The 56,200-nt window shown below is 73.1% G+C and carries 53 protein-coding genes and 2 pseudogenes (1 of these 55 running past the window's edge); 32 read left to right on the forward strand and 23 right to left on the reverse strand.

What is annotated here, in order from left to right:
• The 5 genes and pseudogenes from ACN27G_RS34475 to hemB form a co-directional block, all read left to right on the forward strand.
• Positions 1–135 carry the end of a redox-sensing transcriptional repressor Rex gene (locus ACN27G_RS34475; RefSeq protein WP_421496811.1) on the forward strand. The gene continues 744 nt to the left of window position 1, outside the view, so only the last 135 of its 879 coding nucleotides appear in the window; its start codon lies beyond the left edge, outside the window; its stop codon occupies positions 133–135.
• Positions 132–1,466 (forward strand): annotated as a pseudogene (locus ACN27G_RS34480) (glutamyl-tRNA reductase); the annotation flags it as partial. The gene ACN27G_RS34475 and the pseudogene ACN27G_RS34480, both read left to right, overlap by 4 nt.
• Before the next feature lie 254 nt (positions 1,467–1,720).
• Entirely contained in the window at positions 1,721–2,710 is a 990-nt protein-coding gene (hemC, locus tag ACN27G_RS34485) for a hydroxymethylbilane synthase (protein ID WP_421496812.1), read from the forward strand.
• Positions 2,707–4,287, forward strand: a complete 1,581-nt coding sequence (locus ACN27G_RS34490; protein ID WP_421496813.1) for a uroporphyrinogen-III synthase — start codon at positions 2,707–2,709, stop codon at positions 4,285–4,287. Before hemC ends, ACN27G_RS34490 begins: the two co-directional genes overlap by 4 nt.
• A gap of 210 nt (positions 4,288–4,497) precedes the next feature.
• A complete protein-coding gene (gene hemB / locus ACN27G_RS34495; RefSeq protein ID WP_421496814.1) occupies positions 4,498–5,481 on the forward strand; it encodes a porphobilinogen synthase in 984 nt (327 codons plus the stop codon).
• Between the two features lie 54 nt (positions 5,482–5,535).
• Here hemB and ACN27G_RS34500 read toward each other — a convergent pair whose 3' ends face one another.
• Positions 5,536–6,558, reverse strand: coding sequence for a GNAT family N-acetyltransferase (locus tag ACN27G_RS34500; protein WP_421497582.1), 1,023 nt, complete (start codon positions 6,556–6,558; stop codon positions 5,536–5,538).
• 72 nt (positions 6,559–6,630) lie between these two features.
• Positions 6,631–8,046: a lytic murein transglycosylase gene (locus tag ACN27G_RS34505; RefSeq protein WP_421496815.1), complete on the reverse strand. Its 1,416-nt coding sequence runs from the start codon at positions 8,044–8,046 to the stop codon at positions 6,631–6,633.
• A gap of 104 nt (positions 8,047–8,150) precedes the next feature.
• On the opposite strand from ACN27G_RS34505, the gene ACN27G_RS34510 reads away from it, so the two are divergent.
• The 3 genes from ACN27G_RS34510 to ACN27G_RS34520 all read left to right on the forward strand — a co-directional run bounded on the left by ACN27G_RS34510 (position 8,151) and on the right by ACN27G_RS34520 (position 13,768).
• Positions 8,151–8,378, forward strand: coding sequence for an FmdB family zinc ribbon protein (locus tag ACN27G_RS34510; RefSeq protein WP_421496816.1), 228 nt, complete (start codon positions 8,151–8,153; stop codon positions 8,376–8,378).
• A gap of 217 nt (positions 8,379–8,595) precedes the next feature.
• Entirely contained in the window at positions 8,596–11,433 is a 2,838-nt protein-coding gene (locus ACN27G_RS34515; protein ID WP_421496817.1) for an ATP-binding protein, read from the forward strand.
• Between the two features lie 661 nt (positions 11,434–12,094).
• On the forward strand, positions 12,095–13,768 hold the full coding sequence (locus ACN27G_RS34520) for a S8 family serine peptidase (RefSeq protein ID WP_421496818.1): 1,674 nt from the start codon (positions 12,095–12,097) through the stop codon (positions 13,766–13,768).
• Positions 13,769–14,661: 893 nt separating this feature from the next.
• Here the strand turns inward: ACN27G_RS34520 and ACN27G_RS34525 are convergent.
• The 3 genes from ACN27G_RS34525 to ACN27G_RS34535 form a co-directional block, all read right to left on the reverse strand.
• On the reverse strand, positions 14,662–15,213 hold the full coding sequence (locus tag ACN27G_RS34525; RefSeq protein WP_421496819.1) for a phospholipase: 552 nt from the start codon (positions 15,211–15,213) through the stop codon (positions 14,662–14,664).
• 226 nt (positions 15,214–15,439) lie between these two features.
• The gene (locus tag ACN27G_RS34530; RefSeq protein WP_421496820.1) at positions 15,440–17,113 is read right to left on the reverse strand and encodes a glycoside hydrolase family 10 protein; all 1,674 of its coding nucleotides are present in this window, start codon (positions 17,111–17,113) and stop codon (positions 15,440–15,442) included.
• Positions 17,114–17,314: 201 nt separating this feature from the next.
• Positions 17,315–17,557, reverse strand: coding sequence for a hypothetical protein (locus ACN27G_RS34535; RefSeq protein WP_421496821.1), 243 nt, complete (start codon positions 17,555–17,557; stop codon positions 17,315–17,317).
• A gap of 287 nt (positions 17,558–17,844) precedes the next feature.
• Here ACN27G_RS34535 and ACN27G_RS34540 point away from each other — a divergent pair, with 287 nt between their 5' ends.
• On the forward strand, positions 17,845–18,876 hold the full coding sequence (locus tag ACN27G_RS34540) for a potassium channel family protein (RefSeq protein WP_421496822.1): 1,032 nt from the start codon (positions 17,845–17,847) through the stop codon (positions 18,874–18,876).
• Between the two features lie 20 nt (positions 18,877–18,896).
• On the opposite strand, the gene ACN27G_RS34545 is transcribed toward ACN27G_RS34540, so the two are convergent.
• Together ACN27G_RS34545 and ACN27G_RS34550 are read right to left on the reverse strand one after the other, a co-directional pair.
• The gene (locus ACN27G_RS34545) at positions 18,897–19,931 is read right to left on the reverse strand and encodes a 2-oxoacid:ferredoxin oxidoreductase subunit beta (RefSeq protein ID WP_421496823.1); all 1,035 of its coding nucleotides are present in this window, start codon (positions 19,929–19,931) and stop codon (positions 18,897–18,899) included.
• Positions 19,924–21,771: a 2-oxoacid:acceptor oxidoreductase subunit alpha gene (locus tag ACN27G_RS34550; protein WP_421496824.1), complete on the reverse strand. Its 1,848-nt coding sequence runs from the start codon at positions 21,769–21,771 to the stop codon at positions 19,924–19,926. The genes ACN27G_RS34545 and ACN27G_RS34550 overlap by 8 nt, the downstream gene beginning before the upstream one ends.
• 282 nt (positions 21,772–22,053) lie before the next feature.
• On the opposite strand from ACN27G_RS34550, the gene ACN27G_RS34555 reads away from it, so the two are divergent.
• Positions 22,054–22,434: an NADH-quinone oxidoreductase subunit A gene (locus tag ACN27G_RS34555; protein ID WP_421496825.1), complete on the forward strand. Its 381-nt coding sequence runs from the start codon at positions 22,054–22,056 to the stop codon at positions 22,432–22,434.
• A gap of 90 nt (positions 22,435–22,524) precedes the next feature.
• On the opposite strand, the gene folP is transcribed toward ACN27G_RS34555, so the two are convergent.
• The gene (folP, locus tag ACN27G_RS34560; RefSeq protein ID WP_421497583.1) at positions 22,525–23,436 is read right to left on the reverse strand and encodes a dihydropteroate synthase; all 912 of its coding nucleotides are present in this window, start codon (positions 23,434–23,436) and stop codon (positions 22,525–22,527) included.
• Between the two features lie 238 nt (positions 23,437–23,674).
• Between folP and ACN27G_RS34565 the strand changes: the two are divergent.
• The 5 genes and pseudogenes from ACN27G_RS34565 to ACN27G_RS34585 form a co-directional block, all read left to right on the forward strand.
• A pseudogene (locus ACN27G_RS34565) lies at positions 23,675–24,029 on the forward strand (DivIVA domain-containing protein); the annotation flags it as partial.
• A gap of 622 nt (positions 24,030–24,651) precedes the next feature.
• Positions 24,652–25,089: an SRPBCC family protein gene (locus tag ACN27G_RS34570; protein ID WP_421497584.1), complete on the forward strand. Its 438-nt coding sequence runs from the start codon at positions 24,652–24,654 to the stop codon at positions 25,087–25,089.
• Between the two features lie 17 nt (positions 25,090–25,106).
• Positions 25,107–25,286, forward strand: a complete 180-nt coding sequence (locus ACN27G_RS34575) for a hypothetical protein (protein WP_421496826.1) — start codon at positions 25,107–25,109, stop codon at positions 25,284–25,286.
• Complete coding sequence (locus tag ACN27G_RS34580; RefSeq protein WP_421496827.1) at positions 25,283–25,873, forward strand: DNA-3-methyladenine glycosylase I; 591 nt, start codon at positions 25,283–25,285, stop codon at positions 25,871–25,873. Before ACN27G_RS34575 ends, ACN27G_RS34580 begins: the two co-directional genes overlap by 4 nt.
• Positions 25,874–25,877: 4 nt before the next feature.
• Entirely contained in the window at positions 25,878–26,474 is a 597-nt protein-coding gene (locus ACN27G_RS34585) for a hypothetical protein (RefSeq protein ID WP_421496828.1), read from the forward strand.
• 37 nt (positions 26,475–26,511) lie between these two features.
• Here the strand turns inward: ACN27G_RS34585 and ACN27G_RS34590 are convergent, their stop codons facing one another.
• The 4 genes from ACN27G_RS34590 to ACN27G_RS34605 all read right to left on the reverse strand — a co-directional run bounded on the left by ACN27G_RS34590 (position 26,512) and on the right by ACN27G_RS34605 (position 30,860).
• Positions 26,512–27,762: a DUF1501 domain-containing protein gene (locus tag ACN27G_RS34590; protein ID WP_421496829.1), complete on the reverse strand. Its 1,251-nt coding sequence runs from the start codon at positions 27,760–27,762 to the stop codon at positions 26,512–26,514.
• A gap of 33 nt (positions 27,763–27,795) precedes the next feature.
• Positions 27,796–29,100, reverse strand: coding sequence for a DUF1800 domain-containing protein (locus tag ACN27G_RS34595; protein WP_421496830.1), 1,305 nt, complete (start codon positions 29,098–29,100; stop codon positions 27,796–27,798).
• Positions 29,101–29,250: 150 nt separating this feature from the next.
• On the reverse strand, positions 29,251–30,039 hold the full coding sequence (locus ACN27G_RS34600; protein ID WP_421496831.1) for an enoyl-CoA hydratase-related protein: 789 nt from the start codon (positions 30,037–30,039) through the stop codon (positions 29,251–29,253).
• On the reverse strand, positions 30,036–30,860 hold the full coding sequence (locus ACN27G_RS34605; protein ID WP_421496832.1) for a PaaX family transcriptional regulator C-terminal domain-containing protein: 825 nt from the start codon (positions 30,858–30,860) through the stop codon (positions 30,036–30,038). Before ACN27G_RS34605 ends, ACN27G_RS34600 begins: the two co-directional genes overlap by 4 nt.
• Positions 30,861–31,047: 187 nt before the next feature.
• Between ACN27G_RS34605 and ACN27G_RS34610 the strand changes: the two genes are divergently transcribed.
• Both ACN27G_RS34610 and ACN27G_RS34615 read left to right on the forward strand, forming a co-directional pair.
• Positions 31,048–31,215 carry a DUF3117 domain-containing protein gene (locus ACN27G_RS34610; protein ID WP_007455245.1) on the forward strand — a complete coding sequence of 56 codons (168 nt, stop codon included), beginning with the start codon at positions 31,048–31,050 and terminating at the stop codon, positions 31,213–31,215.
• A gap of 146 nt (positions 31,216–31,361) precedes the next feature.
• Entirely contained in the window at positions 31,362–32,906 is a 1,545-nt protein-coding gene (locus ACN27G_RS34615) for a leucyl aminopeptidase family protein (RefSeq protein ID WP_421496833.1), read from the forward strand.
• 153 nt (positions 32,907–33,059) lie between these two features.
• Here ACN27G_RS34615 and ACN27G_RS34620 read toward each other — a convergent pair whose 3' ends face one another.
• Positions 33,060–33,635 carry an O-methyltransferase gene (locus ACN27G_RS34620; protein WP_421497585.1) on the reverse strand — a complete coding sequence of 192 codons (576 nt, stop codon included), beginning with the start codon at positions 33,633–33,635 and terminating at the stop codon, positions 33,060–33,062.
• 536 nt (positions 33,636–34,171) lie between these two features.
• Between ACN27G_RS34620 and ACN27G_RS34625 the strand changes: the two genes are divergently transcribed.
• A complete protein-coding gene (locus ACN27G_RS34625; protein ID WP_421496834.1) occupies positions 34,172–35,488 on the forward strand; it encodes a S1C family serine protease in 1,317 nt (438 codons plus the stop codon).
• A gap of 70 nt (positions 35,489–35,558) precedes the next feature.
• The gene (locus tag ACN27G_RS34630) at positions 35,559–36,011 is read left to right on the forward strand and encodes a preprotein translocase subunit TatB (protein WP_421496835.1); all 453 of its coding nucleotides are present in this window, start codon (positions 35,559–35,561) and stop codon (positions 36,009–36,011) included.
• 133 nt (positions 36,012–36,144) lie between these two features.
• Here ACN27G_RS34630 and ACN27G_RS34635 read toward each other — a convergent pair whose 3' ends face one another.
• From ACN27G_RS34635 to ACN27G_RS34645, 3 genes are all read right to left on the reverse strand, one after another.
• Complete coding sequence (locus ACN27G_RS34635; RefSeq protein WP_421496836.1) at positions 36,145–37,347, reverse strand: Mrp/NBP35 family ATP-binding protein; 1,203 nt, start codon at positions 37,345–37,347, stop codon at positions 36,145–36,147.
• Positions 37,348–37,589: 242 nt separating this feature from the next.
• Entirely contained in the window at positions 37,590–38,114 is a 525-nt protein-coding gene (locus ACN27G_RS34640) for a hypothetical protein (RefSeq protein ID WP_421496837.1), read from the reverse strand.
• A complete protein-coding gene (locus ACN27G_RS34645; RefSeq protein WP_421496838.1) occupies positions 38,102–38,890 on the reverse strand; it encodes an HAD family hydrolase in 789 nt (262 codons plus the stop codon). Before ACN27G_RS34645 ends, ACN27G_RS34640 begins: the two co-directional genes overlap by 13 nt.
• Before the next feature lie 105 nt (positions 38,891–38,995).
• Between ACN27G_RS34645 and ACN27G_RS34650 the strand changes: the two genes are divergently transcribed.
• Positions 38,996–40,030 carry a DMT family transporter gene (locus ACN27G_RS34650; RefSeq protein ID WP_421496839.1) on the forward strand — a complete coding sequence of 345 codons (1,035 nt, stop codon included), beginning with the start codon at positions 38,996–38,998 and terminating at the stop codon, positions 40,028–40,030.
• On the opposite strand, the gene ACN27G_RS34655 is transcribed toward ACN27G_RS34650, so the two are convergent.
• Both ACN27G_RS34655 and ACN27G_RS34660 read right to left on the reverse strand, forming a co-directional pair.
• Positions 39,987–40,427, reverse strand: a complete 441-nt coding sequence (locus ACN27G_RS34655; protein WP_421496840.1) for a DUF4190 domain-containing protein — start codon at positions 40,425–40,427, stop codon at positions 39,987–39,989. The two genes, ACN27G_RS34650 and ACN27G_RS34655, sit on opposite strands and share 44 nt — an antisense overlap.
• Before the next feature lie 25 nt (positions 40,428–40,452).
• Positions 40,453–40,995 (reverse strand): DUF4190 domain-containing protein, encoded by a 543-nt coding sequence (locus tag ACN27G_RS34660; RefSeq protein ID WP_421496841.1) that lies wholly within the window; start codon positions 40,993–40,995, stop codon positions 40,453–40,455.
• 235 nt (positions 40,996–41,230) lie between these two features.
• Between ACN27G_RS34660 and ACN27G_RS34665 the strand changes: the two genes are divergently transcribed.
• Positions 41,231–42,103, forward strand: a complete 873-nt coding sequence (locus tag ACN27G_RS34665) for an SDR family NAD(P)-dependent oxidoreductase (protein ID WP_421496842.1) — start codon at positions 41,231–41,233, stop codon at positions 42,101–42,103.
• A gap of 27 nt (positions 42,104–42,130) precedes the next feature.
• On the opposite strand, the gene ACN27G_RS34670 is transcribed toward ACN27G_RS34665, so the two are convergent.
• The 4 genes from ACN27G_RS34670 to ACN27G_RS34685 all read right to left on the reverse strand — a co-directional run bounded on the left by ACN27G_RS34670 (position 42,131) and on the right by ACN27G_RS34685 (position 45,743).
• Positions 42,131–42,463: a DUF4190 domain-containing protein gene (locus tag ACN27G_RS34670; protein ID WP_421496843.1), complete on the reverse strand. Its 333-nt coding sequence runs from the start codon at positions 42,461–42,463 to the stop codon at positions 42,131–42,133.
• A gap of 143 nt (positions 42,464–42,606) precedes the next feature.
• A complete protein-coding gene (locus tag ACN27G_RS34675; protein WP_421496844.1) occupies positions 42,607–43,014 on the reverse strand; it encodes a CoA-binding protein in 408 nt (135 codons plus the stop codon).
• Between the two features lie 68 nt (positions 43,015–43,082).
• Positions 43,083–44,630 carry an Rv2578c family radical SAM protein gene (locus tag ACN27G_RS34680; RefSeq protein ID WP_421496845.1) on the reverse strand — a complete coding sequence of 516 codons (1,548 nt, stop codon included), beginning with the start codon at positions 44,628–44,630 and terminating at the stop codon, positions 43,083–43,085.
• 84 nt (positions 44,631–44,714) lie between these two features.
• Complete coding sequence (locus tag ACN27G_RS34685) at positions 44,715–45,743, reverse strand: LacI family DNA-binding transcriptional regulator (protein WP_421496846.1); 1,029 nt, start codon at positions 45,741–45,743, stop codon at positions 44,715–44,717.
• Between the two features lie 329 nt (positions 45,744–46,072).
• Between ACN27G_RS34685 and ACN27G_RS34690 the strand changes: the two genes are divergently transcribed.
• Together ACN27G_RS34690 and ACN27G_RS34695 are read left to right on the forward strand one after the other, a co-directional pair.
• Entirely contained in the window at positions 46,073–47,251 is a 1,179-nt protein-coding gene (locus ACN27G_RS34690) for a Gfo/Idh/MocA family protein (RefSeq protein ID WP_421496847.1), read from the forward strand.
• Positions 47,248–48,063, forward strand: coding sequence for a sugar phosphate isomerase/epimerase family protein (locus tag ACN27G_RS34695; protein ID WP_421496848.1), 816 nt, complete (start codon positions 47,248–47,250; stop codon positions 48,061–48,063). Before ACN27G_RS34690 ends, ACN27G_RS34695 begins: the two co-directional genes overlap by 4 nt.
• A gap of 85 nt (positions 48,064–48,148) precedes the next feature.
• Here the strand turns inward: ACN27G_RS34695 and trxA are convergent, their stop codons facing one another.
• Entirely contained in the window at positions 48,149–48,511 is a 363-nt protein-coding gene (trxA, locus tag ACN27G_RS34700) for a thioredoxin (RefSeq protein ID WP_421496849.1), read from the reverse strand.
• A gap of 693 nt (positions 48,512–49,204) precedes the next feature.
• Between trxA and ACN27G_RS34705 the strand changes: the two genes are divergently transcribed.
• From ACN27G_RS34705 to ACN27G_RS34745, 9 genes are all read left to right on the forward strand, one after another.
• Positions 49,205–49,744 carry a hypothetical protein gene (locus ACN27G_RS34705; protein WP_421496850.1) on the forward strand — a complete coding sequence of 180 codons (540 nt, stop codon included), beginning with the start codon at positions 49,205–49,207 and terminating at the stop codon, positions 49,742–49,744.
• Between the two features lie 118 nt (positions 49,745–49,862).
• Positions 49,863–50,504 (forward strand): TrmH family RNA methyltransferase, encoded by a 642-nt coding sequence (locus ACN27G_RS34710; RefSeq protein WP_421496851.1) that lies wholly within the window; start codon positions 49,863–49,865, stop codon positions 50,502–50,504.
• 123 nt (positions 50,505–50,627) lie between these two features.
• Positions 50,628–51,356, forward strand: a complete 729-nt coding sequence (locus ACN27G_RS34715; protein WP_421496852.1) for a DUF6758 family protein — start codon at positions 50,628–50,630, stop codon at positions 51,354–51,356.
• A gap of 119 nt (positions 51,357–51,475) precedes the next feature.
• Complete coding sequence (locus tag ACN27G_RS34720; RefSeq protein WP_421496853.1) at positions 51,476–51,634, forward strand: hypothetical protein; 159 nt, start codon at positions 51,476–51,478, stop codon at positions 51,632–51,634.
• 9 nt (positions 51,635–51,643) lie between these two features.
• Positions 51,644–52,519 carry a PH domain-containing protein gene (locus ACN27G_RS34725; protein ID WP_421496854.1) on the forward strand — a complete coding sequence of 292 codons (876 nt, stop codon included), beginning with the start codon at positions 51,644–51,646 and terminating at the stop codon, positions 52,517–52,519.
• A gap of 192 nt (positions 52,520–52,711) precedes the next feature.
• A complete protein-coding gene (locus ACN27G_RS34730; protein ID WP_421496855.1) occupies positions 52,712–53,434 on the forward strand; it encodes a SigE family RNA polymerase sigma factor in 723 nt (240 codons plus the stop codon).
• Positions 53,431–54,603 carry a hypothetical protein gene (locus ACN27G_RS34735; protein ID WP_421496856.1) on the forward strand — a complete coding sequence of 391 codons (1,173 nt, stop codon included), beginning with the start codon at positions 53,431–53,433 and terminating at the stop codon, positions 54,601–54,603. The genes ACN27G_RS34730 and ACN27G_RS34735 overlap by 4 nt, the downstream gene beginning before the upstream one ends.
• Positions 54,600–55,508, forward strand: a complete 909-nt coding sequence (locus ACN27G_RS34740) for a PHP domain-containing protein (RefSeq protein ID WP_421496857.1) — start codon at positions 54,600–54,602, stop codon at positions 55,506–55,508. The genes ACN27G_RS34735 and ACN27G_RS34740 overlap by 4 nt, the downstream gene beginning before the upstream one ends.
• Before the next feature lie 40 nt (positions 55,509–55,548).
• Entirely contained in the window at positions 55,549–56,163 is a 615-nt protein-coding gene (locus ACN27G_RS34745) for a MarC family protein (RefSeq protein WP_421496858.1), read from the forward strand.
• Positions 56,164–56,200 lie beyond the last annotated feature (37 nt).

Below are 56,200 nucleotides of genomic sequence, written 5' to 3' on the forward strand. Positions count from 1 at the left end.
AACGGCGCCACCCTCGGCGGCTCCGGCACGGCAGGGCTGACGGCGCTGCCGGGCGGGCTCGCCGCCACCGGCACCACCGAGGCAACGCCCACCGGGAAACTCCGGTCGACGAACGCGGAGGCGGTCGGCTCATGAACCTGCTCGTCGTCGGTGCGTCGCATCGCACCGCGCCGGTCGCCATCCTGGAGCGGCTGGCCGTCGCCGGCAGCGAAGTGCCGGAGACGATCGCCAAGCTGCTCGCCCAGCCCTACGTCGGCGAGGCGGTCGTCGTCTCGACCTGCAACCGGGTCGAGGTCTACGCCGCCGTCACCGGCTTCCACGGCGGTCTGGGCGACATCTGCACGGTACTGGCCGGACACGCCGGGGCCGCACCGGCCGAGCTCGCCGACCACCTCTACGTGCACTACGACGGCGCGGCGGTCGAGCACGCCTTCCGGGTCGCCGCCGGGCTCGACTCGATGGTGGTCGGCGAGGCGCAGATCCTCGGCCAGCTCCGCGATGCCTACCACGCGGCGGGCGAGGCCGACGCGCCCGGCCGGCTGCTGCACGAGCTGATGCAGCAGGCGCTCCGGGTGGGCAAGCGGGCGCACGCCGAGACCGACATCGACCGGGCCGGGCAGAGCGTGGTCAGCGCCGCGCTCGACCTGGCCGCCGGGCACCTCGGCGGCCAGGTCGAGGGTCGTCCGGCGCTGGTGGTCGGGGCCGGCTCGATGGGCGCGCTGGCCGTGGCGACCCTCGGCAGGCGGGGCGCCGGCCCGGTGGGGATCAGCAACCGCGGTCACGACCGCGCGCTCCGGCTGGCCGAGGCGTACGGTGCCACGGCGGTGCCGATCGCCGAACTCGCCGACGCCCTATCCACAGTGGACATAGTAGTCGCCGCCACCGCGTCGATCGAACCGGTCCTCACCCGGGAAATCGTGGCCGGGGCAGTGCGCGCCCGCGGCGCCGACCGGCCCGACCCGCTGGTCCTGCTCGACCTCGCCGTACCCCGGGACATCGAGCCGGAGGTCGCCGAGCTGCCCGGCGCGGTGGTGATCGACATCGACGGGCTGGCCGCCGCCCAGCAGGTCGGCCCGGCCGCCGCCGACACCGCGGCCGTGACCCGGATCGTCGAGACCGAGGTCGAGGCGTTTCTCAGCTGGCTGCGCGGCGCGGACGTCGCGCCGACCGTGGCGGCGCTGCGGGCCCGGGCCGACGAGGTGGTCACCGCCGAGCTGCGCCGGCTGGCCCAGCGCCGGCCCGACCTCACCGACGACCAGCGCGCCGAGGTGAGCCACACCCTGCACCGGGTGGTCCAGCGGCTGCTGCACTCGCCGACGGTGCGGGTCCGGCAGCTCGCCGCCGAGCCCGGTGGCGACCAGTACGCCGCCCTGCTCCGGGAACTCTTCGACCTCGAGGTGCCGGGCACCTCACCGGCCGAGTCCGTGCCGCAGCTGGCCGGGGCCGAGCTGGTGGCCGGGGCCGGGTTGACAAGTGCCGAGCTGGCCGGGGCCGAGCTGGCCGGCGTACCGGCCGGCAACCGGTTGACCGGGCTGGCCGGCCTGCCCGGCTTCGGCGACCGGCCGGCGCTCGGCGGCCCGCCCGATCACGGCGCCGGCCGATCGGACCGCGGCGCCGGCCGGGCGGACCCCGGCGACAGCGGTGCGAGCCGGGCCGAACACGTCACCCCCGGCGCGGCGTCGCGCGCCCCGGTGCCCCGACAGCAGTCCGGAGGAGAACGATGAGCGAGCGCACGCGAGGCGTCGACGCCCCGCTCCGGCTCGGCACCCGGGGCAGCGCGCTGGCGCTCGCCCAGTCCCGGGGCGTCGCCGACGCGCTTACCGCCGCCACCGGCCGCGAGGTCGAGCTGGTCGAGGTCGTCACGGCCGGCGACCGCTCCAGCGCCCCCGTGCACCGGCTGGGCGTCGGGGTCTTCGTCTCGGCACTGCGCGACGCGCTCGTCGCGGGGGAGATCGACTTCGCGGTCCACTCCTACAAGGACCTGCCCACCGCCGGCCAGCCCGGGCTGCACATCGCGGCGGTGCCACCCCGGGAGGATCCGCGCGACGCGCTGGTCGCCCGGGACGGCCGTACCCTGGCCGAGCTGGCGCCCGGCGCCACGGTCGGCACCGGGGCGCTGCGCCGGATCGCCCAGCTGCACGCGCTCGGGCTCCAGCTCGACGTGGTGCCCATCCGGGGCAACGTGGACACCCGGGTGCGCCGGGTGCGCGGCCCGGAGGCGGATCTCGACGCGGTGGTGCTGGCCCGGGCCGGGCTGGTCCGGCTGGGCCGCGCCGAGGAGATCACCGAAACGCTCGACCCGATGCTGATGCTGCCGGCACCCGCCCAGGGCGCGCTGGCGGTGGAGTGCCGGCTCGACGACGCGGAGCTGGTCGAGTTGCTCGGTGCGCTCGACCATGCCCCGACCCGGGCCGCGGTCACCGCGGAACGGGCCATGCTCGCCACCCTGGAGGCCGGCTGCAGTGCACCGGTCGCCGGGTACGCCGAACTCGCCGAGGGCGACGACGGCGATGAGATCTACCTGCGCGGGGCGGTGATCAGCCCGGACGGCACCCGTGAGGTCCGGCTGTCCCGCACCGGTACGCCCGCCGAGGCGACGGAGATCGGCAAGGCGCTCGCCGCCGAGCTCCTCGACCGCGGCGCCGACTCGATCCTCGGGGCGCCTGGCGAATCGGGCGCGAGGACCCAGCATTTTGGAGCTACAGAATGATCGGCACCCGTAAGCCCGCAGGCCGCATCGCGTTCGTCGGGGCCGGACCCGGCGACCCGGGTCTGCTGACCCGCCGGGCGCACGACGCACTGGTCGACGCAGACCAGGTGGTATACGACCGCAGCGTCCCCGAGGCCCTGCTGACGGCCGTCAGGGCCGAGGCCAGGGAGGACGCCCAGTTCACCCCGGCCGAGGGCGCGCCGGGCGACGTGGCCAAGGTACTGCTCTCGGCGGCCCGCTCGGGCCTGACCGCCGTGCACCTGGTCGCCGGTGACCCGTTCGGGCACGACGCCGTGGTCAAGGAGGTGCAGTCGGTGGCGCGTACCGCCGTGCACTTCGAGGTGGTGCCGGGGGTGGGGCAGGCCGAGGGGGTCGCCACCTACGCCGGGGTGCCGCTCTCCGGGGTACGCACCGCCGCCGACGTCGACGACGTCACCGCGATGGACTTCGAGGCGCTGGCGGCGGCGGTCGGCCGTGGTTCGCTCGCCCTGGCGGTGGACGCCGGTGACCTGGCCGCGATCCGGGACGGGCTGCTCGCGGTCGGGGTGGACGGCTCCACCGCGGTCGCGGTGACCGGCGACGGCACCGGCGAGACGCAGTACACCACCACCTCGACGGTGGACAGCTTCGTCGCCGCCGCGCTCGGCTTCACCGGCCGGGTGGTGCTGACCCTCGGTGCCGGCGTCCCGCACCGGGACAGGCTGAGCTGGTGGGAGAACCGCCCGCTCTACGGCTGGAAGGTGCTGGTGCCGCGCACCAAGGAGCAGGCCGGGGTGATGAGCGCCAGGCTCCGGGAGTACGGCGCCATCCCGTGCGAGGTGCCGACCATCGCGGTCGAGCCGCCGCGTACGCCGGCCCAGATGGAGCGGGCGGTGAAGGGCCTGGTCGACGGCAGGTACGCCTGGGTGATCTTCACCTCGGTCAACGCCGTCAAGGCGGTCTGGGAGAAGTTCGCCGAGCACGGGTTGGACGCCCGGCACTTCGGCGGCGTCAAGATCGCCTGTATCGGCGAGGCCACCGCCGCCGCCGTCCGCGCGTTCGGCATCCAACCGGAGCTGATCCCCGCCGGGGAGCAGTCCTCGGAGGGGCTGCTCGCCGAGTTCTCCCCGCACGACGAGATCCTCGACCCGGTCGGCCGGGTGCTGCTGCCCCGCGCCGACATCGCCACCGAGACCCTGGCCGCCGGGCTCACCGAGCGGGGCTGGGAGGTCGACGACGTGACCGCCTACCGGACCGTGCGGGCGGCGCCGCCGCCGGCCGAGATCCGGGACGCGATCAAGTCCGGCGGCTTCGACGCGGTCCTCTTCACCTCCTCCTCGACCGTGCGCAACCTGGTCGGCATCGCCGGCAAGCCGCACGCCCGGACGGTGGTGGCGGTGATCGGCCCGAAGACGGCGGAGACGGCCACCGAGTTCGGCCTGCGGGTGGACGCCCAGCCGGCGCACGCCTCCGTGCCGGACCTGGTGGAGGCGCTGGCGTCGTACGCGGTGGAGCTGCGGGAGAAGCTGGCGGCGATGCCGGCCAAGCAGCGCCGGGGCTCGAAGGTGCAGGGCCCGACCGCGCTGCGGTTCCGGTAACCTCTGCCGGATTCGTGTAGCACCATTGAAGCTGAGATCCGCTCGATCCTGAGGCACCATCGATCCTGAGGCACCATCGATCCTGAGGCACCATCGATCCTGAGGCACCATCGGTTACGGGGCCAGGGGCGGCGCGGGGCCGCCGACGGTCCCGGCGACCCGGCGGACGCCGGGCCGCGCGTCGGCCGGGCCGGCCGTGAAGGAGTGGTCATGTCGTACCCCGAGATCCGCCCGCGCCGGTTGCGCCGGTCCCCGGCGATCCGCCGGCTGGTCGAGGAGACCAGGGTCGCCCCGGCCGAGTTGGTGCTGCCGATGTTCGTCAAGGAGGGGCTGACCGAGCCGAGGCCGATCGCCTCGATGCCGGGCGTGCTGCAGCACTCCCGGGAGTCGCTGCGCAAGGCGGCGGCCGAGGCGGTGCACGCGGGCGTCGGCGGGATCATGCTCTTCGGGGTGCCGCTCCGCAAGGACGAGACCGGCTCCGGCGGCACCGACCCGGACGGCATCCTCAACGTGGCGATCCGGGACGTGATCACCGAGGTCGGCGACGCCACGGTGGTGATGAGCGATCTCTGCCTGGACGAGTTCACCTCGCACGGGCACTGCGGGCTGGTCGCCCCGGACGGCACCGTCGACAACGACGCCACCCTGACCGCGTACGCCGGGATGGGGGTGGCGCAGGCCGAGGCCGGCGCGCACGTGGTCGGGCCCTCCGGGATGATGGACGGCCAGGTCGGGGTGGTCCGCCGGGCCCTGGACGCCGCCGGGCACGCCGACACCGGCATCCTGGCATACGCGGTGAAGTACGCCTCCTCGTTCTACGGCCCGTTCCGGGACGCGGTGGAGTCGTCGTTGCAGGGCGACCGGCGCAGCTACCAGCAGGATCCGGCCAACCTGCGCGAGTCGCTCCGCGAGGTCCGGCTCGATGTCGCCGAGGGTGCCGACATGGTGATGGTCAAGCCGGCTCTGCCCTACCTGGATGTCCTCGCCGCCGTGCGGGCCGAGGTGGACGTGCCGGTCGCCGCATACCAGGTCTCCGCGGAGTACGCGACTGTCGAGGCGGCGGCCGCCAACGGCTGGATCGACCGGGAGCGCGCCGTGCTGGAGACCCTGACCTCGATCCGCCGGGCGGGTGCGCAGATCATCCTCACCTACTGGGCGGTGGAGGCGGCCCGGATGCTCCGCGACCGCTACTGAGCCGCGACCGCACGGTCGCCGGTCGGCGCCGGTCGGCGCCCGGGCCGTTCCCGGTCAGCCGCTGGCCTCCAACCGGTGCACCAGCTCGGCCAGGTCCACGCCGTACTCGTACCAGTCCCGGTCGGCCTGGAAGCCGAGGTCGGCGTTGACCGCCCGCATCGCCTCGTTGCTCCGCGCGTTCCAGGTCTGCACCTCGGCGATCTTCGGCTCGGCCGAGCGCAGCTCGAAGAGCATCCGCGCCTTCATCGCCCGGTCGATCCCGAAGCCCTGGTGCTGCTGACCGACGATGGTGTCCCACTGGTCGGCCCGGGTCGGGTGCTGGGCCGGCACGACGACCTCGGTCAGGCCGGCGACCTCACCGGCCTTGTCGTCGATCGCGAGGACGATGTAGGGCTTCATGCCCCGCCGGTGCAGGCAGTTCAGGCTGTCCCGCAGCCGCTGCGGATCATGAGAACTCGGCCGCAGATCCAGGTCGCCGTCATCGACGTCGGCGGACTCGGCCTTGGCTCTCGCGTACGGCTCGATCAGCTCGTCCGGCGGCCCGCCCGGGCAGAACTCGAGCCGGTAGCCGGGGCCGATGCCCTGGGCCATGTCGCCGAGCGCGGCCCAGTCGACCGTGCCGAGCCGCAGCACGCTGCGGTGCTCCTCGAACTCCCGGGCGAAACCGAGAGCCTCGTAGAAGCCGACCGCCGGAGTGTCGCCGACGACCTCCACGCCCACGGCGAGGAAGCCCTCCTGATAGGTCCGGCGGGCCGCGGTGGCGATCAGCTTGCGGCCGATGCCCCGGCGCCGGGCGGCCGGATGCACCAGCACCTCGAGCACGCCGATGTTGCCGAGCAGCAGGACGTGGGTGTGGCCGAGGATGCGGCCGGGCTGGCCGTCGGCGGAGGGATCATCCTGGACGATCCAGGAGATGCGGCGCTGGCCGGGCATCACCTCGCAGAGGTACTCCCGGAGCATGCCGTTCTCCCACAGAGGATCCTCCGGTAGGTCGGCCGCGAAAACTGCGTTGATCGCGTCGAGGAACGAGTCGATCTCGGCGGCCGGGGCGGTCCGGGGATCCCATTCGCGCACCATCACCCGTCTAGCTTGCCGTCAACCGCAGCCTGGCGAAAGTGCCCAGTTCTTCAATGTGTCCGGTACATTACGCTAAGTTTTACTGTCCGTGCCGTACCTGTTGGCGTTGTCGAAGACCGACTGGGCATATGGTCGCACGTCATTGTAGGAAAGGATGGCGCTCCACCAGTCTGCGGCGACAGACAGGTTGCGGCCTCCCTTGCACAGATAGTTACCGGCGGCGAGGGCCGCGTCGTCGATGCTGTGCGGGTTTTCGACGCCGTCGCCGTCCGCGTCCGCACCGACCTCCTCCCAGGTGGTCGGGATGAACTGCATCGGACCGACCGCCCGGTCGTAGGTGGCGTCCCCGTCGAGCTGACCGTCCTCGGTGTCCATGATCCGCATCCGGCCGCCGTTGCCGTCCAGCGGCAGGCCGATGATGTCCGGCGCGGCGATCCCGTTCGTGCCCAGCACCGCACCGTTCGCCCGCCCGTGCCCGGACTCCACCTGGCCGATCGCGGCAAGGGTGGTCCAGCGGAGCTGGCAACCAGGCGTCGACTGGGCGAGCCTCATCTCGGCGTAGCCGTACGCCTGCATCGCCGTCACGGGAACCCCGACCCGGGGCCCGATCCGGCCGGCCCAGCCGGCGAGTACGTCGGAGGGGCGCCCACCGGTGGCGTTCCAGGGCGGCGCCGGCACGCCGCTGGGCGTGCCGAACGGTGGCGGACTCGGCAGCCCGGAGGAGAGCCCGTCCGGACCGATGGGCGGCAGGCCGGGCAGGGTCGGCTCGACCGGCGGCAGGCTCGTCGCCGCGCCCGCCTCCACCGGGCGGGTCTCCCGGGCGGTTGCCGGAAGCAGGAAGGCACCGGCGGCACCGGTCGCGGCGACCAGTGCGAAGAGCAGCAGCGCCGGCAGGGTCAGCCGGCCGCTCGGCCGTCGGGACCAGTCCCGGACCGCCTGCCGCGAGGGCCAGCGGGAGGTGGCGTGCGCGAACGGGACCCGGATCCGCCGCCTCCGGCCGGCCGGCGGCACGGTCGCCGGTACGTCGAGATCGATCACGGTCCCGCCCGGCCCGCCGGCCGCCTCCGGCTCGGGCTTGCCCGCACCCTCCGGCTCGGGGCTGCCGACCGCCTCCGGCTCGGGCCCGGGTCCGCCGGGCGTCTCCGGCTCGGCGGCCGTTCCCGGTCCGGTCCCGACCATGCCGGCCGGTGCCGCCGCAGGCTCGGTAGCCGGCTCTCCCGGTCCGGTGGCCGGCGCTGCGAGTCCGGTGGCCGCCCCGGGTTCCGCCGCAGGCTCGGTGGCCGGCTCTCCCGGTCCGGTGGCAGCCTCGGGTTCCGGGATCGTGGTGGCCGGCTCGGGTCCGGGGGTCGTGGCGGCCTGCTCCGGTCCGCCGCTCGGCAGCAGGGAATCTGCCTCGGCGCGCGGGCGCGGCACGGTGGCCGCCGGCCGCTCCGGATCCGGCTCCGGAGCAGCACCCGAGCTGGCCAGCGGGCCGTCATAGACGGGCACCGCAGGCCGCAGTGGTCGCGTCCCAGAAGTCTTGTCGTGCTCCGCCACCCGTCGAGTATTACCCATCGACCGGCGAACGTCAGGTCTGGTCGTACGCTGTTGGTATGCCCCGCTACGAGTTCCGTTGCCGCGCCTGCGGCGACACCTTCGAGATGAACCGGCCGATGGCCGAGGCCTCGGCTCCGGCGTCCTGCCCCCAGGGGCACGACGACACCGTCAAGCTACTGTCGACGGTCGCCTTCACCGGTCGTGGTGCGGGCGGTCCCGCCCCGGGCGCGGCGCCGGTCGCCCCCGCCGGAGGCGGCTGCTGCGGCGGAGGCTGCGGCTGCTGAAGCCGTGCCCCGGCTGCTGAAGCCGTGAGCCGACTGTCCGGAGCCGGCCCCCTCCCGCCCGGACAGCGAGGACAGCTCGTGACCGTGATGTCGGTTTCGTGGCACAGTCCCCGGTTAGCACCTTGGTACGGGGTCGCGCCGTCCGTTTCTACGATGGGCCAACCCGTGAATATGCGGCAGCATGAACGCGACTTCCAGGGGGCGGGAGGTTCCACGCATGTCAGCACGGATCCACCTGCCGAGCGGGTTGGTGACATTCATGTTCACCGACATCGAGGGCTCCACCCGGCTTGCCCAGATGCTCGGTCCGGGCTACCGGCCGGTGCTCAGCGAGCACCGGCGGCTGCTCCGGGCGACCCTGGCCGCCAGCGACGGGACCGAACTATTCACCGAGGGAGACTCGTTCTTCGTCGCCTTCGGTGACGCCTCCTCCGCTCTCGACGCCTCGCTGGCCGCGCAACGCGCACTGGCCAACCACGACTGGCCGACGCCGGAGGCCACCCCCCGGGTCCGGATGGGCCTGCACACCGGGCACGCCGAACCGCGTGACGGCGAGTATGCCAGCGCCGAGGTGCACCGGGCCGCCCGGATCGCCGCCGCCGCGCACGGTGGCCAGGTGCTCTGCTCCGGAGCCACCGCCCGGCACGCCGCGCCGCTGCCGCCCGGCGCCTCCCTGCTCGATCTCGGCCTGCACCGGCTGCGCGGCTTCGACGACCGGGAACGCCTCTTCCAACTCGTCGCTCCCGGCCTGGAGCGCCAGTTCCCCCGCCCCCGGACCGCCGACGCCATCCCGCACAACCTGCCGACCCAGGTCACCTCGTTCGTCGGACGCAGGGCGGAACGCGACGAGCTGGACCTGCTCATCGACTCCCATCGCCTGGTGACGGTGGTCGGTGCCGGTGGTGCCGGCAAGACCCGGCTGGCGGTCGAGCTGGCCGGCGGGCTCGTCGAGTCGTACCCGGACGGGGTCTGGTTCGTCGACATCGCCACCGTGACCGACCCCGGGCTGGTCGCCTTCGCGGTGGCGGCGGTCCTCGGGCTGCGTCCCGAGCCCGGGCGGCCGATGCTGGAGACGCTCGTCGAGTTCGCCGCGCCCCGGCGGATGCTGGTCGTGCTCGACACCTGCGACGCACAGCCGGCCGCCTGCGCCGACGTGATCTCCCGGCTGCTCGCCGGCGGCAGCGGCGTACGGGTGCTGGCCACCAGCCGCGAGTCACTCGGGTTGCCCGGCGAGGTGATCTGGCGGATCCCGCCGCTCTCGGTCGAACCGGCGCCCGGCGGTGGTCCGAGCGAGGCGGTGACCCTGCTGCTCGACCGCACCACCGCGGCCCGGGGCGGGCGCCGGGCCGGTCCGGCCGAGTCTGCCGACCTGCAACGGGTGGTCACCCGGCTGGACGGGCTGCCGTTGGCGATCGAGCTCGCCGCCGCCCGGCTGCGGGTGCTCTCCGCCAGCCAGCTCGCCGAGCGCCTCGACGACGTGCTCGGCGCCCTCGACGCGGGCCGGGACGACGTGGAACCGATCCCGGCGGTGCCGGGCCGGAGTTGGAGCGCCAACCAGCAGGACACCGTGGACCTCGCGGCGGCGGCCCGGGGGGTGACGCCGCCGGCCGGTGCCCGGGCGGTGCAGCGCTCGGCCACCCAGCGGCACGTCACCATGCAGGCGACGGTCACCTGGTCGTACCGGACGCTCGGCCCCCGGGCGGCCCGGCTGCTGCGCTGGCTCGCGGTCTTCTCCGGCCCGGTCGACCTGGCCACCGTGGAGTGGCTGCTCAACGACGATCCGCTCGATCCACTGTCGGTGCTGGTCGACAAGTCGATGATCCAGGCGGAGCCGAACGTCTCCGGCAGCACCTACCGGATGCTCGACCCGATCCGGGCGTACGCGGCGCGCCGGCTGGTCGACGCGGGGGAGGAGCAGACCGCCCGGGACCGGCACGTGGCCTGGTCCCTGCACGCGCTGCAGCGGGCGTACCTCGGGCCGGACGACCGGCCCGTCACCCTCTCCCTCTACGCCCTCGACCCGCTCGCCGACGAACTGCGGGCCGCGCTGCGCTGGACGGTCACCGGCGGCAGCGCCCGGCAGGGGCTGCAACTGACCAGTGGGCTGGACGAGTGGTGGCGGGAGCGCGGGCTCGCCCGGGAGGGGCGGTTATGGCTGTTCCGGCTCTACGGCCGGATCGCCGAGACCGGTGAGCAGATCCCGGAGGCGGAGCTGGCGGCGGCGTACCACATGCACTCGCAGCATGCCGGCGCGGACGGTGAGTTCGCCGAGGAGCTGCGCTTCTCTCAGCGGGCCGAGTCGGCCGCCCGGCAGGCCGGCGACGCCGGCCTGCTGATCCGGGTACTCGCCGGCCGGGCCGCGCCGTTGATCGACATGGGACAGTTCGCCGAGGCCGAGCGGGTGTGCCGGGAGGTGATCGCCGAGGCCGAGGCGGAGGGCGTCACCGGTGACGCGCTGCTCGCCGTCTACAGCCTGGCCGAGCTGCTCTGGCGCCGGGACGCGCTGGACGAGGCGGCCGAGCTGCTCGGCGCGGCCCGGCCGGTGGAGGCGGCCCGGCCCACCGAGCGCGGCAAGCGCTCCGTCGACATGCTGCTCGGCATGGTGGCGCTGGCCCGGGGTGACCTGGTGGCCGCGCACGACCATCTGGTCGTGGCGCTGCGGTCCCGGATGAGCTACGGCTACCTGGCCCGGGCCTGCGACACGGTGAACGCGATCGCGGTGCGCTGTGCCGGCGGCGGTGACCCCAGGTCGGCCGCCCGGCTCTTCGGCGCGGCCCAGCTCACCCGGTCGGCGATGCGCTGCACCCCGGGCACCTTCGGGGCGTACTGGCTCCAGGAGCAGGCCACACTGCGGGCGCTGATGGGCGACGCGGCCTTCGACACCGCGTACGCGGCCGGCGCCGATCTGACCCTTGAGGAGGCGGCGGCCGTGGCGCTGGAGGTGGAGCACCCCGACCTCTCCGCCGACTCCATCCGGTTCACCCGGGTCGAGCCGCCGGCTCCGCGCCCCCGCCCCCGGCAGGCCGCCGATGCTCCTCGGGACGTGCTGGACTGACCCTCCGTCGCTGGACGCTTACCGTCGCTGGACGCTTACCGTCGCTGGACGCTTGCCCTCGCTGGACGCTTGCCCTCGCTGGACGCTTGCCCTCGCTGGACGCTTGCCCTCGCCGGGCGCTTGCCCTCGCCGGGCGCTTGCCCTCGCCGGGCGCTTGCCCTCGCCGGGCGCACTCCGTCGCCGGGCGCACTCCGTCGCCGGCCGCCTTACCGTCGCCGGGCGCGGTGACTCCGCGCCACCACCGGCCCTACTGACGCCCTTCCCGTCCTGCCCATCCTGGCGGCCGCGCCCGTCCTGCCCGTCCTGGCGGCCGCGCCCGCGCCGGCGACCGAATCGAGGGCTCGCCGCACGGCTCCGGACCGTCTTCCAGACCGCCACCGGCGTCGCCCAACTCGACGTCCCGGACGCCGCGCAGTTCGGTCCCGGCGGTTCCGGCGGTCGCGCAGCTCGCCGCACCCGTGGCCGGACAGCTCGCCGCCCCGGCTGGGCGTGTCGGCGCCCCGAGGGCTGTCGACAGGTTACGGGAGGTCCTCGCCTGAACACGGCAGGCACCGGCGTCGACTGTGCCAAAATGATCAAACACCGGAGTTGACTATTGCAAAGGCCCTCTTTGAGGTGAGAATCATCGTCGTGTTTCTCGACGATGAGAGGATCTTATGTCGTGAGTAGACGACTCACCGCCGGAGCCGCCGCGACCGCGGCCGCGCTGGCCTTCACGTTGACGGTACCGGTGACCCCGACCACCGCGGCACCGGCCGGCAGCAGAGAGTTCACCGTGGTGGCGGAGGACGGCGCTTCCGCAGCCGCAGCCGTCGACGCCATCGTCGCCGCCGGCGGATCGGTCGTGTCGCGGATCGACGACGTCGGCGTTTTCCGGGTTGTCAGCGACCAGCCCGACTTCGCGACAAAGGCCACGGCCGCCGGGGCCCTGATCGGGGCGGCGGAGCAGAAGGCGATCGGCCGCAAGCCCGTGCTGGACCGGGTGGAGCAGGAGAACCTGCTGGATCGCACCGGCGCGTCCCGGGGCGGCGCCGCCAGGCGCGGCGCCCGGATGGACCCCCTCGACGACAAGCTCTGGGGCCTGGAGATGATCCGGGCCGACAGGTCCCGCAAGATCGAGCCCGGCGACCGGGGCGTCACCGTCGGCGTGCTGGACACCGGCGTGGACGGTGGCCACCCCGACCTCGCCCCCCACTTCAGCTGGTCCCTCTCGCGCAACTTCGCCCCCGACCGGGAGGACGTCGACGGCCCGTGCGAGGTGTCGAGCTGCGTGGACCCGGTCGGCACCGACGACAACGGGCACGGCACGCACGTGGCCGGCACGATCGGCGCCGCCGCCAACGGCCTCGGCGTCTCGGGCATCGCACCCAAGGTGACCCTGGTCGAGCTGAAGGGCGGCCAGGACTCGGGCTACTTCTTCCTCGAACCGGTCGTCAACGCCCTGGTCTACGCGGGCAAGGCCGGGCTGGACGTGGTGAACATGTCCTTCTACGTCGACCCCTGGCTCTACAACTGCGTCGCCAACCCGGCCGATTCCCCGGCGGCCCAGGCGGAACAGCGGGCGATCATCAAGGCGATGCGACGCGCGCTGACCTATGCCCACAACCACGGCGTGACGCTGGTCGGCGCGCTCGGCAACAACCACGAGGACCTCGGGGCGCCGCGTACCGACACGAGTAGCCCGGACTACGGCGCCGACCCGTACCCCCGGCCGATCGACAACGACAGCTGCTGGGACCTGCCGGTGGAGGGCCCGCACGTGATCGGGGTGTCGGCGCTGGGGCCGTCGGGCCGCAAGTCCGACTTCTCCAACTACGGCACCGAGCAGATCTCGGTCGCCGCGCCGGGCGGCTGGTACCGCGACGGGCTGGGCACCGACAGCTTCCAGACCGACGCGAACATGATTCTCTCCACGTACCCGCTGCACGTCCTCCAGGAGGAGGGGTCGGTCGACGAGGACGGCAACATCCTGCCGGAGGCCGAGGGCGCCGTCTTCAAGGACTGCCGGCGCAACGGTGAGTGCGGTTACTACACCTACCTGCAGGGCACCTCGATGGCGTCGCCGCACGCCGCCGGTGTGGCCGCGCTGATCGTCAGCAGGTATGGCAAGCCCGACCGTGGACGCGGCGGGTTGACCCTGGCACCGGACCGGGTGGAGCAGCACCTCTACCGGACGGCCAGCGAGCGTGCCTGCCCGACGCCGCGCCTCGTCAGCTACACCGACGTGGGCCGGCCGGCGGAGTTCGACGCCTTCTGCGCGGGCGGGCGCAACTTCAACGGCTTCTACGGGCACGGCATCATCGACGCGTACGCGGCGGTGACGAAGCCGCTGTAGGCAGGCGGCCCGCGGTAATCGGCACCACCTGAGGCGGGAGCCGGCCCTGGCTGGCCGGCTCCCGCAGAACGACGAGCAGCCAGATCTTGACGACTTGTTGCGCCTGGAACGACAACAGATCGTCAAGATCTACCTGGGAGCGCGTCGGTGTTGTGGATGGGTTCATCGGATTCGGGTTACTTGGCGACACCGCCACGGTCCTCTGCTGCGGTGGCCCCGCCCCATTCCCGGCCAGACGAGCACGGCCATCGACGGGCAGGCGACGACCTGCAACCTGCTCGGGCGGTCGATGGTAAGGCGCCGGGGGATCCGGGATCGGGTCATTCGGATGCCGAGCGCGCGATGATCGCGGTTCCGCCGGAGCGCCGGCCGGCTTTCGTCGGTCCGGCCCTCGTCGGTCCGGCTGCCGTGCCCCCTCAGTGACCTGCGTCAGTGGTCGGGTCAGCGGCCTGTGCGTCGGGCCGGGTGCACAAGCGGGGCAGCTCGACAGCGTCGTTCGGAAGCACCAGCGGCCGACCGGCCCGCCCGATCGCCACATCCACCGCGCCGGCCGATCTGGCTCTGCCGGGCCTGTGTGGCGGAATGGCCGTGTCTCACCGCCCGCACCCTGCTGGTCATCGAGTACGTCGTGGACCCGGTCGGTCTGTCGGTCCACCTCGCCACCATGCTGCAGGCGGCAATGGCGGATCACCGACAACTCGGTCCTGAGCCCGGTCCCGGCCCGGCGAGGATGTATGCGAGGTTCCTCGGCCGGGCGAAACCGCGCCTCGACATCGCCCGGAACCAGCTCGACATCGCCCGGAACCAGCTCGGCATCGCCCGGAACCAGCTCGGGACCGGCGCCGACGGCAATCGGCGCCGGTCCCGACCGGATCAGATCCGCGACGGGCGGATCAGCGGAGGCTCACCCCGGCCGCCGCAGCACGACGCTCGCCGTCGGCCTTGAGCTTGGCGGCCTTGTCCAGGTCCGCCTGGGCGACGACCACCGAGCCGAAGATGCGCACCGCCTGGTAGTAGGTCCAGGCCAGGCTGTAGCAGGCCGGGCGGACAAACACGTTGTACGTCGCGCAGGACCGCTGCAGGTCCTCGTAGAACGCGCTGTCCAGGCGAGACTTGTTCGGGTCGAACTGGCCCATCTCCTTGTAGTTGCGGTAGCCGAAGTCGTGGCGGTAGCAGGAAAGCTCGAAGTTGAACCCGAGCGGGTTGTCCGGGCTGGACGAGCAGTAGTCGGTGCTCCAGTTGAAGGCGTACTCGGCCCAGGCACCCTGGTTGGTGCGGGCGGAGTTCCAGGAGTTGTAGCTGCTGGCGCTGGTCTGGGTCCAGCTCGACAGCACGGAGAGCTTCTGCGCGGGGGTCACCGCGGCCGAGGCGGGCGCGGCGAAGCCGAGGAGCACCAGTACGGCGAACGTGCCGGCGGTCAGGGTGGTCAGCAGGCGACGGGACAAGGCGGTTACCTCCGGAGGAGAGGGCTCCCTTGTGGGGCGGCCCGGGGCGGGACGGAGCAGGTCACCGGGTAGGTGATCTACGTAGTGACCAGTCTCGGGGAATCGTCGCCTGCCGATCTCTATCCGACCTTTATTTTCGTTGACAGACGCCAGAACAGGCGAAAGCTCCGAGGTGGCGTACCCCCTCGGAGCCTTCGCGGTGATCAGCGCCGGCCGGTCCCGGTCGTCAGCGTAGGACGAACCACGGCGGGCTCGGCGGGCTCTCGTTGGCCAGCCGGTCGAGCGCGGTCACGTGGTAGCTGTAGCGCCGGCCGGGCTCGGCGGTGACGTCCAGCCAGGACTGCACCGAGCTTCCGGTCGTCCGGACGGTGCCGACCAGGTTGCCGGCGTCGGCGTAGCCGCATGCGCCGGGGAGGTCGATCCCGTCGAAGCGGTAGATCGCGTACGAGGTCGCCCGGCCGAACGGCCCGATCCCGTCGACCGGCTGCCGCCAGCGCAGCTTCACCCCGTCGGCCTGCCGGGTGGCGCCGGTCAGCACCGGGAACATCAGCGGCTTCGCCGGGAGGTGCGGCATGGTCGGGATCAGCGCGGGCCGGGAGTAGTGCTCGGCCGCGTAGAGATCGGTGGCGCCGAGCTTGTTCGCCCGGACCTGCACCGCGCTGAAGTGGATGTTGCCGTCCACCTCTGGATGGTCCCGGTTGAAGGTGAGGTGCTTCGACATCTCGGCCGGGTCCTGCCATGGCGCCGGCTGCGCCGGGTCGCCGATCTTGTAGTCGGCCTGCCCGATGTAGAGCTGCACCCGGGTGCCGGCGACCACCTCCGACCACCACGGCACCAGCTTGGCGTAGTCGGCCACCGTGAAGCCGATGTTCCAGTAGACCTGCGGCACGATGTAGTCGATCCACTCCTCCTTCACCCACCTGCGGGTGTCGGCGAAGTTGGCGTCGTACGACTGGGTGCCGTTGGTCTCCGAGCCGAGCGGATCGGCGGCGGCGTTGCGCCAGATGCCGAAGGGGCTGATCCCGAACTTCACCCAGGGCTTGACCGCCTTGATCCGCTGGCCCATCTCCTGGACGAGCAGGTCGATGTTGTGCCGCCGCCAGTCGGCCTTGCTGGCGAAGCCGGCGCCGTACCGCTCGAAGGTGGCCTGGTCGGCGAAGTCCTGCCCGGCCGCCGGATAGGGGTAGAAGTAGTCGTCGAAGTGGACTCCGTCGATGTCGTAGCGGCGGACCGCGTCGAGCATGGCGGTCTGGACGAACTGGCGTACCTCCGGGATGCCCGGGTTGTAGTAGAGCCGCGACCCGGCCGCGTTGACCGGGTAGGCGACCGCCCACTCCGGGTGCTCGCGCACCGGGTGTCCCGGGGCCAGCTTGCCGATGTCGGCGCCGGCACCGTCGGGCATGGAGATCCGGTACGGGTTGAACCAGGCGTGGAACTCCAGGTTCCGCCGGTGTGCCTCGGTGACCAGGTACGCCAGCGGGTCCCAGCCCGGATCCTGGCCCCGTGTCCCGGTCAGGTACTCCGACCACGGCTCGTACGGCGACGGCCAGAACGCGTCGGCGGTCGGCCGGACCTGCACGACCACGGCATTGTGGTGGAGCCGCTGGGCCAGGTCGAGCCAGCCGCGGTACTCCGCCTGCTGCGCCGCGATCCGGTCCGGTGCGGTGTACGACGCCCTGGTCGGCCAGTCGATGTTGACCACGCTGGCGATCCACATCGCCCGGAACTGTCGCTTCGGGGTGGCGGCGTCGGTCGCGCAGCCGGTGCCGGCGGACATGGTGGTCAATGCGGACGGAGCCGTGGCTGTGGCTGTGGGCGTGGCGTTCGCGGGTGTGGCGGCGACGAGCGAACCGAGCAGCGCTACGGCCAGCCCGGTGGCTGCGAGCCGATATGGCTTCATGCGGTGCGTCCCTTCGTTGGGCTCCCCGGGGTGGGGATGGGCGCGGCGGCGCACTGCCGGCGCTTTATACCGACACGCATATACCGCTGGAAGGAAATTTTCACACCGGCGCACGGGGCGCAAGCCGTCGATCGACCATCGGCGTTGGGCCGTACGGTCCCCCGGGACTTCACCGGGCCCGGGTTGCCTGGTCGCGCCCGTTCAGCCGGCCTCCACCAACGCGGCGACCCGGACCAGTGCCTCGATCCGGCCCTGTGCCGCGCCGTCGGCGTCGAGTCGTTCGCCGACGATCCAGACCCACTCCTCCCGGTAGTAGTGGGAGATGTCGTGCCGGACCTGCTCCACCCGGAGCCGGAGCGGCTGCCCACCGTACCGCCAGTCCTCCTTGCGCAGCTCGAGTACGGTGCCGGCGGCCAGATGGGGGAGAGCGGGCAGCGTGGTCACGGCACCTCCGGGCGGCGTCGGGCTCTGTCGAACGCGGCGGTCGGTGGGCGAATGACCGCATCTGACGTCACAGCGTGCTAATTCGGCGGTACCCAGCGCAACGCATCTAAGCAAAATTTCAGCTCGATGCATGCCCGGGCGCCGGCCCGCATCCCGGCGTCGCGCCGGTGGTTCCGCCGCTGGTCGGAACGGACCGCCCCCGATACGGTCGGCCGGCCGACCCGGTGCGATGATCCGCGCTATGTTGTGGGCGTGCGGGCGGGGGTAGCGATGAGGCAGGGTGGGCAATGATCCACTTTCCCGCCATCCACCGGGGCCCGCTGCGGGCACTGGGCCAGCGGGTGGCGGCCGCGATCGGCCTCGTGCTGTTGATCGTCGTCGTGGTCTACTCCGACCGGGACGGCTATCGTGACCTCAACGAGGACGGGATCACCCTCCTCGACTCCTTCTACTACGCGGTGGTCTCCCTCTCCACCACCGGGTACGGCGACATCACGCCGGTGACCGAGGGTGCTCGGCTGGTCAACGTCCTGGTGGTCACCCCGGCCCGGGTGCTCTTCCTGATCATCCTGGTCGGCACCACCCTGGAAGTCCTGACCGAGCAGTACCGCACCAACCTCCGCTTGACGCGGTGGAGGAGGACCGTGAAGGACCACGTCATCATCTGCGGCTACGGCACCAAGGGCCGCAGCGCGATCTCCGCACTTCTCGAGACCGGCTTCGAGAAACGGCGGATCCTCGTCGTCGAGCGCAACCCGGCGGCGGTCCGGCAGGCCACCTCGGCCGGCCTGGTGGTGGTCGAGGGGAACGCGACCCGGTCGTCCACGCTGAACGAGGCGCACGTCCGGCACGCCAAGTCCGTGATCATCGCCACCGACAGCGACGAGGTCTCGGTGCTGGTCACGCTCACCGTCCGGCAGCTCACCGCCGGCCAGGTCCGGATCATCGCCGCCGCCCGCGAGGCCGAGAACGCGCCGCTGCTGAGGCAGAGCGGGGCGCACCACGTCATCGTCTCGTCGTCCACCGCCGGCCGGCTGCTCGGCGTCTCCACCTCGGCCCCGCCGCTGATCGACGTGGTGGAGGACCTGCTCACCCCCGGGCAGGGAATGGCGCTGGCGATGCGCTCGGCCACCCGCGACGAGGTCGGCGTCTCGCCCCGCAAACTGGAGTCACTGGTCATCGCCCTGGTCCGGCGGGGCAAGGTGGTCTCGCTCTCCGACCAGGCGGCCACCGCCATCGAGACCGGCGACATGCTGGTCTACGTCCGCGACGACCGCGCCGCCAGCAGCCCCGTCAGCCCCGCTGACCAGAACCGCTGACGGCTCTCCCGCAGGTCAGCTCAGAGGATGGTCCAGGTGTCGCCGCTGTTGAGCAGGGTGGCGAGCTGCTCCTCCGGGGTGCCGGTGGTCCTGGCCCGGGCGGTGCTGACCTGCTCCTGCACGATGCTGTCGTAGGAGGGGCGCCGCACGTTCCGGAATATCCCGATCGGGGTGTTGCGCAGGTCGAAGCCGGGCAGCCGGGAGAGTGCGAAGGCGTACGCCGGCTCGGTCACCGTGGCGTCGTGCACCACGATCTCCTCCGCCGGCACGGAGGCGGTCTCCCGTACCTCCAGCCCGAACCCGCCCGGCGGATGGACGACGCAGAACTGCCCCGCCGAGCCGAAGGTAATCGGCTGGCCGTGCTCCAGCCGGATCAGGTAGTCGTCCCGGGTGGCCGGATCCTTCAGCTCGTCGAAGGCGCCGTCGTTGAAGATGTTGCAGTTCTGGTAGATCTCCACGAACGCCGAGCCCTCGTGCTCGGCGGCGGCCCGCAACACCGACTGGAGATGCTTGCGGTCCGAGTCGATGGTCCGGGCCACGAAGGTCGCCTCGGCGCCGAGGGCCAGCGAGAGCGGGTTGAAGGGGGCGTCCGCCGAGCCGAGCGGCGTCGACTTGGTGATCTTACCGACCTCGGAGGTGGGGGAATACTGCCCCTTGGTCAGCCCGTAGATCCGGTTGTTGAAGAGCAGGATCTTGAGGTTGACATTCCGGCGCAGCGCGTGGATCAGGTGGTTGCCGCCGATCGACAGCGCGTCACCGTCCCCGGTCACCACCCAGACCGACAGGTCCGGCCGGGAGGCCGACAGCCCGGTGGCGATCGCCGGAGCCCGCCCATGGATCGAGTGCATGCCGTACGTGTTCATGTAGTACGGGAAGCGCGACGAGCAGCCGATGCCGGAGACGAAGACGATCCGCTCCCGGGGGATCCGCAACTCGGGCATGAACGACTGGACGGCGGCGAGGATCGCGTAGTCGCCGCAGCCGGGGCACCAGCGCACCTCCTGGTCGGACTTGAAGTCCCTGGTGGTGAGCTTGAGGGCGACGGGCTCAGGCATTCTTGACTACCTCTTCCAGCATGGTCTCCAGCTCCGTCGCGGTGAACGGCAGACCCCGCACCTGGTTGTATCCGATCGCGTCGACCAGATAGCGGGCCCGGATCACGTGGGCGAGCTGGCCGAGGTTCATCTCCGGGATCACCACCCGCTCGTAGCGGGCCAGCACCTCGCCGAGATTCGCCGGCAGCGGCGCCAGGTGCCGCAGGTGCGCCTGGGCCACCGGCAGGCCGCGCTGGCGCAGCCCACGGCAGGCCGCGCCGATCGGCCCGTACGTCGAACCCCAGCCGAGCACCAGCACCCGGGCGTCCGAGTCGGGATCCTCCACCTCGACGTCCGGCACCGTGATCGCCTCGATCCGGGCCGCCCGGGTCCGGACCATGAAGTCGTGGTTGGCCGGGTCGTACGAGATGTCACCGGTCCTGTCGGCTTTTTCCAGGCCGCCGATCCGGTGCTCCAGCCCTGGCGTGCCGGGGATGGCCCACGGCCGGGCCAGTGTCGCCGGGTCGCGCAGGTAGGGCAGGAAGGTCCTGCCGTCGTCGCCGTTCGGCTCGGTGGCGAACTCGACCCGCAGGTCCGGCAGGGAGTCGACCTCCGGCAGCAGCCACGGCTCGGAGCCGTTCGCCACGTAGTTGTCGGAGAGCAGGATCACCGGGGTGCGGTGGGTCAGCGCGATCCGCGCTGCCTCCAGGGCGGCGTGGAAGCAGTCCGACGGCGAGCGCGGGGCGACCACCGCGACCGGCGCCTCGCCGTGCCGGCCGAAAAGCGCCATGTTCAGGTCGGCCTGCTCGGTCTTGGTCGGCATCCCCGTCGACGGCCCGGCCCGCTGCACGTCGACGATGACCAGCGGCAGCTCCAGGGCCACGGCCAGCGAGATCGTCTCACCCTTCAGCGCCACGCCGGGGCCGGAGGTGGTGGTGACGCCGAGCGCACCGCCGTACGACGCGCCGAGCGCCGCCCCGATCGCCGCGATCTCGTCCTCGGCCTGCATCGTGGTGACGCCGAACCGCTTGTGCTTGCTCAGCTCGTGCAGGATGTCCGAGGCCGGGGTGATCGGGTAGGCACCCAGAAAGACCGGCAGCCCGGAGCGGACACCGGCGGCCACCAGGCCGAGCGAGAGGGCGGCGTTGCCGGTGATGTTCCGGTAGGTGCCGGGGCTCATCTTCGCCGGCTTGACCTCGTAGCGGACCCCGAAGTCCTCGGTGGTCTCGCCGAAGTTCCAGCCGGCCTTGAACGCCGCCGTGTTCGCCGCGACCAGCTCCGGCCGGGCCGCGAACTTGCGCTCCAGGAAGGCGATCGTCGACGCGTACGGCCGGGAGTACATCCAGGAGAGCAGGCCGAGCGCGAACATGTTCTTGGCCCGCTCGGCGTCCTTCTTCGAGACCTCGAGTTCGGCGAGCGCGCCGACCGTCATCGAGGTGAGCGCCACCGGATGCAGCACGTAGCCGTCCAGCGAACCGTCGTCGAGCGGGCTGACCTGGTAGCCCACCTTGGCGAGGTTGCGCCTGGTGAACTCGTCCGTGTTGACGATGATGTCGGCCCCGCGCGGCAGGTCGGCCAGGTTGGCCTTGAGCGCGGCCGGGTTCATCGCGACCAGCACGTTGGGGGCGTCGCCCGGGGTCAGGATGTCGTAGTCCGCGAAATGCACCTGGAAGCTCGACACCCCGGGCAGGGTGCCGGCCGGCGCGCGGATCTCGGCCGGGAAGTTGGGGAGCGTCGAAATGTCGTTGCCCAGTTGAGCGGTTTCCGAGGTGAACCGGTCGCCGGTGAGCTGCATGCCGTCACCGGAGTCGCCGGCGAAGCGGATGACCACCCGATCCAGTTGTTGGACCTGCTTGCTCACTGCTGCACCTCGCTTCGCTCGGCCCGATCGGACGGGTCGAGCTCAGGGGTGACCTCGCCGTGCTCGGTCACGTCTCCTCCTTGAGCGCCGGTGGCGGGTCGGCGGTGGTGACGAGGGGCCGGACCCGCTCCAGTCCTTCATCCCAGAGCCTACGTCGGTCGTTAGGTGATCCTTGCTGAAGGTCCGTCACATGGGACGCTGCAATGGGCTGATTGGTCCGCTTTCGTCCGGCCCCGGCAGTGGTGTCGTTATCCAGATCACCGGGGCGGTAGGCTGCCGTACGTGACCGGATACCTCGGGTCGTACGCGACGCTGGGGCTGCTGCTGCTCGCCAGCGTACTGGTCTTCGTCGGGGCGTTCGCCGCCAATCGGGTGCTCCGGCCCGCCCGCCCGGCGGACCCGCCCGGCAAGCGCGCCAACTACGAGTGCGGGCTGGACCCGGTCGGCAGCGACTGGGCACAAATGCAGATCCGCTACTACGTCTACGCCTACCTCTACGTCCTCTTCGCGGTCGAGGCGGTCTTCCTCTTCCCCTGGGCCGTGGTCTTCGACCGGCCCGGATTCGGTCTGGTCACCGTCGCCGAGATGGCCGTCTTCGTCGCCGTGCTCGCCCTCGGCATCCTCTACGCCTGGCGGAAGAACATCCTCCGCTGGACCCCGTAAGGAAGGGCCCCCGCTTATCGTTTTCTGTTGTAGCGGGGGCCCTTCCTAACCGCTGGGCAGCGCCGGGCCGGGGGCGCGCGGGGCGGCTAGCTAGGCCAGGCCGCGGCGGGACAGTGCGGGCGGGCGGTCGCCCCGGATCGAGGCGACCATGTCCAGCAGGCGCCGGGTCGGGCGTACCTGGTGGGCCCGGAAGACCCGGGCGCCGAGCCAGGCCGAGACGGCGGTGGCCGCCAGGGTGCCCTCCAGCCGCTGGTCGAGCGGCAGGTCGAGGGTCTCTCCGATGAAGTCCTTGTTGGAGAGGGCCACCAGTACCGGCCAGCCGGTGCCGGTCAGCTCGTCGAGCCGACGGGTGATCTCCAGCGAGTGGCGGGTGTTCTTGCCGAAGTCGTGCGCGGGGTCGATCAGGATGCCGTCGGGGCGTACCCCGAGCCGGACCGCGCGGTCGGCGAGCCCGATGACCGTCCCGACCACGTCGGCCAGCAGATCCGGAAACGCCGCCCGGTGCGGTCTGGTACGCGGCGTCAGCCCACCGGCGTGCGAGCAGACCAGCCCCGCCCCGGCCGCGGCGGCCACCTCGGCCAGCGCCGGGTCGGCGCCGGACCAGGTGTCGTTGAGCAGGTCCGCCCCGGCCGCGACCGCCTCGACGGCGACCTCGGCCCGCCAGGTGTCGATCGAGATCACCACGTCGGGGAAGGCGGCCCGGACGGCGGCGATGGTGCCGACGGTACGCCGGATCTCCTCTGCCACGTCCACCTCGTCGCCGGGCCCGGCCTTGACGCCACCGATGTCGATGATCTCCGCACCCTCGGTGACCGCCCGCTCGACGGCCCGCAGGGCGCTGTCGGCCGCGAAGGTCACGCCGCGGTCGAAGAACGAGTCCGGGGTACGGTTCACGATCGCCATCACGGCGAGGTCGCCGGGGGCGAACCTGCGCCGACCGAGTCGAAGCGCGTCCCGGCCGGGTCGAAGCGCGTCCCGGCCGGGTCGAAGCGACTCCGCCATCCACTCCTCCTCCGCCATCCGCGTCTCCTGCGCCGTGCCCGCGTCTCCTGCGCCGTGCCCGCGTCTCCTGCGCCGTGCCCGCGTCCTCTCCGCCGTGCCGCGCCGATCACGCTAACCGGGGGCGGTCCCCGGAAGCGGGCCGGGTGGTGAACCGGCCCGCAGGGTTTCATGACTGTCGAAGAATGACGACCGGGGTGGCGGGGTCGCCCGGCCCGGCTCGTCGTGCCACCATCGGCGGATGGGTCAGGTTCTGCTCCTCTTGGTCGTGGCGCTCACCGTCGCGGCAGTGGTCTTCGGCGTGACGGTGCTGGTGACCGGTTCCGATTCGGGGTTGGGCACAGCCGAGCCGGACGGTCGGGCGGTGCCGCTGCCCGGCAACCGGCCGCTGCTGGAGACGGATGTCGGGCAGGTGCGGTTCGACACGGCCCTGCGGGGCTACCGGATGGCCCAGGTCGACCAGGCGTTGCGGCGCACGGCGTACGACATCGGCTACAAGGACGAGTTGATCGGGGTGCTCCAGGCGGAGGTCACCGCGCTGCGGGAGGGTCGGACTGACGACGCCGACGTGCTCCGCCGGGCGCGCGAGGCGGCTCTCGTACCGGTCGGATCGGCCACCGCCGCGCCGGACGGTGCGCTTGACGGTCCCTCCGCCCGGACCCTGGTGGCCGAGGAGGCGACCCGCGGCTCGCAGGCGCAGCCCGTGCCGGGACCCGAGCCCGTGCTGGCGCCGGAGCCCAGGGTCGCACCGGTGCAGCCCGCCGCAGCTCCGGTGGACGAGGCCGCCGTGCCGGAGCGGGTCGAAGAGGATCGGGCGCCGGAGCGGGTCGAGGAGGAGCCGGCGGCGGAACGGTCGCAGGAACAGGTGGCGGTACGGGGCGAGGAGCGGACGGGCGGCGGCGAGCCGGCGGCGGACCGGCCGGCCCGGGCCGGTGGATCGGTGATCGAGGCGGAGGACGGCGAGTTCGCCACGCCGGCCGAAGAGCCTGCCGAGTCGAAGCCCTCGCGCGTGCCGAACGGGTCCGGTGCGCCGGCAGGGCAGGGTGCGCCGGCAGGGCAGGGTGGACCGGCGGAGCAGCCGGAGCGGGCGTGAGCGCCGACGATCGGAGCGGCCCGGATCCGGCGGAGCGGGGCGCTCCGGAGCCGTCGGCGCAGAGTGGCCCGGATCCGGACGGCGCCGAAGGGCTCCGGGCGGCTGCCCAGCCCGGCGCCGGCGAGGTGACCGCCACAGTCATCGTCGCAGCCCCCGCGCCCCGGGTCTTCGCCGCGTTGACCGCGTGGGAGCGGCAGGGCGAGTGGATCCCGTTCACCCGGGTCCGGTTGGTCGAGGGTGACGGTGGCGAGGGCAGCCTGGTGGAGGCGGTCACCACGGTCGGGCCGGCCGTGCTCCGCGACGAGATGCGGGTGGTCCGGATGGACCCGCCGTACGAGGTGCGCGTGGTGCACTGCGGGCACCTGTTGCGCGGCCCGGGAGTGCTGCGCTGCACCCAGATGGACCGGGACCGTACCCAGGTCGTGTGGCACGAGTGGTTCCACCTGCCCGGTGGACCGGCCGGCCGGGTCGCCTGGCCGGTGCTCTGGCCGGGGTCCAAGTTCGGACTCAGCCAGGCGCTCAAGCGGTTCGCCCGGCTGGTCGAGCGCGGCCGGCTGCCCTGAGCCGCCGCCGGGACCTGATGGACCGCCGGGACCTGATGGACCGCCGGGACCTGATGGACCGCCGGGACCTGATGGACCGCCGGGACCTGATGGACCGCCGGGACCTGATGGACCGCCGGGACCTGACCGACCGCCGGGACCGGTGGTGCCGCTCACCGGCAGGTTGTCGGGCGGTTGGCCTACCGTTGGTGCCGTGACTGATCTGGTGACCGGGGTCGACGGGCTGCCCCGCTGCGGCTGGGGAGCGAGCACGCCCGACTATGCCGCCTACCACGACGAGGAGTGGGGCCGGCCGCTGCACGGCGACGACGCGCTCTACGAGCGGCTCACCCTGGAGGCGTTCCAGTCCGGGCTCTCCTGGCTGACGATCCTGCGGAAGCGGCCGGCGTTCCGGCTCGCCTTCGACGGGTTCCACCTGGAGGCCGTGGCCGGCTACGGCGACGCCGATGTCACCCGGCTGATGGCCGACGCCGGGATCGTCCGCAACCGGGCCAAGATCGATGCCGCGATCGCCAACGCCCGGGCAGCGCTCGACCTGCCGGACGGGCTGGCGGCGCTGCTCTGGTCGTTCGCCCCGGCCGCCCGGCCGGCCCGCCCCCGGTCCTTCGCGGAGGTGCCCGCCGTCACGGCGGAGTCGGTGGCGATGGCCAAGGCGCTCAAGAAGCGCGGCTTCCGCTTCGTCGGCCCCACCACGGCATATGCGCTCATGCAGGCGACCGGCATGGTCGACGACCACCTCGCCGGCTGCCACGTGAAGCCGCCCGCCGCCGCCGTGATGGGATAGCGGCATGAGCGCAGCGGGTTCGGCCAGGACGTGGGCAGTCGTCATTCCGGGCGAGCGATTCGAGGCCGAGCGGCTCTTCCACCACGACACCCTGGAGCTGACCGGGCTGGGCGGTGGGCTCCGGCCCGGACCGGGCGATCCGGTCCTTGTCGTCCGGGACGAGGAGCCACCGCTGGTGGTGGCGCTGGGCCGGGTGCTCGACGCCGACGGCGTGGAGGAGCGGGATCCGGACGATCCGCAGTCCGGCCAGGAGGAGGCGGCCGCGCTCGCGCTGACGTACACCCGGCAGGTCTTCGACGCGCCGGTCCCGGCCGACCGGCTCGCTGTGGTCGGCCCGGTCACCCCGGTCGACCCGGCGCTCTACCAGGAGCTGGCCGGGCGGGTCGGGCCGGCGCCGGACCGGCGTAACTTCCTGGTCAGCCTGTACCTGCCGATCGAGGCGGCGTCACCGTCCGAGGCGGTCCGGCTCTTCTGGTCGTACGTCCAGGAGCTGGGCCCCCGAGAGCTGCCCGCCTTTGTCGCGCCCTCCGGCGACGAGCTGGCGATGCGGGCGTTCGTGCTCGGCGCCGAGGCCAACCAGGATCCGGAGGAGGACGACTGACCCGGAGAGGACGCCTGACCCGGACCGGCGCGTACGGTCAGGTCAGCACTCCGGTGAGCCGGCCCTTCCAGCCGGCCAGCACCTTCCCCGGGTCGGTGTCGAGCACCCGCTCCAGCATGATGGCGTAGACGTCCCGGAAGTCGGTGGTGAACCGCAGGTCGCCGTCGTCGAGGTCGGTCAGGCTCGGCGGTTCGCCGTGCAGCCCACCCCGGACGCCGGCACCGAGCAGGAAGACGTCCGAGGCGGTGCCGTGGTCGGTGCCGTCCGAGGCGTTGGCCCTGACCCGGCGGCCGAACTCGGAATAGACCGCGACCACCACCCTGCGGCCGGCCTCGGTGCCGGCCATCCGGTCGACGAAGCCGGTCAGCGCCTTGTCCACCTGGCCGAGCAGCACCGCCTGGAGTTGCTTCTCGTCGGCGTGGGTGTCGAAGCCGCCGAGCGAGACCGAGAAGACCCGGCTCGACACCCCGGCCTCGACGCACTGCGCGACCAGGTCCAGTTGGGCGGCGAGGGAACTGCGTGCGCCACCGGTGGCGGTCGCCGGAGGCTGCTCGTCGCCGCCCGGGTCGGCCTCCTCGGCCGCGGCGGCGGCGTCGCGTACCTCGGTGATCATGGCATCGACGGCGCGCAGGTCGGCGAAGCAGGCGGCGGCCCGGGCCTGGCCGGCCGGCTCGCCGGGCTCCGGCACGGCGAGCCTGGCCAGGATCGGGTCGCCGACCGGGCGCCGGGCCTTCCGCCCGGCCACCGGCACGGCCGCGCCCGCGCTGGAGGCGCCGGCCAGCAGCGGCGGGAGCGTCGGCTCGAAGGAGACCGCGAGCCGGGGGTCGCCGCCCACCCCGTCCAGCCAGCGGCCGAGCCAGCCGGTCTGCTCGGGCCGGTCGGGGCGGGCGGTCTGCCAGATGTCCATCGACCGGAAGTGGCTGCGGTCGGGTGTCGGGTATCCGACACCGCGCACGATCGCCAGCCGGCCGTCGCCGAAGAGCCGGTGCAGCCCGGCCAGTGCCGGGTTCAGCCCGACCCGCTCGTCCAGCCGCTTCACCTCCTCGGCCGAGTACGCCAGCTCGGGGCGGGCGTCCTGGTAGGCCGGGTCGGCGTACGGGACGACGGTGTTGAGCCCGTCGTTGCCGCCGTAGAGGGTGACCAGGACCAGGGTACGGGCCTGCGGGTCCCGGTCACCGGCCGTGGCGAGCAGGTCGGACAGGCCGTACGCGCCGGCACCGGCCGCGAGCGCGCCCGCTCCGGTCACGCCGCTCGCGATCAGGAACCTGCGTCGGGTGAGGATGTCCATCGTCTCGTCGCCTCCTCGTCGGCCGACGGTGTGTCAGCCGACGGTGTATTCGGGGCTGACCAGCCCGGCGACGAGCAGTCGGCGGGGGTCGTCGGCCAGCGGGGTCAGGGCGGCCAGGGTGCGTGGCGTCCAGCGGTCGACCACCAGCAGCCGGGCCAGGGCGTCGGGCCGCCCGTCGCGGGGCGCGGCGGTGAGCCGCCGGGTCGCCTCCGGGGCCGCCGCGCCGGCGAGCAGCGCGGCGAGCCGCATCCGGGCCTGCAACGACGACGTGGTCAACCACGATGCGCCGGCCGGCCAACCGCCGACGCTCGGTGGTCGCAACGGCACCTGGTCCATCCCGGCCAGCCGGCCGGCGAGTTCCTTCCGCTGCGGCGCGGGGAGCTTCCCGGGCCGGATGCCGAGCTGGCGCATCGCGCCGACGGCCCACTCGACCGGCTGTTTCACCAGCCCGCCCCGGGTCTGCCCGAAGGCCGGGTGGGTGAAGAGCGCCCGGAGCAGCTCGGTGGTGCCGCCGCCCGTCCCGCCCAGCGTCTCCGGCGGCGCCACCTCCGTGCCGGCGAACCGGGCCCAGAGCCGGGCCGCCACGAAGGCGCCGGCCTCGGGACGGGCGGCGAGCAGCCGGGCGTACGAGTCGGCGTCGAACGCCCCGGTCCGGCCCAGGATCGTCTTCTCGGCCGGGTCGTGCCGCCGTCGCGCGAACCGGGCCTGCCCGGTGCGCCTGTCGACCTGCCAGCCGGTCAGCGCCCGCGCCCCGGCCTTGACGTCGTCCTCGGTGTAGTGGCCGATGCCGAGGGTGAAGAGTTCCATCAGCTCGCGGGCGAGGTTCTCGTTGGGGGCGGCCCGGGTGTTCTTCTGCCCGTCCAGCCAGATGATCAGGGCGGGGTCGGCGACCATCGCCCGGACCAGGGCCTCGAACGGGCCCCGGCCGTGCCTCCGGAAGGTCTCGAGCTGGCCGAGCATGAGCTGTGCCGACCTCACCTTGCGGACGCTTGTCGCCCAGTGCCCGTGCCAGAAGAAGACCAGCTTCTCGGTGAGCTGGTGCTCGGCGGCGACCATCCGGTCCAGCCACCATTCGACGAGCAGCCGCACCTGGTCCGCCCGCGCCTTCTGGGCCTGTTGCCGCTGTTCGCGGCTGGAGGTCTTGTCGATGCCGGCGTAGGGGTCGGCGCCGAGCCGGGGCAGCGGAGTGGCCGCCGCGCCGGGATCGGCACCGACCGGACCGAGCAACCGGTCCAGCGTCGTCGCCGGCCCGGCGCGTACGGCCGACTCCACCTCCTCGGCCGTCGGCCCGAAGGTGGCGCGGCGCAGCAGGTGTACGACAGCGTCCCGATCGACCATGCGACCGACCATAGGTGCCCGATGTACGAGTCCGGTAAGGCCGCCGATCGAGATTGATCAGCAGTCCGGTGGGGTCGCCGATCGAGACCGATCAGCGTGGCCGGAACCCGCCGCCGCATCCGAACGCCCGCGCCCGTGGTGGTCCGGCGGTCAGCGCCCCTCGAAGGCCGGCCGGCGCTTCGCCACGAAGGCGGCGGTGGCGGCCCGGTGGTCGGCGGTGGCGCCGCAGATGGTCTGCGCCTGCGCCTCGGCGGCGAGCGCCTCGGAGAGGGTGCCGGCGTCGCCGACCGAGAGCTGCCGCTTGATCGCCCCGTACGCCACCGTCGGCCCGGCCGCCAGCCGGGCGGCCAGCTCCTGCGCGGTCTCCAGCACCTGCTCGTCGTCGACCATCCGGGTCAGCAGCCCGAGCCGGTACGCCTCCTCCGCCGTCACCGGCTCGGCGAGCATCAGCAGCTCGACCGCCTTGGCGTGGCCGACGAGCCGGGGCAGCGACCAGGAGGCGCCGGTGTCGCCCGCCAGGCCGACCTTGGCGAAGGCGAGCAGGAAGCTCGTGCCGGGGCCGCCGATCCGGAAATCGGCGAGGAAGGCCAGCCCGGCACCGGCGCCGGCCGCCATGCCGCGTACCGCCGCGACGACCGGCTTGGGGAGGCTGGCCAGCCGGGAGGCGATCGGGTTGTAGTGGGTCCGGACGGTGCCGAGCGGGTCGGTGCCGCCGGCGGCGAGGGTCTCGGCGTGCTCCCGCAGGTCCTGGCCGGCGCAGAAGGCGGTGCCGGCGCCGGCCAGCACCACCGCGCGGCAGGACCGGTCGTGTTCCAGCGCGGTCAGGGTGTCCCGCAGGGCTTCCTTCAGCGGTACGTCCAGCGCGTTCATCGCCGCCGGCCGGTTGAGGGTCAGCGTGACCACGGAGTCGGAGCGGTCGACGAGCAACGGCTGGGTCACCTGTGTTGGCCCTTCTGTCGGGGGATCCGGTGCGCACCGTCGAGACACTGTTCGACGAAGCGGTCGGCGGCCGGCCGGAGCCGGGCGGCGTGCCGGTCGAAGAATGCCGCCGCGCTGGTCCCCGGCCACCGCTCGGGCAGCAGTGCCGGCGGTAGTTGCGGGTCCCGGAAGAGGAAGGTACGCCATGCGTGCACGAGCCGGAACCGGGCCGCGTACGCCTCCTGGTCACCGCTGCGTACGGTCACGGCGGAGAGCAGCGGTCGCTGCTCGGCGACGAAGTCCTGGTACGCCCTTGCGATCTCCTCGAGGTCCCAGGCCCGCCGGACCACCGCCATCGCCCCGGGCGTGCCGGCGGCGTGCGCGGCGGTGAACCGCTCGTAGCGCACCCCGGCCTCGGCGAGCAGGCCGTCCACGTCCTCGCCGGGGCGGGTGGCGACCCAGGTCTGCTCGTCGAGCATCCCGTAGCCCAGATAGCTCAGGTTGGCGGCGAGGCGTTGCCGGTCGCGCCGGTTCGTCCCGGCTTCGAGCACGATCAGGTCGAACCGGCCGTCCCATCCGATCTTGCCGGTCCGGTAGATCCGGGTGGCCGCCTCGTCAAGCCGCCGGGCGGCTCTCGGGGTGAGCAGATAGCCCGGTCCGGCGGCCAGCCGGAGGGGGTGCAGCCAGCCCTGCCGGACCATCCGGGAGACCGCGGTGCGGACCGCGGGTGCGGCGATGCCGAGCGGGGATAGTAGTTTGACCAGGGCGGACACCGGTGCGCGGCCACCCCTGGAACGGAGATAGTCGCCGTACAGGTCGAAGAGTGCCGACCGTGCCTGCATGACCGCACATTGTGACAGCCCTTCTCAAGATATGCTAGATGCTGTTACATCAATGCTGGTTCGGTTTGGGTCCGGCGGTGTTCATCAGGGAAAATCGTTGGTCGGCACCGCGGCCTTGGGCGGTGATGCTGACCAAATGGATGTGGGGCAACCCACCGACCCTGATGAAGGTCTGAGGGGAGACAACATGGCGGCGATGAAGCCGCGGACGGGCGACGGTCCGCTGGAGGTCACCAAGGAGGGCCGGGGCATCGTCATGCGGGTTCCGCTGGAGGGTGGTGGCCGGCTCGTCGTCGAGATGACTCCCGACGAGGCCAACGCGCTCGGTGACGCGCTGAAGGCCGCCGCCGGCTAAGTGAACGCCGACTCCTCCGGGCGGCATCTGCCGTCCGGCGGGGTTCTCACCCTGGGCCACCGGCGGTGCCGCCGGTGGCCCAGGGTGATGTCGGGCGGGGTACGGTCTCTCCCGCCCACACAAGATCGTCTGGAGGTGGCGTCGGCGTGCTGTCGATCCGTCTGGTGACCGACCCGGCCGGGTTCGACACCCTGGCCCTGCCCGTCGCGCCCGTCGGGGCACCCGACCGACCCACCGTCGACGTCGAGCGACCCGCCGTCGACGCCGAGCGACCCACCGTCGACGCCGAGCCGAGCGCCCGGCTGCTGTCGACCTGCCTGGCCCTTCCGGGCAAGCTGGCCGCCGAGGCGGCCGACCTGCTGCCCCACCTCGACCGGCCCGCCGTCCCGGGCGCGCTGCACCGGTCGATCCGGCCGCAGGGCGACCCGACCCGGCTGCTGCTGGCCGGCGTGGGTGCCGGCGACGAGGCCGGCTGGCGGGCGGCCGGGGCGGCGGTGGTCCGGGCCGCCACACGTGAGAGTTCGATCACGATAGCGATCCCGATCGATGTAGGTCCGGAGGTGGTGCGCGGGCTCGCCGAGGGGATCTGGCTGGCGTCGTACCGGTTCCGGATGCCCGACCCCGGCATCGCCGCCACCGATCCGCCGCCCCTCGCCGAGGTGCTGCTCGCGGTCGCCGACCCCGAGCCCTACCGGCCGGCGCTGGAGGCGGCCCGGTCGGTCGCCGAGGCGACCCGGTTCGCCCGGGACCTGACCAACACCCCCTCGTCGGTGAAGACCCCGGCCTGGTTCGCCGGGCAGGTGGTCGAGGCGGCCGCCGGGCGACCCGGGCTGACCGTCGAGGTCCGGGAGCCGGACTGGCTCGCCGCCGAGGGATTCGGCGGCATCCTCGCCGTCGGCGGCGGATCGGCCCAGGGGCCCCGGCTGGTCGAGCTGAGCTGGCGGCCCGAGGGCGCGCACCGGCACGTGGTGCTGGTCGGCAAGGGCATCACCTTCGACACCGGTGGCATCTCGATCAAGCCCCGGGACGCGATGAAACTGATGCGCAAGGACATGGGCGGTGCGGCGGCCGTGGTCACCGCGACCATCGGCGCGGCGGCGCTCGGGCTGCCGGTCCGGGTCACCGCGCTCGCCCCGCTCGCCGAGAACATGGTCAGCGGCTCGGCGTACCGGCCGGGCGACGTGATCCGGCACTACAACGGGGTGACCAGCGAGAGCACCAACACCGACGCCGAGGGCCGGCTGGTGCTCGCCGACGCGCTCGGCTACGCCGTGCAGCGGCTCGCCCCGGACGTACTGGTGGACCTGGCCACCCTCACCGGCGCCAACGCGGTCGCGCTGGGCAGGCGGACGGCGGCCCTCTACAGCGACACCGACGAACTGGCCGAGGAGGTGCTGGCGGCGGCCGGCGCGGCCGGTGAGGGGGCCTGGCGGATGCCGCTCCCGGCCGACTACACCGACTATCTCGGCAGTGAGATCGCCGACCTCTACAGCGCACCGACCCAGGGCGCCGGATCGGTACTCGCCGCGCTCTACCTCCGCGAGTTCGTCGGCGACCTGCGGGACCGCTGGGTGCACGTCGACATGTCGGCGCCCTCCTGGGCGGAGGGGAACGACGGCGAGCTGGTGAAGGGCGCCACCGGCTGGGGCGTACGCACGCTGCTGCGCTGGCTGGCCGACCGACCCGGCTGATCGGCCCGCCGCCGACCGACCCGGCTGATCGGCCCGCCGCCGACCGACCCGGCTGATCGGCCCGCCGCCGACCGACCCGGCTGATCGGCCCGCCGGCCGGCCCGGGGCCGCTCCAGCTCGGCCCCTGACCGGCCAGCGCCTGACCGCGCGCTGTCAGCGCTTGACGGCGACGAGCAGTCCTTCGCCGGTGGGCAGCAGTGCCGGGGTCCACTCCTCCGACTCGCGGACCGCCTTGACCACCTCACGGACCGTCACCGTCTCCACGTCCCGGGCGGCCGGGTCGCCGATCCGCCCGGCGGCCAGCGCCCCGTGCAGCGCGAGTACGCCACCGGGGCGCAGCAGCCGCAGTGCGGCGTCGACGCAGGCGCCGTACTCGGCGACGTCCGAGTCGACGAAGATCAGGTCGTAGGCACCGTCGGCGAGCCGGGGCAGCACGTCCAGCGCCCGGCCGGTGATGATCCGGGTACGTCCGGAGGGGAAACCCGCCTCCTGGAAGATCCGCCGGGCCATGCGCTGGTGTTCCGTCTCCACGTCGATGGTGGTCAGGATGCCGTCGGCGCGCATGCCGCGAAGCAGCCAGAGCCCGCTGACCCCGGTGCCGGTGCCGATCTCCACGACGGCCCGCGCACTCCCGGCGGCGGCCAGCAGGCGCAGCGCGGCACCGGTCCCCGGCGTGACGGCGTCGAGGCCGATCTCGCCGGCGAGGCTACGGGCGGTACGCAGGACCAGGTCCTCGGCGACGTACGCTTCGGCGAACTGGAGTGCTTGGGCGGTCGTCGTGCTGACTGACCGGGCGACCGTGGCGATGGGGCACCTCCGGGCGGCGAGGGACTCGGCTGGGGATGGAACGGTCTGTGGGATCTGCGGGTGGCCGGGCTTGCGGGCGCCGGGTTCGCCGGGTGACGGTGGAACGGGTGGCACTGGAACGGGTGGCACTGGAACGGGTGGCACTGGAACGGGTGCGGTGGAGCGGGCGCGCGGTAACCGGTGGCGGTGTACCGGCCCGTGATGGGAGCGGACGGGGCGGGCGGGGGTTGCGGTATGAGCCTAAGGGTGGCGACGCGTGATCGGCAGGCGCCCGCCTCGGGCGGCGGCCGTGCCCCGGCGCGACCGGTGACCGGGATGAGCACACCCTCGGACCAACCGATGACCGGTATTACGCCATCCGTGCGATCCTGGATGCGGAACCCGGACGCCGCGGCCGGAAGCGGTCGCCCGTGCCCGCGCGGCATCCGGCTTCAGGGACGGACTGGGAGGCAGCGAACGTGACGGACGGCTGGAACTGGCGCCAGCCCGATGGGACGTCGGCGTCGGCGTACCCCCCACCGGCGGCCGGCGCGCGGGTGACGCCGGGGGCGGTCCCCGGGCCGGGCTCCTCCCCGTGGTGGTCCGACGCGCTGCACGACCCGTGGCGTAACCCGGCCACCCCGGTGGCCGTGGTGGTGCAGGCGTCGCCGGAGGCGGCGGTGGGCGCCGCACCCGAGCCGGTGACCGACCCGGACACCGCGCGGCGCCGGGGCCTCGGCTCCGTCTTCCTCGTTTCGCTGGTCACCGCGCTCCTGGCCGGTGCGCTCGGTGGATCGCTGGGCTACGCCTTCGCGGTGGGGCGCGGTGCCGGCGGTACGACGGCGCTCGGCTCGGCCCCCGGTGAACCGCCCCCCGCAGCCCGGCGGCCGCCCGAGTCGCTGGCCGGCGTCGCCGAGCGGCTGCTGCCGAGCGTCGTCACGGTACGGGTCAGCGGCAACGGCGGGACCGGGCTCGGTTCGGGGTTCGTGGTGACCCGGGACGGTTACGTGATGACCAACGACCACGTGGTCGGGGTCGGCACCGACAGCGCGACCGTGGTCTTCAACGACGGCTCCACCGCACCGGCCGAGGTGGTCGGCAAGGATCCCGAGGCGGACATCGCCGTGATCAAGGTCTCCCGGACGGGGCTCCAGCCGGTCGAGTTCGGCGATTCCGACGGTGTGGCGGTCGGCGACCCGGTGCTCGCCTTCGGCACGCCGCTGTCGCTGGCCAACACCGTCACCGCGGGCATCATCAGCGCACTGGACCGGACGTTCCGGCAGGGCGAGGCGGGTGGGCAGGTGCGCTACTACGCCGCCATCCAGACCGACGCCGCCGTCAACCGGGGCAACTCCGGCGGCCCGCTCGTGGACGGCGGCGGTCGGGTGATCGGGGTCAACTCGGTGATCCAGACACCGGCCGCCGACGAGGAGACGGCCGGTAACGTCGGCCTGGCCTTCGCGATCCCGATCAACCAGGCCAAGCGGTTGGCCCAGGAGATCATCGACACCGGCCGGGCCCGGCGGACCGTGATCGGCGCGACGGTCGGCGGAGCCCGCTCGGGCGGGTCGGGTGGAGTGCGGATCTCCTCGATCGACCCGGCGGGGCCGGCCGCCGAGGCGGGGCTGCGCGCTGGCGACGTGGTGCTCAAGCTCGACGGCAGGCCGCTGGAGGACCCGAGCGACCTGATCGCGCTGGTCCGCAAGTACGCGCCCGGCTCGGTGGTGAGCGTCGAATTCCGGCGCGGCTCGGAGCGGCAGGCCGCCTCGGTGACCCTGGCCGCGGATGTGAAGTGACCTTCCTCCCCCTCCCGCCGCCGCCCACGACGTGCGTACTCTTGCCGGGAGCGGTGACGAGGAGGCGGCCGTGTTCGAGAACCTGAACTGGTGGGAGATTGGCGCGCTGCTGCTGGTCGCCCTGCTGATCTTCGGCGACCGGCTGCCGACCGTGATCAGTGACGGTCTCCGGATGCTGAGAAACCTGCGGAACATGGCCCGCAACGCCACCGGCGACCTCAGCCGGGAGCTGGGCACCGACATCCAGCTGGAGGACCTGCACCCGAAGGCGTTCATCCGCAAGCACCTGCTGAGCGAGGAAGACGAGCAGGCGATCCGCAAGCCGCTGGAGGGGACCTTCGAGAAGCTCCGCTCCGACCTGACCGACGTACGCCGGGAGGTCGACGACGTGGCGGCAGCGGCGGACTTCCGCCCGTCGGCGCGGGCCTCGACGGGCGGTGCCGGCGATGGCTCTCCCTCCGGCAGCGGCACCGACGTGGCCCCGGTGGCGCCGCGCCGCGCCTACGACGCCGACGCGACCTGACGTCGCACACGGCACCGACCCGTCACAGCGGTGCCGACCCGACCTCACGTCGCACGCGGTGCCGGCCCGGGAGGGCTGACGTCTGCGCCGGTCCGGCACGCGACGTCGGCGCCCGCGCGGACGCCGTCTTCGGCTAGCGGCCGGCGGGGCGCAGCCCCAACGGCTTGCCGAGCAGCGACTCGCGCCGCACCGCGAGCCGGTCGGCGACCGCGCTGAGCGCCTCGGCCGCCGGTGCGTCGGGCTCGGCGAGCACGACCGGGTTACCGGCGTCGCCGGCCTCGCGTACCCGGGTGTCCAGCGGGATCTGGCCGAGCAGCGGCACCTCTGCGCCGACCACCCTGGTCAGCGACTCGGCGACCGTCGCGCCGCCGCCGGAGCCGAAGACCTCCATCCGGGACCCGTCGGGCAGCTCCAGCCACGACATGTTCTCCACGACACCGACCAGCCGCTGGTGGGTCTGCAGGGCGATCCCGCCGGCCCGCTCGGCCACCTCGGCCGCCGCCGTCTGCGGGGTGGTGACCACCAGGATCTCCGCGTTGGGCAGCAGCTGGGCAAGTGAGATGGCGACGTCGCCGGTGCCCGGGGGAAGGTCGAGCAGCAGCACGTCCAGGTCGCCCCAGTAGACGTCGGCGAGGAACTGCTGCAACGCGCGGTGCAGCATCGGACCCCGCCAGACCACCGCCGCGTTGCCGTCGGTGAACATGCCGATCGAGATCACCTTCACCCCGTGCGCCTCGGGCGGCATGATCATGTCTTCCACCCGGGTCGGCCGGCCGTCGACACCGAGCATCCGGGGCACCGAGTGGCCGTAGATGTCCGCGTCCACGACGCCCACCGCCAGCCCCTTGGCGGCGAGCGAGGCGGCCAGGTTGACCGTGACACTCGACTTGCCGACGCCGCCCTTGCCGCTGGCGACCGCGTAGACCCGGGTGCGCGAGCCGGGCTGGGCGAACGGGATCACCGGTTCCTGGCTGGGCCCGCCGCCGCGCAACCGGGCCTGCAGGGCCTGCCGCTGCTCGGCACTCATCACGCCGAAGTCGATGGTGACCCCGGTCACCCCGGGCACCGCGCCGACCGCGGCGGTGATGTCGGTGCGCAGCTTGTCCCGCAGCGGGCAGCCGGCGACGGTGAGCAGCAGTTCCACCCGTACCGTGCCGTCGGCGCCGACCACGGCGGAGCGCACCATGCCGAGGTCGGTGATCGGCCGGCGGATCTCGGGATCGTCGACGGTGGCGAGCGCGGCGTGCACCGCCTCCTCGACGGCGTTCGTGGGCCGGTCGGCGGAGTCGGTGCCGGAGGCGGGCGCCCCCTGGCCGGGAACGGCTGGAGCAGACATATTCGCCATGCTACGTCGCGGGACGACCCGCCGGGCCGGCCGTACCCGGACGGCGGGAGCGAATCGGCACGACCTGGCCGGCAGGTCCGGCTCTCACCTTCGGTGAGGAAATCAGCGATGTGGCGGTAGACGCCGTACCCGTCGGGGTGGGACGATCGTTGGAGTCCGCCGCGCGCCTAGCCCCTTGAGGCGCGCGGCGTTTTCGTTCCCACGTCCCGGCGCGGGCAGCCGGCCACCTCGGGTCAGCGGCGCCGGACCCGGTGCAGCCGGAACGGCCGGCGGGTCCGCCGGATCGCGGTGGTCTCGCGCGGCGCAGCGGCGAGCGAGCCGTCCGGCAGGGTCGTCCCGGCGGCCAGCGGCGCCCCGGCCGGGGCCAGCCGGACGAGCGCACAGCCGGCCGTCCAGCGCTGCGCCACCGCCGCCGGGCTGCCGGTGGCGTTGAGCCGCTTGGCGGCCACCTGGGGCGCCACCTCCGCCCACCGCTCGCTCTCCGGCGCGATCCGGGTCACCTCGGCCGGCCAGGTGACGATCTGCCCGCCGTGGTCGCCGCGCAGGGTCACCGTGGCGGTGCCGGCCTCCGCCAGCCCCGGTGCGGACTGCTCGCCGGGACCGCTCACCACGTACAGCCCGCCGTCCAGCGGCACGCACCAGAGCGCGACCGCCGGCCGGTCACCGACCGCCACCCACGCCACCGCCGCCTTCTTCATCGCCTCCGCCACCAGCGGCGGCGGGGCCGGGCCGTCCTGCTCCTCGGTCACACCCCGCATCCTGCCCCACCCGCAACCGGCAGGGAACCCGCCGGCTCCGACCGGGCCCGGCCCGGCCCGGGTACGTCCGGCAGCTCGGGTACGTCCAGCAGCCCGGGAACCTCGGACAGCGAGGCGAGCGCCGGGCCGACCCACCCCCGGTCCTGGTTGAAGACGAGGTGACCGTGGAGATCGGCGGCGGCCAGCCGGATCGCCGTCATCCCGGTCCGGGCGGCGCCGGTCAGCTCCTGGCTGCCGCCGTCGCCGACGTAGAGGCAGTCTTCGGGGGGCACGTCGAGCCGGTGGCAGGCGGCGAGATAGATCGCCGGATCGGGCTTGCAGCAGCCGACCTGCACCGACAGCACCCGCACGTCGAGCAGGGGCGCGACCGGCAGCTGGGGCAGGAAGGCGGGAAGCTCGTGGGTGCAGTCGCTGACCAGCGCGACGCGGACACCCCGACGCCGGAGGGCGCGCAGCACCGTCACCGCCTCGGGGCGGAGTCGGGTGTCCGCGCGTACCGCCTCGACCCGGGCCGCGACGGCGGCCCGCAGGTCGGCGTCGGACGGCCGGGCACCGACCTGCGCACAGACCCAGCGCAGGGTGGCGGTGGCGTCGCCGAGCGCTCCGGTGGCGCGCAGGTAGAAGGAACGGTCGAGCACCTCGGCCAGGACGTCCACCCCGCAGCCGAGCAGGGCGGCGACCGCCGCGTGCCGATCGCCCCGCCGGGTGGCGCAGGTGAGGGTGCCGAAGAAGTCGAAGAGCACCGCCCGGTACGCGGGTAGCCGGTATGTGGGCATGGGGGAGCAGCCTCCAGAACCGGATGAAGCAGGTGCGTGCGATCGGAGGATCGTAACGGCTTGTGGATCAGATGGTGCCCCCTAGTGACATGTGAGGATTTTTCCGTGCCTGCCGCCGTACCGCCGCCCCGCGGCCCGATCGACCCGCTGAGCGTCGGCGCGGTCGCGGTCGCCATCGCCGCGGTCTCGTCGTCGGCGCCGCTGATCGCGTTCGCCGCCGCACCCGCGCTGGCCACCGCCTTCTGGCGCAACTTCCTCGCCGTCGGCGTGCTCGGGCCGGTCGCGCTGCTGCGGCGGCGGGCGGAGCTCACGGCGCTGACCAGGGGCACCGGCCGCCGGGACGCCGGCTACTGCGCGCTGGCCGGCCTCGCCCTCGCCGCGCACTTCGCCACCTGGATGCCGAGCGCCAAGCTGACCTCGGTGGCCGCCGCCACCGCCCTGGTGGTCACCCAGCCGGTCTGGCAGGGGCTGATCGCGCTCGGCCAGGGGCGGCGGCTTCCCCCGCTCGGCTGGATCGGCATCGGCCTGGCGGTCGCGGGGGCGGTCTGGGCGGTCGGCGCCGACTTCGGGGTCTCCGGCCGGGCCGTCGCCGGTGACCTGCTGGCGGTCGCCGGGGGGATGGCGGCGGCGGTCTACACCGCCCTCGGCGAGCGGGCCAGGAGCACGATCAGCACCCTCGGCTACACCACCATCTGCTACGGGGTCTGCGCGGCGGCGCTGCTGGTGGTCTGCCTGGCCGGCGGCGTACGCCTCGGCGGGTACACCGCGTCGACCTGGCTCGCCGTGCTGGGGCTGGTGGTCGGAGCCCAACTGCTCGGCCACTCGATGTTCAACTACGCGCTCCGCCGGATCTCCGCGACCACGATCAGCGTGCTCTTCCTGCTCGAGGCGCCCGGCGCCGCGTTGATCGCCTGGGCCTGGCTCGGCCAGGTGCCCCGGGCCGCCGCCCTGCCCGGGCTCGTCCTGCTGCTCGCCGGGGTCGCCGTGGTGCTGCACGGCGAGGCGCGGAGCGGCCGGCGCGCCGGCCCGGAGGTGGCACCGGAGCCGCCACCGGCGGCGCCGGAAGCGGCACCGGCGGCGACCAGCGGTCCACGGATCAGCCGGAGGTACTCGCGGTGGTGGCGAAGAGGACGCCCATGAAGCCCAGGTAGGCGAGGAAGAAGAGCAGGCCCAGCGCGGCTATCCCGAGGGACACCCAGCCGAGCACGAGACCGGCGGTGGCGAAACCGGCCCCCTCCTCGCCGGTCGCCTCGATCTCGGTACGCGCCTTCCGGGCCAGGTAGACCGCGACCGCGCCGACCACCTGGCAACTGAACAGGGCGACGATCCCGGTGACCAGGGCCGCGATCGCCATGCCGTTGGTGGGCCGGCGCAGCACGTAGGGGTAGCCGGGATAACCAGGCTGGGGCGGTGGCCAGCCCGGCTGCGGCGCGCCGCCGGGCGGTCCCGGATACTGCTGCGCCGGCTCGACGGGCGTCGTCGTGGGGCCGGCGTCGCCGGTGGGCTCGGAGGGGTTACCGGTGCTGCCTGGGTTCACGGCGTCTCCCTGTCGGTCCGGATGTTCAGAAGCCGCTGTCGTAGGTCGACGGCTGGTTGGCCAACCAGACGAAGAAGATCACGAGGGCGATGGTGGCGAGGATGGCGATCCCGGTGGCGATCCAGCCGACGATGATCGCGGCCTTGGCGAACCCCGCGCCGCCCTCGCCCCGCTCGCGGATCTGCTTGCTGGCGACGTGGCCGAGGATCGCCCCGACGGCGCCGAGATAGCCGCCCAGACCGTACCCGCAGAGCCCGAGCGCACCCACGATGGAGACGACCATCGCGGCGATGGAGAGTCCGTTGGTGGACGGACCCGGGGTGGCGACCGGGTAGCCGGGCGCTGGATAGCCCGGGGGCATCACCGGCTGGCCGCTGATCGGGTCGGTGTCGGTCGGGTATGCCTGGACCGGATATCCCGCCTGGTAGGGCTGGGCGGGGGCGGCCTGCCCGGTCGGATCCTGGTACATGGGCTGGTAGCCCGAATCCTGGTAGGCGCCCGGTTGGGCCGGTGGCTGCGCCTGCCAGGACGGATCGCCGGAGTAGCCGCTCTGCTGGGGGTCGGTCATTCGAGGTCTCTCACTTCGTCCGTTCGGGATGCGTCGCCAGGGTAGTCGCCGTACGCCAGAAGGGTGTTCCCACATCCGGCCGGTCCCGGGTCGACCGGTCGCGCCCGCCGGCCGCTCCGGCGGTGCGCCGTTGCCCGTATCGCCTGGACCGGGCAGGATCGCGGGCATGGTATTCGACGCGCGCGCCGGGGACAGATCCGGTAATCGGCCTCGTCGGGACGCCACGCGTCCCGCGTTGGCCCGCCGGCCCCGTACCGGCTCGCAGGGCACCGTCCCGCAGAGCCCCGACCAGAGCCCCGACCCGGGCGGCAACGGTGGCGGGCTGCCGGGCGGCGACGCCGAGCCGGTGACGATGCGCCTCGACGGGCGGGTGGCGCTGGTCACCGGCGCCGGCAGTCCGGACGGGATCGGGTACGCGACCGCCCGCCGGCTCGCCACGCTCGGCGCCCGGGTGGCGATCGTCTCGACCACCCGCCGCATCCACGAGCGGGCGACCGAGCTGGGCGCCACGGGTTTCGTCGCCGACCTCACCGACGAGGCCGAGGTGGGCGCGCTGGCGGATGCCGTCGTCGAGCAGCTCGGCGAGGTGGAGGTGCTGGTCAACAACGCCGGACTGGCCAGCAGGGCGAGCCCCGAGGTGCTGCGGCCGGTGGCGCAGTTGAGCTACGACGAGTGGCACCGGGAGATCGAACGAAACCTCAGTACCGCGTTTCTGTGCAGTCGGGCCTTCATCGGCGGCATGGCCGAACAGGGCTGGGGGCGGATCGTCAACCTTGCCGCCACCGCCGGCCCGGTCAACGCCCTGCCGACCGAGGCGGCGTACGCGGCGGCGAAGGCCGGCGTGGTCGGGCTGACCCGGGCGCTCGCGATGGAGATGATCGCCGACGGGGTCACCGTCAACGCGGTCGCACCCGGGACCATCTACACCGCGGCCTCCACGATGGCGGAACTGAAGCAGGGGCTCGGCACCCCGGTCGGCCGGCCCGGCACTCCGGACGAGGTCGCCGCGGCCATCGCCTTCCTCTGCTCACCGGCCGCGTCGTACATCACCGGGCAGATGCTGGTGGTGGACGGCGGTAACAGCGTGCGGGAGGCGGAGTACCGGTAGCCGGGGGCGGGCCGGTTCCGACGGCGGTCAGTACGCGCCGCCGTCACCCTCCGAGCCGGCCCAGCCGACCAGGGCCAGCCAGCCGCAGCAGCCGAGCACGTAGAGCGCGGTGAAGACGTAACTGAGAATCAGTCCCCAGGTGGCCAGCTGGCCACCCTGCTCGCCGGTCTGCCGGATCTGGCGCCGGGCCAGGTGCCCGAGGACGATGCCGGCCGGCGCGAAGACGAAGGCGAAGACCAGCGAGAGGATCGCCAGCACGTTCGTCCCCGACCGCCGTTCGGGCTGGCCGTAGTACCCGGGCGAGGGCTGCGCCGGGAATCCCTGCGGATCCTGCGGCTCACCCGGTCCTGGGTAGCTCATTGGCGTCGCCTCCTCATCCGGGACGCTACCCACCGGCGCCGCTGCCAGGGCGAATGTCCAGGACGGTGCCACCCGATGGTGGCGGGGCACTCCCGACGGTGGCGGGGAGGCACGCCGCCGGAATGGTGATCGGGGTGGTTGCTTCAGCCTCGGCGGGAGAGCCCGGCCGCGGCGCGCTCCACCGCCAGGCAGGCATCCTCGACGTAGTCGATGCCGGCCTCCTCGGCGATCCGCCGCGCCTCGCCGGAGACGATGCCGAGCTGCAACCAGACGGCCGGCGCGCCGATCGCGACCGCGTCGCGGACCACCGCGACGGCGTCCTCGGCGGGCCGGAACACGTCGACCAGGTCGACCGGGTGCGGGATCTCGGCCAGCGAGCGGTAGACGGGCTCGCCGAAGAGTTCGTCCGCCACCGGGTTGACCGGGATGATCCGCCAGCCGTGCCGCTGCATCAACAGCGGGACACTGTGTGCCGGCTTGCCCGGGTCGCGGGAGGCGCCGACCACGGCGATCACGCCGGCCTCGGCAAGGATCTGCTGGGCGCTACGCACCACGCGACTCTAGCTCGCGCCCGCCCACCGCCCGTGCGGGTTGCCCGCCGCCCCGCGCCGCCGGGGCTTCACAGCAGGGTGAGCTGCTCGACGGAGGGCGCCGGGGCGGGCGCCGGCACCTGCCGGGCCTCGCCCGGCCCGGAGCGGTGCAGGCCGTGGCGGCGGGCCGCCATCCGCACCCGGGCCGTCACCTCACGCTGGTAGTCCTGCGGCAGGTAGGAACCCCGGGCGAAGAGCGCCCGGTAACGCGGCACCAGCCGCGGGAACTCGCGGGCCAGCCACTGCGCGTACCACTCGCGGGCACCGGGCCGCAGGTGCAGCGGCAGCGGGGTGACGCTCACCGCGCCCGCCGCCGCGATCGCCGCCACCGTCGCCTCGATCGACTCGTCGGTGTCGGTGAGCCCGGGCAGGATCGGGGCCATCAGCACCCCGACCGCGAATCCGGCGTCGGTCAGCTCGCGCACGGTGTCGAGCCGGCGCCGTGGACTGGGCGCGCCCGACTCGACGGAGCGCCACATCCGCTCGTCGACGAAGCCGACCGACATCGAGACGTTGACCGAGGTCACCGTGGCGGCCTCGCGGAGCAGCGGCAGGTCGCGCAGGATCAGGGTGCCCTTGGTCAGGATCGAGAACGGGTTGGCGAAGTCGCGCAGCGCCGCCAGGATCTGCGGCATGAGCCGGTAGCGGCCCTCCGCCCGCTGGTAGCAGTCGACGTTGGTGCCCATCGCGATGTGCTCGCCCGACCACCTCGGCGCGGCCAGCTCGCGGCGGACGAGCTCACCGGCGTTGACCTTGACGATCACCTTGCTGTCGAAGTCACGCCCGGTGTCGAGGTCGAGATAGGTGTGCGTGCCCCGGGCGAAGCAGTTGTGGCTCACCACCCCGTTGGCGACGAAGTCACCGGTGCCGGTGGTGATGTCGTAGAGCTGGAGCTCGCGGTCGAGCGGCTCGATCCGGCGGATCCGCAACGCGGCCCGGCCGCCGAGGATGGTCCCGGCGAGGCCGTCGGCGGGGAGGTCGGCCGGCCCGGGTGTGGCCCGGCCGGTGCCGACCAGACTGTCGGTGACCGCGAGGTAGGGCCGGGGTGGCTCGCCGGGCATCGCGCCGACGACGTGCTTCCAGCCGCGCGGGGTGAGGAACCGGTGGTCGCCGCTGGCGGTCAGCTCCGTGCCGTCGTCGAGCGTGATCCGGTAGGCCGGCTTCACCGTCGACCAGTGCGCCAGCACCTCGGTGCGGACGTAGCGCCGGTGGTTGCCCTGTGCCACCGTGCCGTAGATCTGGTCGCCGATCCGCAGCTCGGCCAGGGGCCGGGTGCGCCCGTCGGCGAGCAGGATCGCCGTGTCGCCGGCGAGGCAGTAGGCGCAGGCGTGGCTGCACCCCCGGTAGGGGTTGATCGTCCACTGGAACGGCACCCGTGAGGTGCCGGGCACCCGGTTGATGACCGACTTCGCACGCACCTCGTAGAACGTCATGCCGGCGAAGCCGGGGGTGTCGAAGGTGCGGGCGACCGCGCCGGGCAGCGCCAGCGGCAGGGGTGGAGCCGCTGGCGCCGCCCCCGGAGGGGTGCCGGTGTCGGGGGGAGCCGACGACAGGTTTTCCCAGCGCATGGCCCTCATTCGAACATGCGTACGAGTGGTCGCGCAACTCGCCACGCCGCGCGCCGGCCCACCGGCACGTCGCCGCCCGGCAACGGGCCGCGGCTACCCGCCGGGCGCGGGAGGCGCGCTGCTCTCCCGGCGGACCAGTTCGGCCGCGACGTGCTCGACCTGCGGGGTGTTCAGCGGCTCGGGAGGTTGCAGCGCGAGGGTCATGGCCCGGGCGCCCATGTCGGCCAGCGGCAGCCGGATCGTGGTGAGCGCGGGGGTGAGGTCGCGGGCGATCGGCATGTCGTCGAAGCCGACCACGCTGATCCGGCCGGGCACGTCGATGCCCCGGGAACGGAGCAGGGCGAGCACGCCGATCGCCATCGAGTCGTTGAGCGCGGCGATGGCGGTGATCCCGGGTTGGCTGTCGAGCAGGGTGGCGGCGCCGCTGACCCCGCCGGAGCGGTCGAAGTCGCCGTAGACGATCTGCCGGGCGGTGAGCTTCTGGCCGTGCTCGCGCGCGGCCCGGCGCAGCCCGGCGATCCGGTCGGTGGTGGTGGTCAGGTGCCGGGGACCGGCGACGACACCGATCCGGGTGTGGCCGAGACCGTACAGTTCGGTGCCGACCAGGTGGCCGCCGGCCTCGTTGGCCGGGATGACCGCGTGCCCGGAGTGCTCGTGCCGGCCGATCACCGCCACGTGGCCACCGGTGGACTGGTAGACCCGGAGCTTGGCGTCGAGGGTCAGGGTGAACTGCTCGTCGTGGTAGCCGGAGCCGGCGAGGATGATCGCGGCGGCCTGGTTGGCCCGGAGCAGTTCGACGTACTCCAGCTCCTTGTCGGGGTCGCGGTAGGTGTTGCAGATGATGACCAGCCGGCCGTGCTCGGTGGCGATCCGCTGCAGGCCACGGGTGATCTCGGCGAAGTACGGGTCGGAGACGTCGTGCACGATCAGCCCGACCGCGCTGCGGTGGTTGCGGGCGAGCTGCTGGGCGTGGGCGTTCGGGACGTACTGCAACTCCTCGACCGCCGCCAGCACCCGCTCGCGCAGGGCGTCGGTCACCGGCTTGGGGCTGCCGTTGATGATCCTGGACGCGGTGGCGGGTGACACGCCGGCCCGCCGCGCGACATCCGCCAGAGTGGCCATCACCCGTCCTTCCCCGACCGCCCGGTGGCCGGTTGCTGGTGAGGATAGCGCGGACGGGTGCGGGCCATTCACGCCCGTCACGGGCGGCCCGGTCCGGCGACGGACCCGGTGCGGCCCCTCCGCTCCGGCGGCCCGCGGAAGATCGTCGGGGCGGTGGGATGGCCTTGCCGGAATCCGGAGGGAGTCGGTAGCGTGCTCCGGGAAAGCGCTTACCGGCGTACGGCGTGCTCCAACCGCGACCATCGCGCGCCAGGTCGACCCCACCACACCGAACCCCGCGCGCTCGACGAGTGGCACCGCGGAACAGCCAGCCTGAGGAGGCGACGTACATGGGCCGCACCCCGATCGGCATCGTGCTCAACGGCGTGACCGGCCGGATGGGCTACCGGCAACACCTGGTCCGGTCCCTGCTGGCCATCAGGGAACAGGGTGGGTTGTCCCTGCCCGACGGCCGACGGCTCTGGCCGGAACCGATCCTGGTCGGCCGGAGCGAGACCAAGCTCCAGGAGATCGCGCAGCGGCACGGGCTGACCGAGTGGAGCACCGACCTGCCCGCCGCGCTGGCCCGCCCGGACGTGCAGGTCTACTTCGACTCGCAGGTGACCGCCCAGCGGGAGAAGGCGCTGAGGCTGGCGATAGAGGCGGGAAAGCACATCTACACGGAGAAGCCGACCGCCGAGGACCTCTCCGGCGCCGTCGAGCTGGCCCGGCTCGCCGACGCCGCCGGCATCAAGCACGGCGTCGTGCAGGACAAGCTCTTCCTGCCCGGCCTGCGCAAGCTCGACCGGCTGGTCAAGGGCGGTTTCTTCGGCCGGATCCTCTCGGTGCGCGGCGAGTTCGGCTACTGGGTCTTCGAGGGCGACTGGCAGGCGGCGCAGCGCCCGTCCTGGAACTACCGGGCCGCCGACGGCGGTGGCATCACCGTCGACATGTTCCCGCACTGGCACTACGTGCTGGAGCAGATCTTCGGCCGGGTCGCCACGGTGGCCGCGCACGTCACCACGCACATCCCGCAGCGCTGGGACGAGGCCGGCGAGCGCTACGACGCGACCGCCGACGACGCCGCGTACGGCATCTTCGAGATCGAGCGGCCGGGGCAGTCCGGCCGGATCGTGGCCCAGATCAACTCCTCCTGGTCGGTCCGGGTCTACCGTGACGAGCTTGTCGAGTTCCAGGTCGACGGCACCGAGGGCAGCGCCGTGGCCGGGCTGCGCAACTGCCGGATCCAGCACCGGGCGGGCACGCCGAAGCCGGTGTGGAACCCGGACCTGCCGGCGACCGAGGACTTCCGGTCGCAGTGGCAGGTCGTGCCGGACAACGACGAGTTCGACAACGGCTTCAAGGCGCAGTGGGAGCTGTTCCTGCGGCACGTCGTCGCCGACGAGCCGTACGGCTGGGACCTCTGGGCCGGCGCGCGCGGCGTGCAGCTCGCCGAGCTTGGTCTCGCCTCGGCCCGCGAGGGCCGGCGCATCGAGATCCCCGAGCTCGACGGGGAGCGGGACCGGTGAGCACCGTCCCCGCGCGGTTCTCGTTCAACCAGGCCACCGCCAGGTACTGGCCGATCCCCGACCTGGTCGCCGGCTGCCTGGCGGCGGGCGTACGCCAGGTCGGGCTCTGGCGGGAGGAGACCCTCGAACACGGCCTGGAGAAGACCGCGAGGCTCGTCCGGGACGCCGGCATCGCGGTCACCTCGCTCTGCCGGGGCGGCTTCTTCAACACCCCCGACTGGTACGACGAGAACCGCCGGGCGATCGACGAGGCCGCCACCCTCGGCGCGCCGGTACTGGTGCTGGTCTCCGGCGGACTGCCGGCGGGCAGCCGGGACGTGGACGCGGCCCGGGGGCACGTCGGGGAGGCGATCGGCGAGCTGGTGCCGCACGCCCGCGCCGCCGGGGTACGGCTGGCGATCGAGCCGTTGCACCCGATGTACTGCTCGGACCGCTGCGTGGTCTCCACCCTCGGCCAGGCGCTGGACCTGGCCGCGCCGCATCCGGCCGAGACGGTCGGCGTGGTGGTGGACACCTACCACATCTGGTGGGACGACCAGGTCTGGACGCAGCTCGACCGGGCCGGCCGGGAGGAGCGGATCGCCTGCTTCCAGGTCGCCGACTGGGCCACCCCGCTCCCCGAGGGAGTGCTGCTCGGCCGGGTGCTGCCCGGCGACGGCTGTGTCGAGCTGCGTCGGTTCAGGGAGGCGGTGGAGGCCGCCGGCTATCGGGGGCCGATCGAGGTCGAGGTCTTCAACGCCGACGTCTGGGCGCTGCCCGGCCCGGAGATCCTGGATCGTACGCTGTCGGGTTATCTCGCCCACGTGGAGTGAGCCCGGGTCGGTCGTCGACACCGGCCCGGAGACGACTCCGGCCGGACACCGTGGTGTCCGGCCGGAAGGCTTCTTGCCGCGCCCGTCAGTGGCTGTGCTCGGCCAGCTGCCGGCGCACGTCGTCCATGTCGAGGGCCTGGACCTGCTCGATCAGCGACTCCAGCGCCGACTCCGGCAGGGCGCCCGGCTGGGCGAAGACGATCACGCCATCCCGGATCGCCATGATCGTGGGGATGGATCGGATGTCGAACTTCGCGGCGATCTCCTGCTGCGCCTCGGTGTCGACCTTGCCGAAGACGATGTCCTGGTGCTTCTCCGAGGAGCGCTCGTAGACCGGGCCGAACCGCTTGCACGGACCACACCAGTCCGCCCAGAAGTCCACCAGCACGGTGCCGGGCTTCTCGGTCACCTCGTCGAAGTTGGCTGTGGTCAGCTCAACGGTCGCCATTGATCACTCCGATCACCGCAATTTGGCCTTACGACTGGGGGAACCCGGCTGACCCCCTCCGAATTCCCCGGCCCGGGAGATTGAAACGGTCATCGTGCCGCAGCTCACGTTACGGGCCGGTATCGATGCTCGTTTCCGGTCTGGCATCGACGGCGGTCCCTTGTCCGGCAGACCTGGAAGTGAAACATTGGTGACACACCCCGATGACGGAGAGTCATGGGAGCGTTTCCAGTGATCGTGCTGGCCAGCCGGTTTGTGATCTGGAAAGTTGCCGGTCGACAAGCGAAAACAGGTGACATAACGGATGCTGTGGTGCGTACGCTTGCGCACGTACAGTAACATTACAAAACGGTAACTGTGACCGCTGTCTCGGGTCAGACTCTTCTGTCCGGTGGGTCGGGTCGGGCAGAATCTTTCCATCAGAGCGTGGGCGGCGGGTGCCGGGGAGGGCCCCGCCGCTCATTGCGTCCGGGGTATTTTCCGTGTCCTGGCGGCCCCCGTCGAATCGACGCCCAGACCGCTCGGCACCCCGACCCCGGGCGGGCGGCCACCTGCTGCCGCCGGAGCGACGATCACCGCCGCCCCCCACCACCTTTCGGATCGGGGCGGCGGCACGCGACACCGGTGCCGCACCTTTCGGGCGGAAACGGGCCTTCTGCTCACTAGGGGCATATGCTGAGGCGGGAGGCCGCCATGAGTCAGACCGGATCTCCGGACCCGCTGGGTGCCCCGCACGGCGTCTGGCCGGGCACCACGGCCGGCTACCCGCCCGACGAGTGGCAGTTGCTCGTCCGGTTGCCCGGCCGGGTGATCGTCGCGGCCTCGTCGGCCGGGCCGGACAACCCGGTCCGGGCGGTCACCGCGGGGCTGGCCGGGTTGGACGGCATCGCCGCCGGCCGGTCGTTCGACAGTGAACTGGTCCGGTCGGTGGTCGTGGCGATCTACGCCGAGTCCGACGACGGGCGGTCCGCGCCGGTCCGCGCCGGCGCCGCCGATGGCGACCTCGCCGAGCTGCTTCTCTCCTGCCGGGCCGTGGTCGAGACGCTGGCGCGGCACGCCGATCCGGCCGACTCGGCCGCCTACCGGCAATGGGTGCAGTCGGTCGCCGCCCGGGTCTGCCGGGCGGCGGGCTCCGACGGCCGACCCCGCCCCTTCGGCGACCCGGTGGAACCGGAGCAGCGGCGGGTCCTCGACCAACTCGGCGAGGCACTGGGCCTGCGCCCGACCGGCTGAGGGCAAGCCGTGCCGGCCGAGGGCTGCGCCGGGGCCTGTTGAGGGCTGCGCCGGGCCCGCACCGGCTCGCTGAGGGCTGCGCCGGGGCGGCCGGCGGTGGGCCGTACCCTCGGGACTCGTGGAGGGTGCCGAGGTCGAACTCGAGGTCGGAGTCGGGCCGTGGCCGGGTGAGCCGCCCGCCGATCCCCGCTACGACCCGGAACTGCTCGCCGGGGGCGACCGGCGCAACGTCGTCGACCGGTACCGCTACTGGCGGCGGGAGGCGATCGTCGCCGATCTGGACCTGCGGCGGCACGACTTCCACGTGGCGATCGAGAACTGGCAGCACGACTTCAACATCGGCACCGTGGTCCGCAACGCCAACGCCTTCCTGGCGGCCGAGGTGCACGTGGTGGGGCGGCGGCGGTGGAACCGGCGGGGCGCCATGGTGACCGACCGATACCAGCACGTCCGGCACCACGAGACGATCGAGGCGTTTCTTGCCTGGTGCCGCGCCGCCGGCCTGGCGCTGATCGGCATCGACAACCTGCCCGGATCTCGGCCGCTGGAGAGTGCGGTGCTGCCGCGCCGCTCCGTCCTGCTCTTCGGGCAGGAGGGGCCAGGGCTCTCCGCACCGGCCCGGACGGCCTGCTCGGCGGTCTTCTCGATCGCCCAGTACGGCTCGACCCGGTCGATCAACGCCGGAGTGGCCAGCGGCATCGCCATGCACGCGTGGATCCGAACCTACGGGGAGATACCACCACCCGACGGGCAATCCTGAGCAAGGTGCGCGGGCCGGCCGCGCTGCTGCGGGACAGGCGAAGGCGCCCCGACCATACGCAGAACGACCGAAAAGGTCGGTTCGCCTTGACTTGGGGGCGGTGTTGCGTGGACTGTAGTTGTCGTGGGAGTTGCGGTCAGCTGTCCCCGTTGCGGCGGTCCGGTCCGAGCGCCGGACCTGATGCATACTGCCTGGCGCTGTCCGGACTGCGGCCCCGTCCCTCCGCTGCACGTCGCCGAGCACATCGGTCCGGAGATCGTGGCCAGCGTCGTCGACCGGATCAACGCCGACCGCGATCCTGCGGCCGGCCCGGAGACCGGAGCCCCGGGCGCCCGCGGCGGCTCCATGCCGCTCTGGTGCCCCTGGCCGTTCCCGCAGGGCTGGACGATGACCGGCGTCGGGTGGGCCGGTGACGACCGGAGCGGCGTACGCGCGACCGCGGTGGCCTGCACCGGGCCCGATCCGCTCGGCGGCGGCCCCGCCGACCTGATCCTCGTCGCCGAGGAGCCCGGAGTCGGCCTCGGCACCCGGCTGGCCGGTGCCGTCGGGATCGATCCCGGGCCGCAGCTCGCCGAGGCGCTTACCGACCCCGGCCCCGGTTCCGCCGAGCGGATCGCACACGCCAAGGTCAGGGCGGACGGCCACCCCACTCCACTATGGGCAGTAAAATCTCCGACAGACCGGAGCGCCTACGCCGGTGAAGCTCGGGGGATCTGGCTCTATGCGATAGCCTGGCCGGCGAGTGCGGGTTACCTCCTCGCGGAAGACGTCGAACTCCACGACCTGACCGAGTGGACACCACCCGAGCTCGTGTACGGTGCTCCGTCCCCCTACCTGCACGGGAGGGTCTGAAATGGCCAGCCAGGCTGGGGCGGAGGGCGTACGCGGATTATTTCCCGCAGCACAGCCGACTGCTACTCTGGGTTTTGCCGCGGCTCGCAACCCGGCACCGCACGGAGGGATGGCCCGCCATGCTTAAAAAGGTCTTCACCTGGGGCGGTATCGCCTTCCTGATCTTCTTCATCGCCTATCAGCCGTCGTCGGCCGCCGACGTCTTCAAGTCGCTGGGGTCGAGCATCCTGGACGTTGCCCAGGGCTTCGGCGACTTCTTCACCGACCTCGTCGCCTAGCCGCCGCCGATGGGCAACCCGTCCGGTGGACCCCTCGATCCCGAAGACGACGACGATCGTCGACGGGGCGAGCGGGACACCGAACCGATCCCCCGGGTGCCACCGGACGAGGGGCCGGAGTTCGGCACCGGCCCCGACTACTCCGCCGGCCCCTCCTATTCGGACGGGCCGAGTTACTCCGAGGGCATCGGCTACGGTGAGCGCCGGGCCGGCACCCGGGGCTGGGTCCGTGACCCCGACCAGGGTCCGGAGATCTCCGAGGAGGAGCTCGCCGGCCTGCGGGTCGACGCCTCCGGGATGCCGCTGGGGCCGCGCCGGGTCCTGCCGCTGGAGGACGAGCCGACCTCGCTGGTGGCCCGCTACCTCTTCCCGACCGAGCGCTACCGGGGCGAGTGGAAGCGGCACAAGATCTATCTGGCCACCCCGCTGCTGATCGGCCTGCTCGCCACCTTCGTGCTCGGCTACCTCTCCGGCTTCCTCGCCGGCCAGGAGGTCGGCGCGCTGACCACCGTGGCGGTGCTGATCTGGCTCGGCGTGATGGGCTGGGTGGCCTGGCGGGTGGCGGACTGGTATTTCGACCGCTTCATCCTGACCAACAAGCGGGTGATGGTGGTGAACGGGATCATCACCCGGCAGGTCGCGATGATGCCGCTGCTGCGGGTCACCGACATGAAATACGAGCAGACCCCGCTCGGCCGCGCTCTCAACTACGGCACCTTCGTCCTCGAGTCGGCCGGCCAGGAGCAGGCGCTCCGCGAGGTCAAGTATCTTCCCAACCCCAACGAGCTCTACCTGCGCGTGGTCGAGGAGATGTACGAGCCGCAGGCGGTCGAGGCGCGGCTGGGCAAGGAGGCCGAGGAGGCCAAGGCCGACGACGGCGCCTGACGGTCCTCCAGCCCGGTGCCGCCGGGTGCTCCGGGCGGGCGACGGATGTGACGCTGGCGACACCACCGGTGACGCCAGCGCGGGACGGGTGTTCCCTCGCCCGAACATCGAGCCGAATCGCGCCTTTCCGCCGTAGACCTGCGGGTCAGCCTGTGGCAGCCTTTCGAATTGGCACGGCGGGGGGAGGCGGCGGTGGCGCCGAAACACTCGGTGGAAGAGGAGTTCCGCGAGTTCGTCGCGGCCCGCTCGGCCGCCCTGTTGCGCACGGCCTACCTGCTGGCCGGGGACTGGGCGACCGCCGAGGACCTGTTGCAGACCGCGCTGACCAAGACCTACCTGGCCTGGAAGCGGCTCGGCGAGATCGAGGCGGTCGAGCCGTACGCCCGGCGGGTCCTGATCAACACCGCGACCAGTTGGTGGCGGCGGCGCTGGCACGGTGAGCGCCCCACCGAGGTGCTGCCGGAGCGGCCGGCTCCGGACCAGATGGAGGAGCAGCTCGAACGGGACCGGCTGTGGCGGCACGTCCGCGCCCTGCCCGTCCGGCAGCGTGCCGTCCTGGTGCTCCGGTTCTACGAGGATCTCTCCGAAGCCCAGACGGCAGCGCTGCTCGACATCTCGCCGGGGACGGTGAAGAGCCAGACCTCGCGGGCACTCGCCACGCTCCGCCGCCGGCTCGGCGCCGAGGCCGGTCGCGCGGTACCGCTGGAGGCCGAGGCCGGTCCGGTCGCCGCGCCCGCCGGTGACGGCGGTGACGGTGGCGGCGATGCCGGGCGGTTCACGCCCGCCGATGCGGCCGACGGTCAACGTCCGGTGACGCCGGAGCTGCCCAGGCAGCGCCCGGCAGGGGTCCGCCGGCCGGCAGCCGCCCTGACGGTGCCGGCTCCGCCCGTACCGGCGGTCGGAGCGGAAGCGTGACGGCCATGCTGGAGGATTCGCTGCGGGACATGTTCGCCGCCCAGGTCGACACGGCGCCGGCCGCCGACGACCCGGCCGGCCGGGTGATCCGGCGCGGCCGGGTCACCCGCCGACGCCGCGCCGTCGGCTCGCTGGTCGCGGTGGCCGCCGCGCTGGTCGTGGTCACCGCCGGCGCCACCACGCTCGGCGGCGGTTGGCTGCCGGGCCGGACGACCGCCGGGCCGGCCGGCTTCACCGCCGACTCCCTGGCCGACGTGACGATCGCCCCGGTGGAGCCGCCACCACCCGGCCGGGACACCGGAGTCGGGCTGGACATCCGCAGCGGCGGCCAGATCTGGACCGCCGACGGCCGGCGGCTGAGCCTCGGCGGGGTCGGCGAGGTGACCCGGGCCTACCGGGTCCCCGGCGGCTGGGTGTACGCCGGTGCCACACAGGTCAGGTTCCTCCGCCCCGACGGCACCTCGGTGGCGCTCAGCGGCGAGGATGACCGGTGGGCGCTGAGCGCGGACGGGGACCGGCTCGCCTTCCAGCTCGACACCACCCTCTACATCGCCCGCGTCGGTCCGGAGGGGCTGGCCCTGATGGATCACGTCGAGGTCCCGGCCGGCACCTGGCCGGTGGCGTTCAGCGGCGATCGGGTCGTGGTCTCCGATGGCTCGCGGGGCTACGGTTTCGTCGACCTGACCCGGCCGCAGCGCCAACCGATCCGCAACGCCGAGGTGACGGCGATCTACGGGGTCCGGGGCGACGGCCTGGTCGGGCTGGTCCGGGACGAAGACGGCTCGCGGAACTGCCTGGCCAGCATCGCCGCGTCGAGCGGGCGGCTGCAGGGGGTGCGCAGCGGCGGCTGCGGGCTGGGCCTCGATGCCGGAGCCGACGGCGGTGCGCTGGCCCCGGACGGCCGCTGGCTGGTGCGGCAGCGCGGTTCCGAGGTGGCCCTGATCGAGGTCGATCGCGTCCTCGACGGCGCGCCGGGGGTCGTCTCCTGCCCGGTGACCGCCGCCGTCACGCCGGTCTGGGCCGACGAGCGCACGCTGGTGACCGGTGACGCCGAGCAGGTCGTACGCTGCCGCACCGACGGCACCGAGGAGACCGTGCCGCTGCCCGAGGGCGTGGCGGAGGAGTGGCAGCTCGTGCCGAGGATGGCAGCACCGGACGACGGGCGGTGAGCCCCGCCGACGGACCCGGACCGGTCCCGCCGGGAAACTCCGGCGGCCGTCCCCGGATCGACCTGCACACCCACTCCACCGCCAGCGACGGCACCCTCACCCCGGCCGACCTCGTCCGCGCCGCCCGGGAGGCCGGGCTCGACGTGCTCGCCCTGACCGACCACGACACCACGGCGGGATGGGAGCCGGCGGCCGCGGCCCGGCCGCCGGGACTCACCCTGGTCCGGGGTGCCGAACTCTCCTGCCGCTGGTACGGCACCGAGCCCTCGATCCCGCTGCACCTGCTCGGCTACCTCTTCGACCCGCACGCACCGGAGCTGGTCGCCGAGCTTGCCCGGGTACGCGCCGCCCGGGAGGTCCGCGGTGAGCGCATCGTGGCGATGCTCCGCGCCGACGGGATCGACGTCGACTGGGCGGAGATCCGCACCGCCGCCGGCGGCACCGTGGGGCGGCCGCACATCGCCCAGGCGCTGATCCGGGCCGGCCTGGTGGCGACGACCGACGAGGCATTCACCCCGAACTGGCTCGGTGAGCGCTACCGGCTGCCCAAGGACGACATCGACGTGTTCCGGGCGGTGCGGCTGCTCCGGCAGGCCGGTGGGGTGCCGGTGATGGCCCATCCCCGGGCCACCCGCCGGGGCCGGATCGTGCCCGACTCGCTGATCGTCGAGCTGGCCGCCGCCGGGCTGGCCGGCCTGGAGGCGGAGCACGAGGACCACTCCCCGGCCGAGCGGGACGCCGTACGGGCCCTCGCCGGCGAGCTGGGGCTGCTGGTCACCGGCTCGTCGGACTTCCACGGCACGCACAAGACCGTCCGGCTCGGCGCGCACACCACCGGGACCGAGGCGTACGAGCGGATCGTGGCGGCGGCCAGCGGTGTGCCGGTACTCACCGACCAGGGCTGACCTCGACGGACGCCGCAGGACACCCGGCTACCGTGATCGCGTGAATCTGAAGCTGCTCGGTGAGGTCCTGGTGACCCTGCTGGTGATCACCGATCCGCCGGGCGCGGTGCCGATCTTCCTCGCCCTGACCGGTCAGCTTCCGGCGCGGGAGCGGACACGCGCCGCGTGGCAGGCCGTGGCGCTCGCCCTCGGGGTGATCGTGGTCTTCGCGGTGGTCGGGCAGACCCTCCTGGACTACCTGCACATCGACCTGCCGGCGCTCCAGGGCGCCGGCGGGCTGCTCCTGCTGCTCGTCGCACTGGAGCTGCTGACCGGCAAGTCCGACGATCCCGGCGAGCAGAACACCTCGAACATCGCGCTGGTGCCCCTCGGCACGCCCCTGCTGGCCGGCCCCGGCGCGATCGTCGCCACCATGCTCTTCGTGCAGCAGGCGGAGGGGAGCGCGGACTACCTGTCGATCGCGGTCGGGATCGTCGCGGTGATGCTCGCGGTCTGGCTGACGCTGCGCTTCTCCGGCGTCGTGGTCACGGTGCTCCGGCCGGCCGGGATCGAGGTGCTGACCAGGATCGCCGGCCTGCTGCTCGCTGCGATCGCGGTGCAGCTCATCGCCGACTCCGTCGCCGCCTTCGTCACCGCACACCTCGGCGCCGGCTGACCGGTCCGGCCCCGCCACTCCGGGCGGGGCCGCGCCA

Origin of the sequence: Plantactinospora sp. WMMB334, assembly GCF_049179095.1 — a bacterium.
GTDB lineage: Bacteria > Actinomycetota > Actinomycetes > Mycobacteriales > Micromonosporaceae > Plantactinospora.

Excerpts from the sequence above, each read along its gene's own strand:
- hemC (WP_421496812.1), top strand. The coding sequence starts at position 1,721 with ATGAGCGAGCGCACGCGAGGCGTCGACGCCCCGCTCCGGCTCGGCACC.
- ACN27G_RS34490 (WP_421496813.1), top strand. The coding sequence starts at position 2,707 with ATGATCGGCACCCGTAAGCCCGCAGGCCGCATCGCGTTCGTCGGGGCC.
- hemB (WP_421496814.1), top strand. The coding sequence starts at position 4,498 with ATGTCGTACCCCGAGATCCGCCCGCGCCGGTTGCGCCGGTCCCCGGCG.
- ACN27G_RS34500 (WP_421497582.1), bottom strand. The coding sequence starts at position 6,558 with ATGGTGCGCGAATGGGATCCCCGGACCGCCCCGGCCGCCGAGATCGAC.
- ACN27G_RS34510 (WP_421496816.1), top strand. The coding sequence starts at position 8,151 with ATGCCCCGCTACGAGTTCCGTTGCCGCGCCTGCGGCGACACCTTCGAG.
- ACN27G_RS34515 (WP_421496817.1), top strand. The coding sequence starts at position 8,596 with ATGTCAGCACGGATCCACCTGCCGAGCGGGTTGGTGACATTCATGTTC.
- ACN27G_RS34530 (WP_421496820.1), bottom strand. The coding sequence starts at position 17,113 with ATGAAGCCATATCGGCTCGCAGCCACCGGGCTGGCCGTAGCGCTGCTC.
- ACN27G_RS34540 (WP_421496822.1), top strand. The coding sequence starts at position 17,845 with ATGATCCACTTTCCCGCCATCCACCGGGGCCCGCTGCGGGCACTGGGC.
- ACN27G_RS34545 (WP_421496823.1), bottom strand. The coding sequence starts at position 19,931 with ATGCCTGAGCCCGTCGCCCTCAAGCTCACCACCAGGGACTTCAAGTCC.
- folP (WP_421497583.1), bottom strand. The coding sequence starts at position 23,436 with ATGGCGGAGTCGCTTCGACCCGGCCGGGACGCGCTTCGACCCGGCCGG.
- ACN27G_RS34575 (WP_421496826.1), top strand. The coding sequence starts at position 25,107 with ATGGACCGCCGGGACCTGATGGACCGCCGGGACCTGATGGACCGCCGG.
- ACN27G_RS34585 (WP_421496828.1), top strand. The coding sequence starts at position 25,878 with ATGAGCGCAGCGGGTTCGGCCAGGACGTGGGCAGTCGTCATTCCGGGC.
- ACN27G_RS34590 (WP_421496829.1), bottom strand. The coding sequence starts at position 27,762 with ATGGACATCCTCACCCGACGCAGGTTCCTGATCGCGAGCGGCGTGACC.
- ACN27G_RS34595 (WP_421496830.1), bottom strand. The coding sequence starts at position 29,100 with ATGGTCGATCGGGACGCTGTCGTACACCTGCTGCGCCGCGCCACCTTC.
- ACN27G_RS34605 (WP_421496832.1), bottom strand. The coding sequence starts at position 30,860 with ATGCAGGCACGGTCGGCACTCTTCGACCTGTACGGCGACTATCTCCGT.
- ACN27G_RS34610 (WP_007455245.1), top strand. The coding sequence starts at position 31,048 with ATGGCGGCGATGAAGCCGCGGACGGGCGACGGTCCGCTGGAGGTCACC.
- ACN27G_RS34635 (WP_421496836.1), bottom strand. The coding sequence starts at position 37,347 with ATGTCTGCTCCAGCCGTTCCCGGCCAGGGGGCGCCCGCCTCCGGCACC.
- ACN27G_RS34640 (WP_421496837.1), bottom strand. The coding sequence starts at position 38,114 with ATGCGGGGTGTGACCGAGGAGCAGGACGGCCCGGCCCCGCCGCCGCTG.
- ACN27G_RS34645 (WP_421496838.1), bottom strand. The coding sequence starts at position 38,890 with ATGCCCACATACCGGCTACCCGCGTACCGGGCGGTGCTCTTCGACTTC.
- ACN27G_RS34660 (WP_421496841.1), bottom strand. The coding sequence starts at position 40,995 with ATGACCGACCCCCAGCAGAGCGGCTACTCCGGCGATCCGTCCTGGCAG.
- ACN27G_RS34670 (WP_421496843.1), bottom strand. The coding sequence starts at position 42,463 with ATGAGCTACCCAGGACCGGGTGAGCCGCAGGATCCGCAGGGATTCCCG.
- ACN27G_RS34680 (WP_421496845.1), bottom strand. The coding sequence starts at position 44,630 with ATGAGGGCCATGCGCTGGGAAAACCTGTCGTCGGCTCCCCCCGACACC.
- ACN27G_RS34685 (WP_421496846.1), bottom strand. The coding sequence starts at position 45,743 with ATGGCCACTCTGGCGGATGTCGCGCGGCGGGCCGGCGTGTCACCCGCC.
- ACN27G_RS34690 (WP_421496847.1), top strand. The coding sequence starts at position 46,073 with ATGGGCCGCACCCCGATCGGCATCGTGCTCAACGGCGTGACCGGCCGG.
- trxA (WP_421496849.1), bottom strand. The coding sequence starts at position 48,511 with ATGGCGACCGTTGAGCTGACCACAGCCAACTTCGACGAGGTGACCGAG.
- ACN27G_RS34705 (WP_421496850.1), top strand. The coding sequence starts at position 49,205 with ATGAGTCAGACCGGATCTCCGGACCCGCTGGGTGCCCCGCACGGCGTC.
- ACN27G_RS34720 (WP_421496853.1), top strand. The coding sequence starts at position 51,476 with ATGCTTAAAAAGGTCTTCACCTGGGGCGGTATCGCCTTCCTGATCTTC.
- ACN27G_RS34725 (WP_421496854.1), top strand. The coding sequence starts at position 51,644 with ATGGGCAACCCGTCCGGTGGACCCCTCGATCCCGAAGACGACGACGAT.